Raw genomic sequence first — 57,671 nt, 5'->3', positions numbered from 1 at the left:
CGTGAACCAGTACGACGACATGTTGCAGGCGGTCAGGACGAAGGCGCGGAACGACGTCCAGGCGAGCGAGCCGAAGAGGACTTCGCGAAGATCCTCGAGGGGCGTCCACGGCGCCCGCGCGCGCGATGCAAGCCAGAGATCCGACTCGGGCATGTGCCGCCGGATCATCGTCACGAGGATGGCCGGGGTCGCCGAGAGGATGAAGGTGGCGCGCCACCCGATGGCGGGCGCCACGAACGACCCGACGAGGGCCGCGAGCCCGACGCCGAGGGGCGCGCCCGTCTGCATGAGCGCGCCGAAGCGCCCGCGCTTCGCGGGCGGGAACGTCTCCGCGATCAGCGTGTGCCCGGCGGCCCACTCGCCGCCGACTCCGAGGCCGGTGAGGGCGCGGAAGGCGAGGAGCTGCGGGAGGGTGTTCGCGAAGCCGCAGAGAAGCGCTCCGCCGCTGTAGACCAGGATCGTCCACTGCAGCACCGCGCGCCTGCCGAATCGGTCCGCGAGGAATCCGAAGACGAGCCCGCCGAGGGCCGTCGCGCCCAGTGAGGCCCCCATCACGAGGGCATGGTCGGCCTTCGTCAGCCCGAGATCGGCGCCGATGAACGAGTACAGGAACGAGTAGAGGATCAGGTCGTAGAAGTCGAAGAGCCACCCGGCCCAGGCCATCCCCAGGATGACGTAGTGCCGGCCCGTCAGCGTCTCGTGCTCTGAGAGCCGCATCCCTGAGCGCGCGCCTCAGCTCTTCGAGCGGAGCCGGACGCGCGTCCCTTCCCGGATCTGGTCCGTGGGGTTGACCACCAGCGATTCGCCCCCGGCGAGCCCCGACGTGATCTCGAGTCGGCCGTCCACCTCGGGGCCGAGCTTCACGGCGACGACCGACGCGCGGCCGTCCCTGACGACGACCGCGGCGGGGGCGCCGTCGCGGGTCGTGATCGCCGAGGCGGGGGCGAAGACGCGCGCTTTCCCCGCGCCCGCGGCACCCCCGGCGCGATCCTCGAGGAAGTTGACCCGCACGCTCATCTCGGGGAGAACCTCGTCCCCCTTGCGGTCGAAGGCGACCTTTCCCTGGATCGTCGCCTTCTGTCGATTGGCCGTCGGGACGATCTGCCTCAGGCGCCCGGGGTAGCTGGTCTCGGGGTACGCGTCGAGGACGATCGTGGCCGGCTGCCCTTCGTGGAGGCGGCTGATGTGGCTCTCGTTGATGTCGACCTCGGCCTCGAGGCTGCTCATGTCGGCGATCTGGACCAGGCTGTTCCCAGAGGCCGGCCCGCCGACCGAGACGGGGGCGATGATCTCGCCGATGTCGGCGCTCTTCGTCGTGACGACGCCGTCGAAGGGGGCGATGATGAAGGTGTTCCTCAGGTTTACCTCTGCGACGGTCACCGCCCCCTCCGCACGCGAGATCTCGGCGGAGGCCGAGTCGATCTGCGCGAGGGCGATCTTCTGCGCCGCCTCGGCGGCGTCGAACCCGCTCTGGCTGGCGACGCGCTCGGCGAGGAGGCGCGTCTGCCGCTCGAGCTCGCGCCGGGAGGCGTACTCCCTGGCGACCGCCTCCGCGCGCGCGGCGCGCGCGACCTCGAGCTGCCGCTTCGACTGGTCGAGCTGCGCCTCGTAGTCGCGGTTCTCGATGCGCGCGATCATCTCGCCCGCCTTCACGCGGCTCCCCTCGCGCACCTTCAGTTCGACGAGCCTGCCGGCGATCTTCGTCGTCACCGCCGCCTTTCTCTGCGCGACGACGTAACCCGACGCCGTGAGAAGGGAGTTCGCGGCGGCCGGGGCGAGGACCTCGGCCCGGACAATCTCGACCTCCGGCATGGAGAGGGGCTCGACGAAGCGGCGATACGAGACGACCGCCGCGAGCGCGAGGGCGATGACCACCGCGAGGGCGACGGCGTACCGGATCCACCCGCCGCCCACCCGGCGCACTTCGAGGGCGTCGCGATCGATGCGCAACGACGCGAGGTCGCCCGCTTCCCCACCCGGGCGCGGGGTCGGCGGCGCGCTCACGGTGCGGCCGGGAGCGCCGTCACGGCGCCCCCGCCCGCTCAGGGTGTGACGAAGACCTTGACGACATTACTGAAGGTGCGCCGGTCGGGGTTGGCGGCCGTGGCCTGGAGGTCCTGTCCGAAGAGCTTGATGAACAGAACGGGGTCCGTGGGGTTCGCCTTCTTCGCCCTCGCGCAGGCTCCCTTCCATTTCCTCCCCGGGGGCGTGTAGCTCGTTGTCTTCAGCGCGCCTGCGCCGCTCGAGACGCGGTTGTTCGCGGGAAAGTTCGGATCCGGGCTGACGAACACTCTGAATGTGTCGTACATCCCGCCGTCCCAGGTGATCGTCGGCCGGACGGTCAGGGGGGTGTTGCAGTCGAGGGTCGTTCCGCCGGGAGGAGCGGTGATCATGACGTCGCAGGCGTCCCCGACACCGTCGTGGTCGGTGTCGTCCTGGCCGGGGTTGTAGAGGGAGAGGCAATTGTCGACGCTGTCGCAGACGGCGTCCCCATCGGCATCGCCGGGAGGGCACGAGAGCGGGCCGGAGAAGCTCTGGGCGAAGACGCCGAACGAACCGGTCAGGAAATCGTCCTGCCACACGACGACGAAGTCCCCCTGCGGGTCCATGGCCACCTCGGGCTGCGTCTGGTAGCCGGTGGTGGAGGAGTTCACGAGGAACTCGCCCCCCGCGGGCGCACCGCTGGAGCTGAAGTGCCGTCCCACGATTCCGAAGCCGTCGCCATCTTGCCCGTAGCTCTGCCACGCCACCGTGAACTCGCCGAAGGGGTCGATGCCGACGGAGGCGGAGTTCTGATTGCCGGTCGTGAACGTGTTCGCCTGGAACTCGGTCCCCAGCGCGGCGCCGGTGCTGTCGAACCGCCGGGCGAGGACGCCGTCGCCCGAGCCATCCTGGTTGCGGCTCTGCCATGCCACCACGAAGTTGCCCGAGGAGTCCGTGCCGATGGAAGGAAGCTGCTGCCGGTTGGTCGTGTAGGTGTTCACCGCGAACTCGGCCCCCTGCGGGGCGCCGGAGCTGTCGAACCTCTGGCCGAAGACCCCGAGATTGGATCCGTCCTGCCCGAAGCTCTCCCACGCGACGGTGAACTCGCCCAGCGGGCCGACGCTGACGGCCGCCTTCCGCTGGTCGCTGGTCGTGTACGTGTTCACCTGGAACTCGGTCCCCTGGGGCACGCCCGCGCTGTCGAAGCGCTGGCCGAACACTCCGTCCGCCGAGCCATCCTGGGCGTAGCTGGTCCACGCGACCACGAACTCGCCGGAGTCGCCGATGGCGACCGATGGGTCGAACTGATCTCCCAGGGTGCTGGTGTTGATCCTGAACTCGCTCCCCTGAGCGGACCCGGCGCTCGTGAAGCGCTGGCCGAAGACGCCGTATCCGGACCCGTCCTGGCGGTAGCTGTACCACACGACGACGAACTCGCCGAACGGGTTCATCGCGATTTTCGGAGCGTACTGATCGTTCGGCGTGTAGGTGTTGATCTGGAACTCGCCGCCGGCGGCGGTGCCCGACGCGCCGAACCTCCTGCCGAAGATGCCGTATCCTGAGCCATCCTGCCCCTCGCTCTGCCACGCGACCACGAAGTTTCCGAGGCCATCCCGGCCGACGGAGGCGCGCTGCTGGGAGCCGGGCTGGTGGGTGTTGACCTGGATCTCGGGCCCGTTCTTGACGGGCTGGGCCGAAATCAACGTGATGCCCGAGGCGAGTACGAGAGCGGCGACGGTGAATCGTGACATCGATTCAACCTCCGTGCGGGTGGGGAGCGGAACGAGAGGGGCGGGCAGGGTCATGGTAGCGCTACGGGGATTCGAACCCCGGTCTGATGGCTGAGAACCATCCGTCCTGACCCCTAGACGATAGCGCCGAGGCGGATACTAGAGAAGGGCGTCGAGGGCTGTCAAGCGTTCCACGCCGGCCGTTCAGGTCTTCGGGAAGGCGGTCAGGTGCAGCACGCCGTCGCGGAGAACGAGCGCCGCGCCGAGGAGCGCGTCGGTCTCGATGCGGATGTCCACCCCCTCGCCGGGGGAATCGAAGCTCTCGCGAGGCGCGGCGTCGAGGGCGTCGAGGAATTCCTGAGGCGCGAGAGGGGCCCGGGCTCCGGGTGCCGGCTCGACGGTCGCCCTCACGATGGCGTCCATGGCGTACGAGCGGATCAGCTTGCGGAAGACCCCCTGCCACGTGATGAGGCGGCCGAAGGTGTCGAGCCCCTGGAGCTTCCCGTCGATGAGGACCATCACCCCGACCTGGCCGGGCTCCGAGCGGAACCCGGCGAGGTACGCGTCGAGGTCCCCCCGCTTCGCGTCCTGGTAGTCGACGAACGAGCCGGTGCTCGACGCCGTCCCGCTCTCGCCGAGGTACTTCTTCACCGTGTCCCAGACCTTGATCTGATCGGAGCGGAACTCGCGCTTCACGCGGAGCATCGACGTGGTGTCGTGGAGCTTGGCCCGCCGGCCGAAGGCGGCGTACATCGAGTCGGTGCCGCCGAACGATTTCGACGTGGAGCGCCAGCGCCCCTCCTCGATGCACGAGACCGGGATGACCCTCTCGCTCATCTCCGGGATGATGAACGACGCGTTCGAGATCCGGTTCTGCTTCGCGCCGACGAGCTGCTCGCCGTCGAGGATCAGGACCTTGCTCGCCCCCCGGTTCACGACCTTGATGTTCTGGACGCTTCCCGCCTCGTGGATCTCGGCGATCTCCACCTGCCCCGACTTCAGGGCGTCGTCGAGGGAGACGTACTCGACCGGCGTCTCGCGGGAGGCGAGAAGGGGGAGGAGCGTCAGGTTCTCGTGGACCTGCGGGGAGCCGATGAGGATCGAGGCGAGATATGCGGACACCGCGTCGGACAAAGCGATCTCCTCGGAACGGGGGGCCGGGGCGGGGATCGTACCACAGGCCGGGAGGGGAGCGATCAGCTCCGGAGGCGGAGGATCCCCGCGAGGGCGACGAGCGCGGCGAGGAAGACCAGCCCCCACTCCGAGAGCGTCGGGATCGGCGTCCCGATGGTCGCCACGATCACCGGCGCGGAGGGCGCGGGCGCCGAGACGAGCGTCACGTTGCTGACGCTGATCCCCGTGTCCGTGCGTTTCATCTGAACCCGCGCGAGGTTCGCCCCCACCCTCGAGATGGTCCACGGGCCGTTCGTCGGGCCGGCGACGGTGAATCCGTTCGCCGTGAGCGCCGCGACCATATCGCTGTTGACCGTCGTGGCCGACTTCGAGGGAGTCGTCACGATCTGAGTGAAGAGCGCCCCGGTCGTGAGGGTGATGTCGATCTCGAAGGTGCCGCCCACGTTCCCGGTGACGGCGTTGGCGCCCGCCACGGTCGCGGTGGCTCCGCCGAGCGCGCCGAAGTCGACCACGGCGCCGCCGATGTTCGCGTCGGAGACGTTGACCTGAAGCGAGGCCGGCTCCATCCCCATCGCGTTCGTAATCCCGATCGCGTTCAGGTTGGGGTCCGTCGGACTGGTCACGGTGACGGCGTTGTAGCCGGACGCGGCGATCTGGGCCCGGATGCGCCCGAGGATGACCGAGGCATCCTCACCAGCCACATGGTTCGGGTCGGAGAAAGGAGTGCCCGCCACCAGGACCGTGAACGAGCTCCCCGCGGCGAGCTGACCCTTCCTCCCCAGCTCGATGATGCCGGCCGAGACGAGGGTGCACGGGAGGAGTGCGATGAGAAGGGCGGCAGCGCCTCTCGGGGTTCTCGTCAATCGGCGCATGCGCGGCTCATCCTCTCATGCTCTCATGGACCGGCTCTCATGGACCGGTCGTCAGGCGGGAGACCCGGGGCGAAGGAGAAGCGCGCCCCCGAGGGCCACCAGAGCCGCCAGGAAGACGAGGCCCCACTCGGAGAGAGTGGGGACGTTGGCCTGGGACTGCGTCGTCTCACCGACGCCGCTCGTGGTGATGCCGGTGTCTGTGCGGTTCATCTCGATCCGCTGGAGGCGCTGGTTGCTCTGCACATAGAGGGTGTAGGTGTTGCCGAGGGTCGGCCCGCTCACGGAGAAGCCGCTCGCTCGGAGCAGCGCGACCATTTCGGCGTTGACGTCGGCAACGGTCTTCGTGGCAGGGGCTGTCGAGACCACGTGCGTGAAGACCATCGGCGGCATCCCCGGGCAGAAGACCGTGACGTCGATCTCGAAGTTCCCGTTGTGAGCGATCGCGTTCGCCCCCTGGAAGGTGCCTGACGTGGAGGGGAGACTGCCCGCGTCGACGAAGGCCCCGCCGATGTTCGGGTCGCTGATGAAGACCTCGAGCGAGTACGGCTCGATGCCCGTCTCCCGCAAGATCGTGATGTTCGTGGGGTTGTTGGTTGGATCGGGAATGGTCGCGGTGTAGAAGGGGCTCGCGTCGATGTTGGCCCGGACCTTTTCGGCGATGCTCGCGACGTTTTCGGTGACGATGTGGCTTCCCTCGCTGAAGGTCCGCCCCTCGACGATGACGGTGAACGTGCTACCGCCCGCCAGCTGCCCCTTGCGGCCCAGCTCGATGATTCCGGCGGAGGCGAGGGTGTACGGGACGAGGGCGAGGAGAAGGCCAGCGGCTGCGAGGACGTTGGCGCGGCGCACGTTGGGGCTCAGGGTCACCCTCGTAGGCTCCGGGAAGAGACGGCGGGCCGACACGGAAGATAGTCGGCCAAAGCGTACGGTCATTCGGCGGGGCCGTCAATCAAAATTATCGATGCGTCGCCCCGGCCCCCATCAGGCGGAGGGGATATCCCCCGCGGCGGCGCCGGGGGCGGTGAGGGCCCGAGCCCGCGCGGAAGAGAGGAAGAGGCGGCGGAGATCGCCGGCGGGGACCCCCTCGGCCAGGGTGAGGAGCGCCTCCCGCGCGTCGTCCACCCTTCCGGCGTCGTCGAGGATGCGCCACTCGAGCCCCCGGAGCCCGACGTCGCGGGCCGCGGCGATGGCGGCGTCGAAGGCCGGCGCGGCGGTCTCCTCTCCCGTGCGCGCCCGGGCGACCATCGCGTCGAGGTGCTTTGCGAGGACCCCTCCGTGCGCGAAGTGGGTGCCGGCCCGGACGTCGCCGAGGCGCGAGAGCGCCGCCGCGGCCTCCGCCGCGTCCCCCGACTCGAGCGCGGCGAGGCCGGCGAGATAGTGGATCTCGACCAGCATCTCCCGGAGGCCGAGCTGCTCGGCAAGGCTCGCGGCGTCCCTGAGGACCGACAGCGCCCCCTCGCAGCGGCCGGAGGCGAGCATCGCCTCGGCGAGGTTGGTGATCGATCGGCACTCCTCGGGGCGGTCCCCGAGCTCGCGCGTCCCCCGCAGCGCGTCGCTGAAGAGCGCCTCGGCGCCGTCGATGTCGTTCAGCGCGAGGCGCAGCCGCCCGAGGGAGTTCTGGCAGTACGGGATGCTCCAGCTCTCGCCGAGCGCTTTCTTGATGGCGAGGCTCTCCTCGCACGAGGCGAGGGCGGCGGCGTACTCGCCCATCTTCTCGAGGAGGCTTCCCAGGTTGCTGAGGCTCGACGCGATCCCCGCCTGGTCGCCGAGATCGCGCTTGAGCGCGAGGGACTCCTGGTGCGCCGCCATCGCGGCCGAGAACTCGCCGCGGATCTCCCGCAGCAGCCCGAGGTTGTTCAAACTCCTCGCGATGGCGCGCCGGTCGCCGATCTCCCGCTTGAGGGCGAGCGATTCCTCGTACTCCTTCAGCGCCTCCTCGAGCGCGCCGCGCTCGTGGTGGACGGCGCCAATGTTGTTGAGCGCCTCCGCCTCGAAGAGACGCTGGCCCGCCTGGCGCGCCAGGGCGAGCGCGGTGCCGTAGACCGCGAGGGCCTCCTCGGTGTGCCCCTGCCGCAGGTGGATGTTGCCGATCTTGTTGAGGTTGTCCGAGTAGCCGCCGAGATCCTCGATCGACTGCTGGAGCGTGATGGACCGGCTGTGCGCCGCGAGCGCCTCGTCGAACCGGCCGTGGTTGAAGTGGACGATCCCCGTCACCGCCAGGGCGCTCGCGAGGCTGTGCCGGTCCCCGGAGGCCTGCGCGATCTCATAAGCCCGCCGCGCGTGATCCATCGCGCCGCCGTAATCGCCGGTGCGCACCGCGAGGTCGGCGAGGAGGTTTTCCGCATGCGCCTCCCGCGACGCGACGCGCGCCCCGCGGGACCGCGCGCGCATCTCGAGGAAATCGGCCTTCGCCCTCTCGAACTCGCCGAGGCGGACGAAGAGCTTTCCCCGATCCTTGTGCGCCTTGATGCGCCACGCGGCGAGGGGGGTGCCGGCTCCCGAGGGGGCCCCGGCCGCCTCGCGCGCGTCGAGGATCGCGAGGGTTCGATCGAGCGCGCGCGCGGCGTCGGAGTTCGCGAAGAGGGTGCGCGCCATCTCCGCCGACTGGAGGAGATACGGGATGGCCCTCTCCTCCTCCCTCGCCTCGAGGAGGTGGAAGGCGACGGCCGCGGCGTCAGCCCTCAGGGGCGAGACCGGGTCCGCGCCGACCAGGTACTCCGCGATGCGGCGGTGGTGCTCGCGCCGCAGCTCGGGGATGATCTCCTCGTACAGAGCCTCGCGGATCATCGGGTGATCGAACCGGTAGCTCTCGTCCTCGTGGCGGATCAGCCGGTGATCGCGCTCGAGCGCCTGGAGCGAGGCGAGGACCTCGTAGCGATCGCGCGAGAGGCAGGCCGCGAGGGTTGCGGATCGGAACGACATCCCCTCGCACGCGGCGATCTCGAGGATCTGCCTCTCGGCGGGGGAGAGGCGCGAGAGGCGCCGCCCGACGACCTCGTGGATTCTGCCGGGAAGGGCCTGGCCCGCCGCGCGCGGATCGATGACCCACGACTCCTCCTGGCGCCGGATCAGCCCGTCGGCCTTCAGCAACCGGATCGCCTCGAGGACGAAGAAGGGATTGCCGGCCGTGTCGCGATGGAGCGGGGCGAGGAACTCGGCGCTCGGCTCGGCCCCCGGAAGGGCGCCGCGGACGATCTGCTCGGTCCCGGCGGCGTCGAGACGATCGAGCGCGATCTCGACGAACACGTCGCCCGCCGACAGCCGCGACAGCAGGGCGCGCGATTCCTCCGGCCGGTACGTCCCCGCGATCGCGCCGCACGAGCCCCGGAGGCCGCGCCCGATGTACTGGAAGAGATCGAGCGTTCCCTCGTCGGCCCAGTGGAGGTCGTCGATGTGGATGAGGATCGGCTTCACCCGCGCCGCCTGGACGAAGAAGGCGGCGATCGCGTCGAGGAGGTGATCGCGGTTGATCGGCTCGGCGGCGAGCCCCTGCGACCCGCCGGGGAGGTGGAGGAACGAGAGGAGGATCGGGAGCCTGCCGACGAGCGCGGGCATCCGCTCCTTGACGTGATCGCGCAGCTCCTCCGCGGTGTCGACGCCGAGGAGCGAGATGAGCCTCTCCGCCGCCTCGACGAAGGGATGGTAGGGGAGGCCCCCCTCCCGGAAGAGGCAGCGCCCGACCACGTAGAGGCCGCCGCGCGCATCGAACCGCCTCCCGCACTCGGCGAGGAGGCGGGTCTTGCCGATCCCCGCCTCGCCCCGGACGAGGAGGACCTGCCCCCTTCCCTCGCGCGCCTCGTGAAGCGCCGCTTCGATGCGGCGGATCTGCGATCCGCGGCCGAAGAGCGGTGACTCGGCCCCGGGCTCCGCCGAGGGCTCGAGCCGCGAGGGGATGCGACCGGTGTGCTTCGCCGTGATCGCCATGTGCGGCGCCGTCGAGTCCTCGGCGACGCTGCGAGCCCCCCCGCCGAGGGCCAGCCGCAGATCGTCCCTCAAAGCCGCGGCGTTCGCGTGGCGCGTCCCCGGATCCTTCCGGAGCGCGCGCCTCACGACCGCCTCGATCGCGTGGGGGGTGTCGGCTCGCCGCGCGGCGAGAGGGGGCGGGTTGTCGTACGCGATGGCGTGCAGGATCGCCATGTCGTTCTCGCCGAGGAAGGGGCGGAGCCCGGCGATCATCTCGTACAGCACCGCGCCGAGCGCGAAGACGTCGCTGGCCGGCCCCGCCGGGCGCCCCGCCGCCTGCTCGGGGGACATGTAGTTCACCGTGCCGAGGAGCGCGCCCACGGTCGTGAGCCGCTGCGCGTTCGTGGGGAGGACGCCCAAGTCGCCGTCCCCCTGGGGGGGATCCACGATCGCGGCGATGCCGAAGTCGAGGACCTTGGGGCGCCCCTCCGGGCCGACCATGATGTTCTCCGGCTTGAGGTCGCGGTGGATGATCCCGCGCGAGTGAGCCGCCGCGATCGCGTCGGCGACCTCGGCGACGATTCCCGCCGCCTCGCGCGGCTCGAGCGGGCCATCTCCGAGGACCGCCCGGAGCGTCCGCCCCTCGACGTACTCCATGCAGATGAAGGGGATCCCGTCGGCCTCGCCGGTCTCGTAGATCTCGGTGATGCCGGGATGGTGGAGCGCCGCGCAGGCTCGCGCCTCGCGCTCGAACCGCGCGCGCCACTCCGCGTCGGCGGCGGCGTCGGGGGTGAGGATCTTGACGACCACCCGGCGCCCGTCGCGCGGGTCGATCGCCCGGTAGACGACTCCCATCCCGCCCCGGCCCAGCTCGTCGAGGATTTGGTAGCGGGAGATCTTCCGGCCGGTGAAGTCGGGCATGCGTCCCCGCGATCTTGCGGGCGGGGTCGATCGCAAGTCAAGGCGGAGGTCGGTTGCGCGGGTGGCGAGACTGTTTGCGTCGTGGGAGCCGGCCTCCGCGCGTGAAGTAATCGCGCTCGGCCTCGGCTTCGCTCACCCACCCGCTGCGGCGGCGCCGTCTTGTTCGATGACAGGAGGCGCCGGCGCCTCCGCGGGTACCCGGGTTCGTCTCAGACGCTCCCACGCCGCAAACAGTCTCGCCAACCGCTCGTTGGGTGCCTTGACTCGGGTGGCATTCGTCTCGATGATACGGGGCATGTCGCGACTCTCCGGCACGTGGATCGCGCGGTTCCTGCTGGCCGGAGCGATCTCTTGGGTGGGGGTGGGAGTCGGGGCGCCTCTGGCGGCGGTGAAGGAGGTGCTCGATCAGGTCGTCACCGTCTGCGATGGGCATGACTTTCGGCTGCTCGCCGATCTGCACCTGCCGGAGCCGGGGGGGCAGCCGGCGCCGGCGCTCGACATCAAGGGGTGGCGGCACAACGACACGGCGCGGCCGGTCGTGCTCAAGGCGGGGCAGGACGTCAGGGTCACGGCGGTCTTCAACTACGGCGACAAGGGGGTCGTTCTGGAGATCTCGGGGCGGGATCCTGGGCGAGGTGGGGAGGGACCGCCGCGCATCCGCGTACGCTTCGCGGCCGAGTCGGGAGGGGACAAACCCGACGTCCAGGCGACGGAGCTGACGACGCTGATTCTCAAGGTGCTCCGCCCGTCGATGCCGTAGGGCGCGGGAGCAGGCTTCCTTGACCCGCATGGGTCGGGCCCGTAGAATCCCCGATATCAGGCAGACGCGTTCGGGAGGGCGGTTTCTTGGAAACGGTTGCGGAGCTCGAGAGCATCGCGGGGCTGAAAGACGTCGACGGGTGGGAGAAGGAGTGGCTCATCCACCGTGAGGATCCTCTCGACCCTCTCGAGCTGGACCGCCGGTTCGGCCGCGCGAGCGGCATGGTCGACAACGGCGATCGCTACGTCGCGACGATCAGCTTCCCGTCGCGCACGCCGAACCATCCCCTGAAGTACCGCCACGGGATGCCCGATCTCCTTCCCGACTACAAGTACCACGTCGAGATGAAGGGAAACGTCCTCTGGGCGCACGCAACGCTCGAGGACGCGCTGACGTCGCAGCTCTGCGGGCGCGTTCCCGACTTCCCCCAGAAGTTCTCGGTTCACTTCGACATGCCCGAGACGGCCGTGGGGTACGACGTCCGGTACTGGAACCGCACGCTGACGGTCGTCGTGCACAAGGTGGGGGCTCCGGCCGGCGAGAAGTACGAGTGGCGCGGCCACTACATCACGAACGACTGCGTGGGCTGCGAGATCTGCGAGCTGAAGTGCCCGACCAATGCGATCACGGGCATCAAGAAGGAGATGTTCGTCATCGAGCCCGACCTCTGCATCAACTGCGGCGTCTGCGGCATCTTCTGCCCGTACGACGCCATCGTGGATCAGTGGGACGACCTCGTGAAGAGGATCAAGGCGAAGGACATCCCGAAGGCGGTGGTCATCCCGGACCTCTGCTCGGGGTGCGAGTACTGCATCGACACCTGCCCCTTCGACTGCATCCACCTGGTCGACGCGCCGGATCGCATGAAGGAAGGGGGCTACCCGGCCGACATGACCGGCAAGGTCGCCTGGGTCGACGAGCGCACGTGCGTGTCGTGCGGCATCTGCGAGACCTTCTGCATCAAGGAGGCGATCGTCGTCGACCGGAAGTTCAACTGGGATCCGTACATCGGATTTTCCTACCAGGAGGGACGCGCCGTCCCCGGCGCGACCATTCCCGGCGCCGAGGGGCTCAGCGTCTTCCCGAAGACGACCGAGAACGCCGCGGCGATCCCCAAGCCCGCAGGCTCAGGTGAGGGGACGCCGGCTCAGAGTTAGTTCGGACACCCCACTCCTACGGCGTCACACCCGCCTGCACGACCTGGCTGAACGTCTTCCGGTGCGGATCGCGCTTCGAGACGTTGAGGTCCACGCCGAAGACCCTCACGAAGAGGACGGGGCTCGACGGGTTCGCCGCCTGCGCCTTGCCGCACGCGCTCTTCCATTTCTTACCCGGCGGCGTCCATGAAGTGGACGTCAGCAGGCCGCTGCCGCTCGTCACCCCGGTCCCCGCGGCGAACGACGGGTCGGTCGCGACGGTGACCCGGAACCTGTCGTAGTTCCCGGCGTCCCAGGTGATCGTCGGGCGGGTCAGGAGAGGGCTTGAGCAGTCGAGGACGGCCCCCTGAATCGGGCTCGTGACGAGGATGTCCTCGGCGTCGCAGAGGCCGTCGCCGTCGGTGTCGTTGCAGAACTGCCGGGCGAAGACCCCCCACGACTCGCCGTCCTGGAACTGGTCGACCCACGCCACCGTGAAGTTCCCGGCCGCGTCCATCACGACGGAGGGAATTCCCTGATAGCCGGTCGTGTACGTGTTGACCTGGAACTCGCCGCCGAGGGGAGCCCCCGAGCTGTCGAAGCGGCGGCCGAAGACGCCGAAGCTCTGGCGGTCCTGCCCCTCGCTCATCCACGACACGACGAACCCGCCCGACCCGTCCATCGCCACGACCGACGCCGTCTGCTGGCTGGTGGTGTAGGTGTTGACCTGGAACTCCCCCGTGAGGGGCGTGCCGGAGCTGTCGAACCGCCGGGCGAAGACGCCGGGGGTTCCGGCATCCTGAAGGCTGCTCGTCCACGAGACGACGAAGTTTCCGGACGCCCCCATGCTCACTCCGGGGTAGAACTGGCCGTACGTCGTATAGGCGTTGACCTGGAACTCCCCCGTGATCGGCGCGCCGCCGCTGTCGTACAGCCGCCCGATGACGTCGAAGCCGGAGACGTCGTGGCTGACCCACACGACGAGGAAGTTCCCCTGGGCGTCCGCGGCGACGCGGGGGACGATCTGGTCGTACATCGTCGTCGTGTTGATCTGGAACTCGCTCCCCGCCGGCTGCCCCGAGCTGCTGAATCGCTGGCCGAAGACGCCGGCGTACGATCCATCCTCCCCGAAGCTGTCCCACGCCACGACGAACGATCCGTCGGGGGCCATCGCCGCCTTCGGGTTGGACTGGAGCGACGGCGTGTAGGTGTTGATCTGCATCTCGCCGCCGACCGCGTTCCCCGCGCTGTCGAAGCGCTGGCCGAAGACCCCCATGTTGGAGCCGTCCTGCCCGTAGCTCATCCAGACGACCACGAACTCTCCCGACGGGCTCATCGCCACCGCGGGGTGGTACTGCACGGCCGTGGTGTAGGTGTTGATCTGGAAGTCACCCGAGATCGGCGCCCCGGTGCTCGCGAATCGGCGGCCGAAGATCCCCTCCATGGAGCCGTCCCGCGCATCGTCCTCCCACACGACGACGAAGTTCCCGGCGCCGTCGCGGGCGATGGACGGTCGGAACTGCGCCCCGCTCGAGTAGGCGTTGACCTGGAACTCGGGGCCGTTCGGGATCTGCTGCGCGGGGGCCGCCGTCCACGCGAGCGCGGCGACGAGCGCGAGGGAGAGCAGGGGCTTGATCATGTGGGGCCGAGTCTGAGCCGGGGCGGGGGGGCGTGTCAACCTCCGGCTGCTCGCGACATGAGCCCGCGCGCGGAGCGCGTCGACTCCGCTAGAACTGGAGCGCCACGATGATCACGCCCGAGCTCGTGATGACTTCGATGAAACCCGTCGTCGGTGCACCGGTCCCGGTGAAACCGATATCGCAGCTCCCGCCGTTCGCCACCGACGAGCACGTGGGCTGAGTGAGCATCGGATAACCGCAACCCGCATTTGTGCTATCGCTTTCGACGAAGCCGTTGGTGACGCCCACCCAGAGTCCCACCTTGGAGACTGCCACCGTCGTGCCGCTCTCGTTCGCCACATTGAGTACGTGATGCAGTTGGAGCTTCACCGGGTTGAAACTGGGCTTGAACGGGTCTGGCGCCGACACTCCATCCAATTGGAGTTTGAATCCCGGGAGCCCCATTCCGGTGACTGGGTGAGGCGACTGCCCGGAGCAGTTCGAAGATGGCCCGGTCGGCCCAGTCGGTCCGGTCAACGGCGGCACCTTCAGCTCATTCGGCACGACGGAGGGCGTGGATTGCTGGACAGTTTGTTTCACGCCAAAGACGTAGCCGGCGGCTGCCGCCAGGACGGCGGCGCTCAAACATGCGGTGACAGTTCCCATCATCCGGTTGGCCATCTCACCTCCGCAATGGGGTCCTCTCCACGGTCGCCGCAGGCGAGCGTACCACATGATTCGCGATCTGGGCCTTCCTGATAATCGTCCGGGTTTTCATTCAGGCGTTGCCAACCGTGCCCCCTCGAGCGCGATCCGCGCCGCGAGCGCCGCGTCCTTCTGGTCCTTCCCCCACGGCGGACCGGCGGGCTTCGGGATCGCCTTCCCGGCGTGAGCCACGAGTTGTTTCTCCGGGACCTCGGCCAGCTTCAGGCCGCACCCCTCGGCGGCGCGGGCCAGGGCGTCCCGGAAGAGCGCCCCCTCGGCCTTGTGCATCCGGAAGTGCACCGCGAGGATCTCCTCGACGCTCCAGCCGGGCATCGGGTTGCCGGCGACGACGGCGCAGGCCGCGACCACGTGGCCGCGCTCGCTCTCCCGCGTCACCGCCGCGCGCATCTCGCGGAGCGCGATCCGGTGCGCCGCCTCGATGCCGCGAGTCACGGTCTCCCGCGCCCCCTTCGCCGGGAGATTCTCCGCCGCGTGGTACGGCTGCTTCGCCCACGCCTCTTCGACGAGCTCGACGCGCCGCCGATCGACGACCACGACGTCGCCGCCCGTGCGGCCGACGACGACCAGGGCCGCCCACCCCGAGTGGGCCTTGAACCCGAGCGCCACCTTCACGCGCGCCCTCCACGCGACGCGATCTTTCCGTCCCTGAAGCGGCTCGTGTTCATGCCGAGCATCCGGATCGGTTTTCCGCTCGAGGGCTCCGTCGCCGTCGCCTCGAGCCGCGACATGATTCCCGAGTACTTCGCGCGGAAGGCCTGAATCCTCTCCCTCAGCCCTTTGGCGCGTGTCACGTCGAACTCGTCGTCGTTGAACTCAGGGGTAGGGGTGCTCTGTCGAGGAATTCGAAGGATGCGCTGCGACGGCTGAATGCTAGTTTGGACGTCGGCTGTTTTCTAGTTTGGGAAACGTGCGGACGGGAAGCCCGGCCTGCAGTCCGCGGCCGTCTACCCGTGACCGTGGCGACGGAGGATCGCGACCTGTCGCTCGAAATCGACGATCGCGTAGGTGCCGTACCGAGCCCGACCGGTCGTCCTGCGGCCGCCAGGGATGGCCGGATCCCGCTCGGCACGGCCCAGGCTTCCGGAATCGACGAGGACGGATCCGACCGCGGGCAGGTCGATCGAGATCTCCGCGTCGGCCTCGAAATCGAATGGCTCGACGCGCGAGCCGCCTCCCGCGGTCACGACGATGAACCTCGGGCGATGGCTGTGGCCGCTCACGACGACCCGAGGGCGCCCGAGCCGGTCGACCAGGCCGCCCGCGTTGGAGGCGTCGATCCAATCCCAGCGAGGCTCACGAATGGAGTGCACCATGACGGCGAGGGGGGCGGTCTGCGCCGCGCGTCCGAACTCGATCGTCGATGGAAGGGACCGAATCCACTCGAGCGTCGCAGGAGTGAGCTGCCGGCTGGAGACGCGACCCTCCACGATGGAGAGTGATCCATCGGGTCCAACCCATGCCTCGTGGTTCCCCTCGACGGTCGGGACCTGTTGGTCCCGGAGGAACTCGGCCAGCGCGGAGCTCGAAGGCCCGTCGGCGTATCCCACGACGTCTCCGACACAGCCGGCCAGCGTTCGACCGTCCATCTCCTTCTCGAGAACGGCCCGGGTGGCCTCGAGCGCGCCGTGAGGGTCGCCCAGCACGACGAGCCGTGACACCGACCCGGGCAGCTCGTGACGGACGATGCCGCCACTCAAAGGGTTCGGCCCACTTGTTCCGGTACGGGTTGTTCGAGACCCAACCCTCCCCTGTGGGGGCGCTGCAGGTAGTAAGGCGGGGGTGCGGGGAGGGCGTCGAGGCACCGCCGGGAGCACGCGTTCACGAGCAGAGGCAGCACATCCGTCGCGACGAGCAGAGAGATCCACGCCTGCCGGACGGGTCCCGTGCACGGTCCGTCGCACACGCTGCAGGCGACGGTCGTCTCCGAGCCCATGCGGAGGTTCCGGTCGGTGATCGCGGCCCGTCGCTCGGTGGACACCGGAAGCGCGGGGAATGGCGGCCTGTACTTGAAGTTGCCGTAGAGACAGCGCGTGCTGACCGTGCTGTCGACGAGGTTCCGGCAACGGGTGATCTCGTACGGGAGCCAGTGAAGGCGCCACGAGGTGTACGGGGTGAACTTCTCGAGGCTCGACATCTCCCCGATCTCTCTCGGAACCCGGACGAGGAAGGTGTCATACAGCACGAGGTGTTTGACGGATCGAAGCTTCCGGATGGATCGTGGAAGGGTGATGATTCGCTCCACGTCCTCCCCGGTCATCTTCTGCATCGGCGCAAACTCCGCCCGCCCGTCGAGCGCCGCCTCCTCGATCATTCCTTCCAGGCGTCTCCAGGCGTCGCATTGAGTGTCCTGGAGCTCGGCGTGAAACTCGACCTCACGCCACTTCTTGTCCGGCGCGAGAAAACAATCGCATGTCGGGTCGCTCATCCGCCCCTCCTCGCGTCACGCCTCATTCCGCAGCACGACGTGCGCCGGGGCGATTCTACTCCGCTCGAAGCGTCTCGATGGGGTTGATTCTCGAGGCGTTCCGCGCGGGCATGTAGCAGGCGAGAAGGGCGATCGCCATGAGCAGCAACGTCACGCCGCTCAGCACGGGGACGCTGCTCGTCATGAGGCCGGGGAAGAGCGACGCGAGCAGCCGCGAGATGCCGAAGGCGCCGACGAGGCCGAGCGATGAGCCGGCGAGCGCCAGCCTCGCCCCCGCGCCGAGAACCAGTCGGGTGATGTCCGAGGCGAGGGCTCCCAGCGCGAGGCGGATGCCGAACTCGCTGGTGCGCTGGGCCATCGTGCGGGCGATGACGCCGTACATGCCGAGGGAGGCCAGGGCGAGCCCGACCACGGCGAGGAACGAGAGCATGCTGCCGAGGACCTGCCACGAGTAGGTCGCCTTCGCGATCGCCGTCGTGGCGGGCTGGAGATCGCGGATCGGCAGGTCGGCGTCGAGCGACGCCATCGTGGTGCGGATGCTCGGGACGAGCGCGGAAGGCGCGACGCCTGCGGTGCGAACCGCGATCTCGCCGCCGGGGCGCGGCTCCTGGGCCATCGGCTGGTAGAGCTGGAAGGCGATGGCGGCCTGATCCGGGATGACCGACTGGACGTTGCCGACGACGCCGACGATCTCCCCCCACTCGATCGTCTTCACGCCGGCCCGCGCGATGCGCTTGCCGAGCGGGCTCTCGCCGGGGAAGAGGCCCCGGGCCATCGCCTCGTTGATCAGGAAGACCTTCGGGGAACCGAGGAGGTCGCGCCCGTCGAAGGCGCGCCCCTCGATCACGCGCGTGCCGACGGTCTCGAAGTAGTGCGGGCTGACGCCGTTGATGGCGGCGACGGGCTCACGGCCGGGCTCGGGCGTCACGCGTCCGGCCACGAGGTACTTCCGCGCCTCGGCCAGGCCGAGGAAGGGCATCACGTAGGAGATGCTGGCGGACGAGACGCCGGGCAGCGCCTCGAGACGCTGCAGGGCGAGGCGCTGGAACTCCGTGATCTCCGTGGCGCCCTTGTACGTCGCCGTCGGAAGGAGCGTGGTGCCGCTGACGAGACGGTCGGATTCCCAGCCAAAGCGGCGGTCGTTCGCCTCCTGGACGCCGCGCATGAAGAGGGCGGCCCCCGCGAGCAGGACCATCGCGAGGGCGAACTGGCCCACGATGAGGAGGCTGCGGAAGCGCTGATGGCCGCGATCGCCGGTGGCGCCGCGCCCTCCGCTCTTGAGCGTCGTGTTCGGATCGAGCCTCATGGCGAAGAGCGCGGGGGCGACGCCGAAGGCGACGGCCGTGAACAGACACGCGCCAAACGTCCACGCCAGCACGTGCCAGTCGATGACGACCAGGAACGCGCCGCTGAAGGTCGCCTGGCCCATCCTCGACATCCAGTCGTTGGTCCACATCGTGACGAGAAGGGCGAGGACCCCGCCCGCGAGGGCCAGGAGCAGCGACTCGGCGAAGAGCGGGCGCAGCAGCCTCGCGCGCGAGGCGCCGAGGGCGGATCGCACCGCGAACTCGCGAGCCCGCGCCATCGTCCGCGCGAGCAGGAGGTTCGCGAGATTCGAGCAGGCGATGAGCAGCACGAAGACCGAAAGGCCTATCAGCATCCCGAAGATCGCCGGGCCTTTGTCCGGGGCCACCGCGACGTTGATCGGGAGGGTGCGCCAGGTGCTCCCGGCATTGGCGGCGGGGTACTCCGTCGCCAGGCGGCGGCCGAAGGCCGCGATGAACCCTTCGGCGTCCGTGCGGGTGCCGGTGCGTCGCCCGACGAGACGGATCCATGTGGCGTTGCGGTCGGTCTTGTCGCTCTCGGTGAAGGCAAGCGGTCGGTACAGGTCGATCGCCCCCAGATGGCGCCAGTCCTCGACCGATTCGGGGAGCACGCCGACGATCTCGCAGGGCTCCGCGTCCACGCGGACGATGCGGCCGATGATGCCGGCGTCTCCCGCGAACCGGTTCTGCCAGGAGCGATGGCTGATGAGGACGACGTGGTGGTTGCCCGCGACCTCTTCGGGGCGGAAGTCGCGGCCGAGCCGGGCTTTCACCTGAAGCGTGGTGAGGAACTCGGCCGAGATGCGAAGGCCCTGGGCCATGTCGGCGGGCTCTCCGGGGGCTGCGAGGCTCATGTTCGAGAAGGCGTAGGCGGCGATCTCTCCGTAGCGCTTCGTCTCGGTCTTCAGCTCGAGGTAATCGGCCGGGGAGATGCCGCCGCGGGTGTTCTCGGGTGTGACGCGATAGATGCGGTCGAGCCGTCCGGTGTCGGCGTAGGGGAGTGGGCGGAAGAAAATCTCGTTGAGAACGCTGAACGCCGCGGTGTTCGCGCCGATGCCGAGCCCCAGCGTCAGGACGGCGATGAGGACGAAGCCAGGGGTGCGGGCGAGCGACCGGATGGCGAGCCGGAGGTCGTCGAGGATGGCGGCGAGTCGTTCGATCAGCATGTCGGGGGGGAGTGCATGCTTCGAGCCAGAGCTTGTCGCCTGGAGCCATCTCGCTGGACGGGAAGGATTAATGGTTCGGTCGGGAGTCTCGACGCGGGGGGTGGTGTGTTCGGGCGTGACACCGGGGGGTCCCGGAATCGGGACGAGCCGCGGGGCGTCAAGCTCCTCCGCACGTCAACCCGCCACGATCGTCCCGCCCCAGAGTCTCTCCAGAAAGACGGCGAGGGGGAGGACCGCGATCTCACCGCGGCGGTCCGCGACGACGCGGGGCTGGCGCTCGAGGCAGACCACGATCCGGCGGCGCACGGGACCGTCCTCGGCGAGCACGCCGAGCGATCGCAGCGCGTGGTCCGGCACTCGGGCGGAGGCCTTGACGTCGATCGCCACCTCGCGGTCGTTCACGAGGAAGTCGATCTCCTGTCCGGTGCTGGCGCGCCAGTACCGGATCTCCATGTCGGGGTCGCGGTAGGCCCGCCAGGCCATCAGCTCCATCAGGACGAGGTGCTCGATCGTCTTGCCGAACTCCGGGGTGCCGGGCTCGGGACGGCGGCGGGCCAGGAAGTTCGCGACTCCGGCGTCGAAGAGGTAGAACTTCGGCGTGAGGATGAGCCGCCGGTTGCGACTCTTCGTCCACGGGGCGACGCGGAACCCCAGGAGCGTGTCCTCGAGGAGATCGAAGTAGCCGCGGACGATCTTCGCCGAGACGCCGACCTCGCGGGCGACGTTCGTGTAGTTCAGCAGCTCGCTGCTCGTGATGGCGGCGACCCGGAGGAAATCGCTGAAGGCGGGGAGGCTGACGGCCACCCCCTCGGCGACGATCTCCTCCTTCAGGTAGTCGTTGACGTAGGAGCGGATGTCGTCGAGGGGATCATCCGAAAGGTAGTGCGGGGGGAGGAGGCCGCTCACGGCGAGCCGCTCGGGATCGTAGCGATCCACTTCGGGGAAGCAGAGGGGGGGCATCTCGCGGCGCCGCGCGCGGCCGGCGAGGAGGTTCGCGTGGCCGCGCCGGAGCTTCCGCGCGCTCGACCCGGTGAGGACGAAGGTCCGCTTCGCGTTCTCGATCAGCCAGTGGACTTCGTCCAGGAGGATGGGGAGCTTCTGGACTTCGTCGATCACGATGGGGCGGCGCGGTCCCGAAAGTCTCGCGGCGTACCTCTCCCGAAGGAGGGAGGGGCGGCTCGCATACTCGGTGTAGACGTCGGTCTGGAGGAGGTCGATCCGCGGAGCCTCGGGGAGGTTCTCCCGGATCCACCACGACTTCCCGGCGCGCCGGGGACCCCAGAGGAACACGGAGTGCCTGGCCGTGTCGGGGAGCTCGAGGAGGCGTCGGATAATCTTGCCCATGAGGGAAGTATATCCGGATAACCTGCCTTTACCAGGCGAGTGGACACAGGCGCGTGGTGTGGGTCGGACCTCAGCGGCACGCGGCCCGGGCGAGAGTGAGCGACTGGTGGGCGGAGATTCCCGCCGTCACGCCGTCCGCGGCGGCCCACGAGGCGTTGTGTCCCGGACGGGCGGCGTCTCCCGCGGCGTAGACGCCCGGCACGGTGGTCTGCTTGTCGGCGCCGGTGCGGATGAAAGGGCCGGACGGACCTTGCTCGAACTCGCAGCCGAGCTGCTCGGCGAGCGGGCTGGCCATGCGAACATGCGGGCTGGTGAAGAGGGCGTCGAGCGGCGCGACGCGGCCGTCCGCCAGCCGGAGCCCGGTGAGCGCGGGCGCGTCGCCGAGCAGGGCGACCACCGGCGACGCCTCGACGGCGACGCCGCGCGCGCGGAGCCCGTCCATCTGCTCTCCGCTCAGCGCGAGCGCGCCGTGGGTGAAGAGAGTCACGTGGTCGCTCCAGTCCGGGAGGAGCATCGCCGTCTGCAGGGCCCGCTCGTTGGTCGCCAGCACGCCGAGCCGCCTCTCCGCCACCTCATACCCGTGGCAGTAGAAGCAGTGGAGCACGCTGACACCCCAGCGCGTCTCCATCCCCGGGATCGTCGAGAGATCGTCGCTCACGCCGGTGGCGAGAACCAGACGCGAGGCGGTGTGCGCGGCGCCGCCGGCCGTCGTGACGGCGAATTCCCCGCGGGCCCCGGCCGCATGGGTTGCCGGGTCGTCGGCCATCGTCGCGGTGCTGTAGTTGAGGAGCTGCGTCCGCGCGTTCGCCAGGATGACCGCGGGGGCGAGCCCGTCGTGTCCGAAGATGCCGTAGGCCAGCCTCGCGAACCGGTTGCGCGGCGATCCTGCGTCGAGGACCAGGACGCGCCTCCGCGCCCGCGCGAGCTGCATGGCGGCGGACAGCCCCGCGAAGCTCCCTCCGACGACGATGACTTCGTAACGCAACGTGGTGCGCCTCCCGTGATGGGGAGATCACACGACGGGGGAGATGGGGTGTCAAGGGGGAGAAGGGTCGACGATCTCGTGCGGGCACCTTCTGGCGCTCACGACACCTCGTCTCCGAGCAGGTTCAGGACGAGGCGGGTCATGAGTTCCTTCTGACGTGGTTCGCTCTCCGCGATCAGGAGCGCCAGCGCAACCATGGCGTTGTCGGCCAGGCGGAGGGTTCCGTCGCGCCGCAATAAGATTTCGTGGCGCCTCAGGTAATCCAGGAACAACAGGCTGCCGATGCGCTTGTTGCCGTCGCCGAAGGGATGATCCTTGATCACGAAGTAAAGGATGTGCGCGGCCCGGGTCTGCGCGCTCGGGTAGAGCGGGGCGCCGTCGAAGCTCTGCTCGATCGCGCCGACGATCCGGGCCAGTCCTTCGCCCATTTCCTGGCCGAAGAGCGTTCCGGCTTCCTTTCGTTTCAAGAGCTCGTCGCGCAGCGCGGCGACGGCAGCTCGGACCTCGTCGAGGGCGATCGGCACTCGGGGCGGGAGGGGCCGCGCCGGCCCTTCGGCTAGCCGCTCCTCGTCGAACTCGAGAAGCAGGCGCCAGGCCCGCGTGTACTGGCGGACCACGTCGAGGACGGCTCGCCCTTCCTCGGTCACCAGGGCGTGGGTCTTGAGCGTCCTCGCCATCAGCGCGACGGCCTGCTCGATGTCGCCCAGGCCGCGCTCGGCCAGCCGTCGCTGGTTCAGCGTGTAGCCCCGGACGAGGTGCTCCCGAAGAGTGCGCGTGGCCCAGATGCGGAACTGGGTGCCTCGCTTCGAGTTGACGCGGTAGCCGACCGAGAGGATGGCGTCGAGGTTGAAGTAGTCGATCTCTCGAACAACCTCACGGCCGGCCTCGCGCTGAACTGTTGCATTTCTTGCAACAGTTGCCGTTCGCTCCAGTTCCCGAGACCCGAAGACGTTTCGCAAGTGCCGTGAGATCACCGACTTGTCGCGGTCGAACAGGTCCGCCATCTGGTTGAGGGAGAGCCAGACGGTATCCCGATCCAGCCTGACGTCGACCCGAACCTCGCCGTCCGGGGCCTGATAGACGACGACCTCGCCGCCGGGGCGCGAGCCGGAGCTGGTCATCTGCGCCTCATTCCCTCGGTCGAACCATGGGTGTCGTCACAGGGGTCTCGAACCAGTGCTGTTTCATGATGGCGAGAACTCGAGGCGAGATCCGGGTCCCCACCCTCTCACATGGATTCGAACGCGGATTGCACGGGCGCCGACGCCTTGCCCTCCATGCCCGCCGGTTCGGCCCGAACTTCGGCCTCGGAGACATCCGGACAGATTGCCTGCGCGATGATCCGCTGCGTGACCTCGGCAAGATGTTCGCGGAGCGTCTCGTTCAACTGCTGGAACTCGGGCCAGAGCGTGTCGTTCACGAAGCTCCGGGTCACCCGTGCCATCAGAGTCGTCCTTCGCTGCCCCGGATAACGGTAGGGCTTGAGACCATACCGGCGAAGAAGCGCGACGAAGAGCGACTGCGACCAGATGTCGGACAGTGAGAACCGGTACTCGACGGGAGGCTCCGACGCCTCGAGCTGACGGAGGCGGGCGCGAATCCGTTCGAGCGCGTTGCCGGCGGCGATGCGTTCGCCGTCCGTCGAGGGTCTGGCAAAAAGAGCCTCGATCTTTCGGAGCTTCTCTACGAGTCGATCTTCTTCCTGCACGTCACCAGCCCTCTCGTGCGCCATCGCGCATCAGCCTACCACCCCGCGTTGTCGACGACGCGCGAGCATTTTCCGCGGCGGCGGAGGGAATGAGTCCTGCCGGGGGATGTGCCACAGCTCGACGAGTTCCCGCTTCAGGCGACTGGGAAGGCACTCATTGAGGAGGACTCGCATGCTGGGTCAGCGCCTCCCGAGCGAGGTCGCGAGCGGCCACCGCCTTCTCGCGAATCACCGTTGGGAAATCTTCGAGGAAATCGTCGAGGCGATCACCCGCTTCGAGGTAGTCGAGAAGCGTTTGGACAGGCACCCTGGTTCCGGAGAAGACGGGAGTGCCGCTCAGCAGGTCGATCATGGACTCGATACCTTGAAGACCCGGTTGACCCGCGCGATCTCCTGCCGGCGTCGGCGTCACGCCGCGCCAACGGTCACAGTGTATCGAAGCCCAGCTCGGTGAAGTTCATCCTGCAGCGCAAGCCGTACAAACTGAGACTCTGCATAGCCCAGAAGCGAAGCCCATCGGGCGGCCCGTTCTGGACTGACGACCTTTCGTCCGTTCTCGATGTGAGAAAGATGCTGCTTCGAGATTCCCAGCGTTTCGGCAAACTCCGCCTGCGTCTTGGCCTCACCTTGCCGGATGGACCGAAGGAGCGCGGCAAGCGTGAGCGGGCCACCACTCAACTTCTCGAGGAAGGTCATCGCGTCCGACTTGCCGCGCTTACGGCGCGGAGTGCCTCTCTCAGTAGACATGGGGTGTCACCTCTTCAACTGACACGAGTTGAGCGCCGCCGTCCTTGCGAATGTCATAGATCGCGCGCCACTGGCGGCTGAGTCGTATGGACCTTTGGCCTCGGCGTTTCCCCTTGAGGGCTTCATCGTGGAAGCCGCGCACCCGTCGGGTCGCTTCCAACCCATCCTCCTCGACGGCTTCGATCCACGCCATGAGCTTTTCTACAATGTGTCCGGGAGCCCGTCGAAGCTGCCGACGTGCCCGCTCCGCGATGACAGCGCGCCTGATCACGGTGGGATGGTAGCCCCTTCGGGGCTACAAGTCAACGCGTTCCTCCGGCGAGGCTGGCCAGCCTGCGCTGCGACCTGTTTCGACCCACGTGGTGTCTCACACCTTGAACTGCCAATTGTTCTCGTACTTCTCTGCGGAGGGCGACGGGAGACCAAGTTTTCGCTGATTCGGAAGACCGATCCGAAAGAGACGACGTGGCTGAAGCTTGTGCGCTGAGTCGGCGTCGAGCCAGTATTGATGCTCATCGCGCACGTATTGCGCCACCACCTTGCTCGGGACCATGAAGAATCGAAAAGCGTCGGGCGATGGATCGCCCCGCTTCCAGTTGATGTGAACGAAACAGTAGAACAGACTGGGCGTCTGAATTCGTTCGTGTTTCTCGTTCATCTGCCAAGCGGTGACGATTTGTCCATAGAGCCTCGACTCAGTCGGCCGATTTCGGCGTTCCAGATTCGTCTTGACCTCAACCTCATACCTGGTTCGCGTGGCGGGATGAAACACCAGGATGTCGATCTCCTTCGTGTGGCCCATGGTCAGGCTAGCGTCATACCCACGAAGAACGAGTTGAGATAGGACCGCAAACTCTCCCGCGAGCGCGACGGAGTTCGGTGGAATCAGTGCCATGTCAGGCGCTCTGGATGAAATCGGAGATACGGGAAAGCGAGATTCGAGGCGAACGCGCTCACTGGTGCCACCACGGCCAACTCCCGAAGGAAGAGTCGAAAGAATCCCGAGCACGGTAAGCAAACCCTCCCGCCTGAACAAGCGCGGAAGCAGGAACTTCAGTCCCGCGCGACGACCACCGGCGCCTCCACCGGCGCCAGAATCCGAAGCAGCTCTTCGCGGCTGAGCGCCTTGAGCCCCAACGCCGGATCCGTCTCGACGAGGTAGTCCGCCAGCCGCCGCTTCTCCCGAATGATCTGATCGATTCGTTCCTCAAGCGTGCCTTTGGTGATGAGCCGAAAGACCTGCACGCCACGCGATTGCCCGATCCGGTGCACCCGGTCCGTCGCCTGGTCCTCGCGAGCCGCGTTCCACCACCGGTCATAGTGAATGACCACCGAAGCCGCCGTCAGATCGATCCCCAACCCGCCGGCCAGGAGAGACGCGACGAACACCCGACACGTCTCATCATCCTGAAACGCACGAACCGCCGCGCCGCGCTGGCGCGTCGCCCCGCGAAGCCCCGAATGCTTCACCCCGAGAGAGTCCAGATGAGCCTCGATCATGTCGAGCATCTCGAGGTACTGGCTGAAGACGACGACCTTCTCCCCGGCCTCCAGCGCTTCACACAGGACTTCCTTGAAGACCTCGAACTTCCCCGAAGTCATGTTGCGAGCCGGCTTGCCATCGAGAACCAGCGCCGGATGATCGCAAAGCCGCTTCAAACGAGACAGGACCGCGAAGACGTGAACGAAGTCCACGGTCTTCGAAGGGTCCTTCAAAGAATCCAGAACCCCCGCCGAAGCCGCCCGAGCCAGAATCTCTGAATAGAGCACCGCCTGATGAGGCGTCAGTTCCGCGCGCCGCTCGTCCTCGATCTTCGCCGGAAGGTCCGTCAAGACCTGCGACTTGAGCCGCCGCATCTTGAAAGGCTCGATCGCCCGCTTGAGAGTCTCGAGAGCCACTCGATCCCCGGACTCGATCGGCCGGGCGAACTTCTTGCGGAAAGACTCCGCCGACCCCAGATACCCCGGAAGAGCCCAGTCGGTGATCGACCGCAGCTCCTCGATGTGGTTCTCGATCGGCGTCCCCGTCAGGACCAGCCGGTGCGACGCCTGGAGCTTCCGGGCCGCGCGAGCGGCCTTGGTCGAAGCGTTCTTGATCTGCTGCCCCTCGTCGAGGATGACGTGCTCCCAGGCGATCGGCGCGAGATGATCCATGTCGCGCGCCAGGACGCCGTAGGTCGTCACGACCAGCTTGCGGGAGGCGAGAAGCTCGCGATCGCTCTCGCGCTCGTGGCCGTGGTAGACGAGAGGATCGAGAGACGGCGCGTGCGCCTTGACCTTGGCCTCCCAGTGGTCGAGGACCGAGCGGGGGCAGACGACGAGGCTCGGCCCCGGAACAGGATCGGTCGAGTCGGCCGGTGGCTTCGCGTAGACGGCGAGAAGGAGGGCCATGACCTGGTGCGTTTTCCCGAGCCCCATCTCGTCGGCGAGGATTCCCCCCAACCGCGCCTCGCGCAGAAACCAGAGCCAGCGATAGCCATCGAGCTGGTAAGGACGAAGTTTCCCGACCATCCCCACGATCTTTGGAGCCTTGACGGGAGGGCCCTCGCGGCGGAGGAAGGCCTCGAAGCGCGCGACCGCGGGATCGGCGACGACTTCGATCTGCGGCCCCCACTCGGCGCGCTTCCTGAGGTACGCGATCTTCGAGGCGCGGATGCGGCCGTCAATCAGCTCGGCCCCTTCCGGGATCGCCGCCGCGCTCAGGTCGACGGGCTCGACGGCGGGAAGGCCGACGCCGATCGGGGCGGAGAGGACGCGAGGACGAGCCCCGCGCGTCCATGCGGCGCCGCCGCGGATCAGGATCCAGTCGTCGCCTTTTCGGAGGAGGCCGCCGGCGCGTTGCGCCTCGAGGATGTCGGCGAGGGGAAGCGCGTGATCGCCGGCGCGGTAGATCGGGTCGAGGTAGAGCCACCCTCCCGGCGCCTCGGCGACCTCGACGCGGGCGAGCGCGACGTCGTCGAAGATGCGGCTGCCGCGGACGCGGTCGGAAGGATCGAGCCCTTCGCGCCAGCCCACGTCGTGGCCGCGGGCGAGGAACTCGACGACGTCGTGCCCTTCGAGGACGCGGGGCTTGAAGTCGGGGGAGTACTGCTCCAGGAGGGCGGTCCAGAGGCCCACGCGGCGAAGGGTGTCGGGGCCGTCCTCGACCCACACCGTTCCGTCGAGGCCCTCGTGGAGATGGATCGGCTCGATGACGCGGCTGCCGCTCCGGCCGTCCCTGACGATCGCGACGGGGCTCAGGACGAGGACGCCGTCCTTCGCGTAGTCGGCGTGGAGGCGCATGCGCACCGGGGAGTAGTAGACGCGCAGCGCGTCGGCGCTCTCGCTCCAGCTCACGCGCTCGAGGGAGTCGAGCTCGCGGAGGGCGGCGCCGACGTCGCCCGGCGGGATCGTGAGGGTGACGGCGGGCTCGGCGGCGGAGGCCGTGGCCTCGGGGGCCACCCTGCGGTGCTTCCGTCGCTTCGTGAGAGCGCTCTCGTCCTTCAGGAATGAGATGACGAGGCCGTGCGTGTGGCCGCCGCGATCGACGGCGACGCGGATCGGGACGCCGCGCGGGAGCAGGGCGGCGAGCATGTCGGCGGGGTCGTGACGCACCTCCGCCTCGCGCGGGGCGTTCGGGCGCCAGGCGCGGCGCGCCCGAGGGATCTCGGGGAGGCTGCCCGTGTGGGAGGAGGCTTCGATCTCGTTGTCGCGCACGAGGCGGATGAGGGAGCGCAGCGAGTGGATCGCCTCGGGAGAGGGGGAGGGAGCCGTCTCCTCCACGAGGGGCGGGGCCCCCGAGCCGCCGTCGCGGCGCGACATCCAGGCGAGGAGGGCGGCGACGATGTGCTTGCACGTCTCGCCGTTGTCGGTCGCCTGCGGGCAGGTGCACGACGTGACGAGGCCCCGCGAGCCCTCGCGGATGAGGACGCGGCACCTCACGCCGTGACGCTCGGCGACGAGGGCCTCGATCTGCCCGTGCTTCTCGACGAGGTCGCTGAGGAGCCCCCAGCGGACGCACTCCCGGCCCCGCGCGACGATGCGCGCGTCGGCGAGGGAGCCGAGATCTTCGGGGCGGAGGGAGAGGAGTCTGTTCATCGGGCGATCCAGCACCGTAGCACCTCGATCGATGAGGATCCAAGCGGGGTGCGCTGCTATCCTGAGCACGGAGATCCGCCTTCATGTCGCGAACGCTGTGGCCGTACGGCGAGGCCGAGAGAATCCTTACCGTCTTCCCGGACGCCGCGCCGATCCGCCTCGAGACGGGGTACGGCCCATCGGGAGCGCCGCACATCGGCACCTTCGCCGAGGTGGCGCGCACGACGTGGGTGGCGATGGCGCTCAGCGACGTGCGCGCGGGAGGGACGGCCCCGGGGGCGGCCACCGACAAAGGCTGGGAGATCGTCGTCTTCTCCGACGACATGGACGGCCTCCGCAAGGTCCCGCTGAACATGCCGGCGACGCTGGCGGCGCACCTCGGCAAGCCCCTCTGCGACATCCCGGACCCGTTCGGCTGCCACCCCTCGTACGCGCACCACAACAACGCGCTTCTCTGCGAGATGCTGGATCGCTACGGCTTCCGCTACACCTTCAAGGCCTCGCACGATCAGTACCGCAGCGGCGTCTTCGACGGGGGGCTCCGTCTCATCCTCGAGAAGGTGGAGGAGGTCCGCGGGGTCATCCTCCCGACCCTCCACGAGTCGAAGCGCGCCGAGTGGTCGCCCTTCTTCCCGATCTGCGAGGCGTGCGGGCGCATCTACTCGACGCGCGTCATCGGCTACCACGCCGATCGCGGCACGATCGACTACGCCTGCGACGTGGCGACCGGCGATCGCCCGGGATGCGGTCGCGCGGCCGAGATGCCCGTGACGGGAGGGCGCGTGAAGGTCGGCTGGAAGGTCGACTGGGCGCTCCGGTGGTTCACCCTCGGCGTCCACTACGAGATGTACGGGAAGGACCTCATCGAGTCGGCCGATCTGTCGAAGAAGATCGTGAGGATCCTCGGCGGAACGCCGCCCGTGGACTCCTTCTACGAGATGTTCCTCGACGAGACGGGGAGCAAGATCAGCAAGTCGGTGGGGAAGGGGCTCACCGTCGACACGTGGCTCACGTACGCGCCGCGCGAGTCGATGCTCCTCTTCCTGATCAAGAACCCCCGCAAGGCGAAGAAGCTCTCGTGGGATGTCGTCGCGCGCACGGTGGACGAGTACCTCGACCTGATCGGAAAGCACTACGCCGAGGGGAAGCCCGACCCCTTCCGTGACGAGCTGGAGTTCGTGTGGCCCGATCTCCCGGCGGCGAGCCCGTACGAGTACCCGGTCTCGTACACTCTCCTCTTCACCGTGATGGCGAACGTCGGCATCGCCGACGCGGCGATGATCGCGGGGCGCGTGCGGAACTACCGCGGCTCGATCCCGGGGAGCGACGCCTTCCTCGAGCAGCTCGTCGCGCACGCGGCCGCGTACTATCGCGATCACGTCGAGCCCAACAAGCGGCCGGCCGAGGTTCCGGCCGATCACGTCGATCTCGTGAGGAAGTACGCCGACTTCCTCGACCTCGAGAAGACGCCGGAGGAGATCCACCACCAGGCGTTCGCGATCCCGAGGGAGGCGGGGCTCGAGCCGGGGCCCTTCTTCCGCACGCTCTACCGCGTGCTCTGCGGGCAGGATCAGGGGCCGCGCATCGGCCCGTTCGTGAAGATGATCGGCCAGCCGCGCGTGGCGGCGCGGCTCCGCGAGGCGGCCTCTACTCGCTCTTCACTTCAAAGCGCCTGAGGTCCTTGATCTCGGATTTCAGGTATTCCCGGAGTCGCGCGATCAGCTTCGATTCCATCTGACGCACCGCCTCGCGCGTGGTCCCGTAGTGATCGCCGATCTCCTGGAGCGTCGCGGGCTCCTCGGCCACGAGGCGCGTCTCGAGGATGTAGCGCTCCTTGTCCTTCAGCGTCTTCGCGAACTCGGCGATCTTCTCCTTGAGGATCGCCTGCATCTCGGCCCGCGCCACCTGCTCGTCGGGGGCGTCGCCCCCCGCCGCCATCGTCTCCCAGACGAAGCGGTCGTCGTCGCTTCCGGGGCGGCCGACGGGGGCGTCGATCGAGACGTCGCGCCCCTTCAGCGCCTGGCTCACCTCGATGACGTCCTGCTCGTCGGCGTCGAGATTCCGCGCGAGGAGCTTCGTTCCCGCGGTGATGCCGAGGCTTCGAAGGCGCTCCTGCTCGCGCTTGAGGTTGTAGAAGAGCTTCCGGCGGGCGTTCGTCGTGCCGACGCGCACGAGGCTCCAGTGATCGAGGAGGTACTTGAGCAGGTACGCGCGGATCCAGTAGCCGGCGTACGCGGAGAAGGGGACGCCGCGGTACGGGTCGTACTTCTTGATCCCCTGGAGGAGGCCGATGTTCCCCTCCTGGATCAGGTCGAGCATGTTGAGGTACGAGCGGCGGTAGTCCATGGCGATCTGGACGACGAGCCTGAGGTTCCCCGTCGCGAGGCGGGCGGCCGCGTCGCGATCGCCCCCCTCGCGCACGCGGACGGCGAGGGCGTGCTCCTCCTCGCGCGTGAGGCGGGGGAAGCCGCGAATCTCGGCGAGATACCGCCTCAGGGGATCGGCGGGGAGGGGGGCCTCCTCGGGGATCGCGGGAAGGCCGGGCGGCGCGGCGGCGCTCGCGAGGACGGGGAGGTCTTCCTTCTTCGCTCGTTTCTTGGGCATGAGGTTGACGCGAGACGGTCCGGGCCTATTCTAACACTCGACACTCGCGCCGCTTTTGACTCCCGAGGCCGTTCATGCATAATGGCGCCCGGTCGACGATTCATCAGGACTCATCGGAGGTGCGACGTGGCCGGGAAGCGCAAGGCCGAGCTCATCATCTCGAAGAGCCGCACGAAGGACGCGGTTCGAAAGTGCAACGTCTCGGGTGATTTCTACGGGGCGCTCGACAAGAAGGTGCGCGAGATTCTCGCCGGTGCGGAAGCGCGGGCCCTCGCGAACAAGAGGAAGACGCTCAGGCCCCAGGATCTCTGACAGCTCCCGTCCCGCCCCCTCTCCGGGAGGCGGGAACGATTTTCCGAAGCCCCGCCGCAATGCGCGCGGGGCTTTGTCTTTTACACGAGTCATCGACGCTCGGACAAGGAGAGACAGCGATGTGGGATAAGAAGGAAAACGAGAAGGACTTCAAGCCGTCGGGCCCCGCCGCGCCACGGGTCGAGACACCGTCCTACGTCCCCATGGGCGTTCCCCCGTTGTCGGCGTCCTCGTCGAACGCCAAGGGGCGCGCGGCGAACATCGGCACGTCGCTCTTCATCAAGGGTGAGGTGTCGGGGAGCGAGGATCTCACGGTCGAGGGGCGCGTCGAGGGGCGCATCGACCTCAAGGACCACAACATCACCATCGCCGCGAGCGGCCGCGTCAACGCCGAGATCCACGCCAAGAGCGTCATCGTCGTCGGCGAGGTGAATGGGAACATCAACGCGGACGACAAGGTCGAGATCGCCGACACCGGGCGACTCACCGGCGACATCCACGCGCCGCGCGTCGCCATCTCGGACGGCGCCCAGTTCCGCGGGAGCGTCGACATGGTCAGGGACCGGAGCGCCGCGCAGTCGGTCGCGGGCATCAAGGAGCGCGTGCAGGCCCAGGTCCAGACTCACGCGCAATCGCAGACCCAGACGCAGGCGGCGTCCCAGGGGAAGGCGGCCGCGGCGCAGATCTAGCGCCGCCACCCCTCGAGAATCTCAGGTGAGCTCGATGTTCCGACGTGACGCGAATGCCGGGGCGCAGGCGACGGAGACGGCGAAAGCTCCGCCGCCGGCCGTCGCCTGCCCCCTGCTGCGCCCGTTCCTCAAGCGCGTGGAGAAGCTCCAGCCCTCACCCTCCCTCCTTCTCTTCGGGGAGATGTGCGGCGCCAACGTCTCGTTCCTGGGCGCGAGGGGGCTGCGCGTCTCGGTCGAGGGATCGCCGGTCGAGCCGCGCGCGTACGACGCGAGCTTCTCGGGGGCGATCCTCTGGGACCATCTCTCGCGAGTTCGACCGGAGCAGGCCGCCTCCTGGATCGCGCGCCTGGTGGAGGCGCTCGTCCCCGGAGGCGCCGTCCTCGCCTTCTTTCCCCCGGTGAACGCGTTGGGTCTCGCGACGCGTTCGCGCTACCGGATCGCCTCCGACGAGCTGGTGACGCGCGAGCCGGTGGGAGAGCGGGGGCCGGTCGCGGGCTCCTACCAGAATCGGGAGATCATCCGCCTCTTCGGGGCCTTCAACCTCGAGCTCCTCCACACCCATCGCTCCGGCGATCGGGAAGCCCTCTTTTTCAAGGCCTGACCCTTCTCCGATCGGACACCGCGCTTTCCCCTCCGGGGTGGTTTTTCTCCCGCGACTGTCCCCGGCGGGTCACATCTTCCCCCGAAACCGGACCCTCTCCGGGAACATCCGAGGGGGGAGTCCGGCCGTATCTCAGGGCCAGGGGCTTCCGAATCAACCGCTTCGGTCGCGTCGGTTGCGCCTGTCCCGTTCGTCGGCTTCGTGGCTTGGCGATTGCAATGCCCGATGGCGTGATGAAAGCGATGGACACTCGGACGATCCACGGGAGAGGAAACGTCATGGCCAGCGGACAGCCCAGCGTTGCTGAAACGATGGTGGCTCAGCCCGTCCCGCCGATGCCGACCCGCCCGAAAGCTCTCATCTGCAAGACCGGGCCCGCGGAGGCACTCGACGCCTGCATGATGAAGATCGGGCGCGAGGTCGATCTCGAGGCTCTCGACACGCTCGCCGAGGGAATGGAACGGTGCCTCCGGGGCGGCGTCGACATCCTGTTCGTCAACCTGTTCTCGTTCACGGCCCGCGAGCTCACGGCGATCGCGGCCTTCAGATCGCTGCGACCTCTGCAGCCGGTCGTCGCCGTCGCCGGCCCGGAGATGCGGAACGCCTTCGTCGGCTCGAGCCTCTTCGACGACGTGCGCATCGTCCCCACGGCCTCCGAAGGATTCATCCACCCCCAGGCCTGACTCCAGGGCCTCATCCCGCCACCCATCCCCGAAATCAACCCACCGGCCCCGAAGGAGAAGGGGCCTTCCTCCTTTTTCAGGGGGCTGTGCCGGTTCCGCCCTTCGCGCGATCGAGCATCGCCTGGAACATCCGGACGCGATCGGGATCCTCCTCGAGATCGATGAGCCGCCCGAGGAGCGGCGCCGCCGCGTCGGCCCGGTCGAGGTGCTCGAGGGTCTCGACGGAGCGCGTGAGGCCGGTGAGATCGTCGGGGTGACGCTTCAGGAGCTGTGACCAGACGCCGAGCGCATCCTCCCATCGCTTCCCGCCCATCAGGAAGTCGCCCAGCCGGCGGTATCCCGCCGCATCGGCAGGGCTCCACTCGAGGACGGCGCGCAGATGGCTCTCGACGGCGTCGCCGTCCCCCCGGCGCGAGGCGGCGTCCGCCTGGTCGCGCTCCCACGACGCGACCGCCGCGGCCGTGTCGACGGCGAGCTTCAGGTGCTCGAGCGCCGCCTGCTTTCTCCCGAGCGTCAGCTCCGCGCGGCCGAGGTCGAGCGCGGCGTCGACGCTCATCCGCGCCGGCTTCGTCAGCTCGGGCCACTCGTCGAAGTAGCGCCCGATCTCGCGCGCGGCGCACGCGGGGTCGGAGAGAGCGAGGCAGCTCCTCCCCCACAGCATGTGCACGAAGGGGGCGGTCGCCGGGGACGGGCCGATCCGTTCGGCCGCCTTCAGCTCGTCGATGGCGTCGGCGTGGCGACCCGTGGCGCGCAGGGCGCGGGCCAGCGCGACGCGCGCGTCGGCGGAGTCCGGCTCCGCCGCCACGGTCGCCGCGAGGAGCCACGCCGCCTCGCCGGCCCCGGTGTCCCCGTCCGCGAGATCGAGGCCGAGGCTCGCCGCGGCTTCGACGCAGCCGGGATTCCGCGCGAGCGCCTTCTTCCACGCCTCGCGGGCCTCGGCGCGCTTCCCCGCGCGCAGGTCGATGTCGCCGCGGATGGCCGACCCCTCCGCGAGCGCGGCCTCGGAGATGCGGGGTGAGTTGGCGCGCACGAGCGCATCGAGCGCGCGATCGTCGAGGCCGGCGCGTGAGAGCGCCGCCGCGAAGTCGATCGGGAACCGCGCAGCGGCCTCGGGGGAGAGGCCGGCGACATCGACCCGGTCGAGCGGGGAGGAGGGGGCCTTGAGCAGCAGCTCGTCGTTCTGGAAGTGCGTCTCGTCGTAGAGGTTCTTCAGGGCCGCGAACTCGATGAGGGCGTTGTCGTCTGTGTTGAGCGGCCCGACCCCGGCGAACGCCGTCATCGCGCGGCCGCCGACGCGGAAGCGCGTGAGGAGCGTCTCAGGGTCCGCGATCTGGAGCCGCGAGAGATCCGCGGCGACCGAGGGGATGGCCATGCGCTCGGCCATCCGGGCCACGTCGAAGCGGATGCGCTTCGGGCTCGCCATCACGAGCGTGTCGCCGGGGGAGCCCTTGACCACGACGACGTCCTCGAAGACCGAGCCGAGCGTCCGCAGCAGGGCGCGGTACGCGTCCGGGTCGAGGCCGTAGAGCTGCACCCACTGGCAGAGGATGCCGTCCGGGGCGAGGCGCGATCGCACGATCTCGAAGAACTCGCGCGTGAAGAGGCGCGAGGGGCCGCTCAGCCACGGGTTCGACGGCTCCGAGACGATGACGTCGTACGTCGTGTCGTCGACCAGCAGCGCGTGCCGCGCGTCGTTGATCTCGAGCGAGAGGCGCGGGTCCCCGTACGGGTCGTGGTTGAACTCCCGGAAGAAGTGCGAGGCCTCGATCACGGCGGGCTCGATCTCGACGGCGCGGAGCGTCTGCAGCGAGGGGAGGGTCAGCATCGAGCCGGCGGTCGCGCCGCTTCCCCATCCGATGACGAGCGCGCGCCGGGGATCGCGCGCCGCGAGGAGAGGGAACTGCCCGAGGAGGACCTGCGTCTCGATGTCGCCGATCGACGAGGCGTCCACCTTCCCGTTCACCGTGAGCACCAGCCAGACGTGGCCTCCCTTGGTGAGCGGGCGCTTCTCCACCGTCACGGTGGTCGTCGGCCCGTCCCTGTAGAAGAGCTGGCGGTGTGCGTCGTGGTAGGCGAAGAAGGAGGCGCGCGTGGGGAACTGCGGCGCGTAACGGGGGGCGTACTGGAAGACGCCGCTCGTCATGACGACAGGGTTCCATTCGGACGCCCCCCCGGGGATCGCGGGAAGCATCACCACCACGAGCCCGGCCAGGAACAGGCTTCGGCGCCGGCTCTCGGACGGCGCGACGGAGAGGAGGAAGGCGCCCACGGTCAGATTGACGACCGCGCCGGCGACGATCGTCAGCCTCAGCCCCACGACGGGGACCAGGAAGAACCCGGCGGCGAGCGAGCCGACGATGGCGCCGAGGGTGTTGACCGCGTAGAGGGTGCCCACGGGCCGCGCCGCCCCGACGCCGCCCATCCGCCAGCAGCGCACGCCGAGGGGGAAGGTGGCGCCGAGCATGAACGTCGGCGCGAACATCACGAGGGCCGCCAGCACGAACCGTCCGATCTGGAAGAGGGCCGGCTGGCTCCGCGTCGCGCGGAAGAGCGCCAGGAACGCGTACGGCAGCTCGGGGAAGACGAAGGTGCCGAGGTAGACGGCGAGCCCGACGACGAGCTCGACGAAGGCGAAGACAGCGAGCGGGTTGCGGATGCGCCCCAGGAATCGCGTCGCGACGGCGCTCCCCGCGGCGAGCCCGATGAGAAACGTCGTCAGCATCGTCGTGAAGGCGTGGTTCGACGAGCCGAGGACGAGGGAGAGGGTGCGGGTCCACGCGACCTCGAGGATGAGGGCGCCGGCACCGGAGAGGGCGAGCGCCGCCGAGGGTGTTGACGGCGTAGAGCGTCGAGGCCCCCTGCCCGGCGATCCCCCCCCGCTTCTCCGAGGAGGCGGCCAGGACCGGGAGCGTCGCCCCCATCAGCGTCGTCGCCGGCAGGAGAAAGGCCGACGCGAGGAGGAATCGCACGAGCGTCAGCCCCGGGAGCGAGAGATGGACCAGCGGGTAGATCGCGCGGTACGCCGCGTTGAGCGCCGGCATCAGGACGAGGACCGCGAGCGACACGAGCGCGATCCCCGCCTCGAGCCCGGCGTAGGCTCGGAGGGGGCGCGCGAGGCGATCGCCGAGGCGCGACGCCGCCCAGGATCCGAGCGCGAGGCCTCCCATGAAGGCGGCGAGAACGGTGGCGACCCCCTGCGTCGTCGAGCCGAAGACGAGCGTCAGCTCGCGGCTCCACACCACCTGGTAGACCAGCCCGCTCGCCCCGGAGACGAGGAAGACGGCGAGAAGAAGCCATCCCCCGCCTCGCAGCACGGAAGGGGTCGCCGCCCGGGAGTCGCCCGCGGGGGCGGAGGGCGTCGCTGCGATCCCGTCGGCCACGATGGGCATGGCGGCATTGTATGAACGCGACGCCCGATTGGATAGCGGACTTCCGGCGCGCTGTTATGATGACGTGACCGAGGTGAGACGATGCTCTTCCCTGTCCGCGCGCGCACGCCCGAGATCATGGACGGCACCGCCTTCACGGCGGCCGAGCTCGACCACAACCTCGCCGATCTCGGCCGCTACAGCCGCCTGACCGGCGGCGCGAGGGTCGTCGTCTCCCGGCTGGCCGATCTCGCGCGCGATCTCCCGAGCGGAGGCGAGCTTCGCGTCCTCGACGTCGGGGCCGGCGGCGGCGACATCGCGCACCAGGTCTCGGCGTGGGCGAGACGCCGCGGCCTCGTGCCGCGGATCGTCGCCTCGGACATCGACTCGCGCATGCTGACCCTCGCCTCGGCGCGGCGCCGCGCGGGCCGGGACGTCGCCCTGTGCCAGAGCGACGGCCGGCGGCTGCCGCACGCCGACGGCGCCTTCGCCCTCGCGTACTCCTCGCTCGTCCTCCACCACCTCGACGACGCGGGGGTCGCCTCCGTGCTCGACGAGATGCGCCGCGTCACGCGGCTCGGGTTCGTCGTCGCCGACCTGAGGCGCTCCGCTCTCGCCTACTCCGCGGTCTGGGCGCTCACCCGCCTCACGACCCGCAACCGGCTCACGCTCCACGACGGACCGCTGTCGGTGCGTCGCGCGCTGACCCCCGGCGAGATGCGCGCCGCCGCCGTGGCGCTTCCGGGGGAGGGGCTCAGCGTGCGCCGGCAGGGGTCGGCCCGGCTCGTCGTCACGTACCGCCACTCGAACGGACGGGAGGCGTCCTGAGCGGCGCCGCGCGGCTCGAGTGCGACGCGCTGGTCGTGGGCGCCGGCCCGGCGGGGGTCATGGCTGCGGCCAGCCTCGCGCGCGATGGATTCCGCGTCGTCGTGCTCGAAAAAGGAGTCCTCCCCCGCCACAAGATCTGCGGCGATTTCGTCACGCCGGGCTCGGTGCGCCTCCTGCGCGACGCCGGCCTGGTCGACTCCCTCCTGGCCGCGCGGGCGGCCCCCCTTCGCGGGATGCGCCTCTCGGTCGACGCGACCCGCGTTCCGCTGCCGTTCCCCCCCGGTGAGATCGGCTGGGCGCTCGGCCGCCGCGATCTCGACGTCGGCCTCGCGCGCGCCGCGCGGGCGGCCGGGGCGTGCGTCATCGAGGGGGTGCGCGTCGAGGCGATCGAGGAGGCCGGCGGCCGGGTCGTCGCGCGCGCGAGCGGGAAGGAGACGGGGCCGCTCGTCGTCCACGCGGAGGTCGCGGTCGACGCGGGTGGGCGGCACGCGCTCACACCGGCGCGGCGCGGGTGGGGAGGCCCCTCGCGCTGGCCGGTCCGGTACGCCGTGGCCGCGTGGTTCGAGGGTGTGACGGATCTCTCGGACGCGGGGGAGATGCACGTGCTCGGCGGCGGCTCGCTCGGGTACGTGGGCGTCTCGCCGATCGGCCCCGGGGTTGCCGGGGCGGCGGCGGTCGTGAGCTTGCGCCTCTTTCGCGACGGCGCGCGGGATCCGGGCGCCCTTCTGCGCCGTCTGATCGATTCGAGCGACGAGCTGCGCCGCCGCTTCGCGGGGGCGCGGCGGGTGACCGGGGTGCGCGGCGCGGGCCCTCTCGCCCGTGGCACGTCGAGATTCGGCGCGGGCCGCCTCCTCATCGCCGGAGACGCCGCGGCCTTCGTCGATCCCTTCACGGGCGAGGGGATCCACGCCGCGCTCGCCGGCGGGGCGATGGCCGCGCGCGCGGCGAGCCTCATCCTTCGCGCCGCGGCGCCGGCGGAAGAGGCGCTCCGCGAGTACGAGCGCGCGCTCCGATCGGCGCTCCGCCCGCGCCACGCGATCTCGCGGGCCCTCCAGGCGCTCCTCGCGGCCCCTCCCGTCGCGCGGCGCGTGGCCTCGGCCCTCGCCCGGCGCGAGGACCTCGCCGCGACGCTCATCGCCGTGACGTCGGGGTGCCGCGATCCCCGGAAGCTCCTCGCCCCGGACTTCATGCGCCCTCTCGTCATCGAGACCCTGCGATGACCGCGGAGACCCTGCGATGAACGCGGAGACCCTGCGATGAACGCGGAGACCCTGCGATGACTGCCGGGACCCTGCGATGACCGCGGAGACTTTGCGATGACCGCCGTCGCTCCGGGGGCGACGGCGTCGTCGCGGCGCCGCGCCGTGATCACCGGCATGGGGATGGTGACGCCCGCGGGGGAGGGGAGAGAGGCCTTCGCGCGGGCCCTCTTCGCCGGCGTGAGCTGCACCGGCCCGATCACCCTCTTTCCGGCGGGCGATCTCGTGTCGCGCGTTGCGGGGGAGGTGCGCGGCTTCGATCCGGCGCCGCACATGGCGGCCGGCGACGAGCGGCGCGTGTCGCGCGCGAGCCCCATGGGGGTGGCGGCCGCCCGCGAGGCGCTGGCCCACGCGGGCATCTCCCTCGACGCGGCGTCGCGGCGCGGGCTCGGCATCGTCATCGGATCGGGGGCGGGTGGGATCGAGTTCGGCGAGAGGCAGTACCGCCATTACTTCGGCGGGGAGTCGCGCCTCATCAATCCTTACGCCATCTCGACGTCGTTCGTCGGGAGCCTCAGCAGCGACATCTCGATTGCGCTCGGCATCACCGGCTTCAGCCACGTCCTGTCCACCGGGTGCACGTCGTCCACCGACGCCATCGGCTACGCCGCGCAGTCGATCCGCGCCGGTGTGGCCGACGTGATCCTCACCGGCGGGGTCGAGTCGTGCATCACCCCCGCGCTGATGGCGGGCTTCTGCCGCATGAAGGTCGTCTCGACCGCTTTCAACGAGACGCCGGAGCGGGCCTCGCGCCCCTTCGATCGCGATCGCGACGGCTTCGTCATCGGCGAGGGGGCGTGGATCTTCGTCCTCGAGGAACGCGAGCACGCCCTCGCGCGCGGCGCGATGCCCCTCGCCGAGGTCGCGGGATGGGGGGCGACGTGCGACGCCTACCACCGAGTGTCGCTCGACCCGCTGGGCGAGGAGCCGGCGCGCGCCATCGAGATCGCGCTCGCCGACGCGGGGTGCCCGCCCGAGGCGGTCGGGTACGTGAACCTTCACGGCACCGCGACCCGGCAGAACGACGTCGTCGAGGCGCGCGTGATCCGGAGGGCCTTCAGCCGGCGCGCGGCCCCTCCCCCGTGCAGCGCGACGAAGTCCGTCTTCGGGCACCCCCAGGGGGCGAGCGGCTCGCTGGGGGTCGCGGCGTCGACCCTCGCGCTCGTCGAGGGGAATCTGCCGCCGACGGTCAACCTCGATCACCCGGACCCGGAGTGCGAGCTGGATCACGTGGCGGGCTCGCCGCGGGCCTCTTCGATAGAATGGGCGGTGTGCAACTGCATCGGCTTCGGGTCGAAGAACTCCGTGCTCGTGCTGCGGCGCGGGTGACAGCCCTCCTTCTCGCCGCGGCCCTCGCCCTCTGCGCGACGCCGCCGGCGAGCGCCGCGGTCGACCCCGCGCCGCCCCCGCCCGCCGCCCCCCCCGCCCTCTGGATCGCGGAGAGCGCGCCGAGCCACGTGCAGTTCGTCCTCCACACCTTCTGGCACGACGTGACCGGGACGACGCGCGCCGTCACGGGAGGGCTGAGGTCCGCGTCGGGGGATCCGCGGGCGGACGGCGCCGTCGCCCTCTCCGTCGACGCGGCGACGATCGTGACCGGAATCGGCCGGCGGGATCGCAAGATGCGCGAGGAGCACCTCGAGGTCGCGAAGTACCCGACCCTCGAGTTCCGATCGATCGGCCCGCCGCGCCGGGCGGGCGACCCCGCGGCGGACGGCGGAGCGCGCCTCTCGGTGGACGGCGATCTGACGATCCACGGGGTGACGCATCGCGTCGCGGTCGACGTCCTCTCGCGCTCCGCGGGGCCCGCGTGGATCATGTCGGGGTCGGTGGCGATCAAGCTCAGCGAGTTCGGCGTCCCGGATCCGAGCGTCGCGCTCAACCACGCGCAGGACGGCGTCGATCTCTCGTTCGAGATCCATTTCCGGAAGGAGGGAGGACCATGACGCGAGCCGCATGGCTTGCGCTCGTCGCCGCCGTCGCGGGACTCGGCCTCGCGGCGCCGGCGCGCGCGGCGACGTGCACGAAGGAGCTGCGGCCGCCGGAGTTCGCGGGGAGCGCTCCCTTCTCCATGACCTGCGGGACCGTCGAGGTGACGCTGCGGCCGATCGAGTCCGAGATGTTCTACCACCGCTGGCTCGTCAACCTCGACGTGCGGTCGATCGGGACGGACGGGGAGGCGAGGGTCAACCTCGCGGCCTTCGATGCGCTGGGGGATCTCATCGGCGCGCACGGCGTGGCGGCCCGCGACCTTCACGTGCGACCTCGCTCGATGGTCTTCCGGATGGAGGCGATGTACAGATCCACGGCCGACACGGCGAAGGTGCTGATGAGCGTGAGCCTGCCGGAGAAAAAGTCGCGCTGACCTCGGGCCGTCCGGAAAACCCTGACGCGAGTCCGCCCGGCGCTGACGCGCGCCCGATCGGGACGCGCCACGCCCTCCTGGCGATCTCGTGGAGCCCCCTGCCCTGCAACAGGATCCGCGCGCACCGGCATTCCGCAACGCGGCCGGACGCGTGGCACGCCCCCTGCTTGGTCGGGGGAGGCACGGCCGACGGGAGTCCGTGAAGCGGAGGTGGTGTCACGCAGACAGCGGCGCTCGGTCGCGCGCCGGGCGACCGGAACCGACCCCCCTGTCGATTTGTTCAGGGCCGCGAGCCGCCGCCCCTCGGGTCCCGCGCCGCAGGTCGACCGGGAAAACCCGGCCGTGGGTGGGGCTTTTCGCCCGTCACGGTGAAACATCCGGCCGGCCGGTGGCATCGTAGACGCTGGGGACGGCCGGCTCCGGGCGGCTGGCTCTGGCCAACCCGTGTCGATTCCGCTAGGCTGTCCAGTTTGTTTGGAGCTTTACCCGCGCTCAAGGCGATTGCGAATGGTCGCGACCCCGCGGCGCGGTCATGACGAACCGGGAGCCTCGCTCGCGCAGAGTCGGCTCCCATGACGCTGGAGGCAAAGAATGAACGGCAAGAAGATCACGGGACTGCTCGTCGCGACGGCGGCTGTGGGTTTCCTCTCCTCGGGCTTCGTCCTCGCGGCCGAGGGCAAGGACGCGAAAGACGCGAAGACGGTCAAGTGTGCGGGCGTGAACTCCTGCGCCGGCAAGGGAGAGTGCTCCGCCGCCGACGGCAGCCACGAGTGCTCCGGGAAGAACTCGTGCAAGGGCAAGGGCTGGGTCAAGGTCGGCAGCGAGAAGGAGTGCAAGGATCAGAAGGGCACCGTCGTCCCCGACAAGAAGAAGGCGTAATCGACGCAACCGGTTCGTGAGTTCAGGGGCCCCGGCGCTGCTCACGGCGCCGGGGCCTCGAGTTTTTGGGGGCCAGGTGACAGGTTGAGCGATCGTCCCTCTCTCGGTCACGGCGTCGGGTTGAGGCGCGATCACTTCGAGCGCGTCCTTCAGGCCCCCACCCGCGTCGGCTGGTTCGAGGTCATCTCCGAGAACTTCATGGTGCGCGGCGGCAGGCCGCTCGACGTCCTCACCCGCGTCCGCCGCGACTACCCCGTCGTGCTGCACGGCGTGAGCCTCTCGATCGGCACCACCGACCCCCTCGACGACGCGTACCTGGCGCGCCTCAAGGACCTCGCGGCGCGCGTCGAGCCGGCCTGGGTCTCGGACCATCTCTGCTGGACCGGCGTCGGCGGCCGCAACGCCCACGATCTCCTCCCGCTCCCGTACACCGAGGAATCGCTCGATCACGTCGCCTCGCGCGTGGCGCGCGTGCAGGAGGCGCTGGGGCGGCGGATCGCCCTCGAGAACGTCTCGTCGTACCTGACCTACACCGCCTCCGACATGACGGAGTGGGACTTCCTCCGCGAGGTCGCCGAGAGGTCCGACTGCGGCATCCTCCTCGACGTGAACAACATCTTCGTCAGTTCAGTGAACCACCGGTTCGATCCCGTCGAGTACGTGGAGGCGATCCCGGTCGAGCGCGTCTGGCAGTTCCACCTCGCGGGCCACTCGGATCACGGCACGCACCTTCTCGACACCCACGATCACCCCGTCCGCGACGAGGTCTGGGATCTCTACCGCCATGCGGTGAGGAGATTCGGCGCGATCCCGGCGCTGGTCGAGTGGGACGGGAACATCCCCGAATGGGACCGCCTCGAGGCCGAGAGCCTGAGGGCGAAGGAGATCGAGGCCGATGTCCTCCGCGCCTGATCTCGATCGCGTCGAGCGCCTCGTGTGGGACCTGATCTCCGCGCCGACCGGCGTCGGCCCGGGGGCCGCGGATCTCGTCGCGGCGGGAACGCTTTCGAGCGCGGATCTCTCGTCGCTGGTCCGCCCCGACGATCGGCTCGACGCGACGGAGCGTCTCGACATCTACGCCGACATGTACTTCTACCGGCTGCGCGACGCCCTCGCCGAGGACTTCCCCAAGCTCCGCGCGGTGATCGGCGGCGCGCGCTTCCACAACCTCGCCACCGACTACCTCCTCGCGCACCCAAGCGGACACTGGTCTTTGCGCTATCTCGGCGAGGCGCTCCCCGCGTACCTCGAACGCCACGCTTCCCGCGGGGAGTTCCCCTTCCTCGCCGATCTCGCGCGCCTCGAGTGGGCCCGCGTGGACGTCTTCGACGAGGCCGACGCGCCCCCTCTCACCCGCGGCGATCTCACACGCCTCCCGCCCGAGGCGGTCGCGGATCTGGGCCTGCGCGTCGTCCCCGCCTTCAGGCTCCTGGACCTCGCCTGGAGCGTCGCGCCGCTCTGGCGCCGCGTCGAGGACCTCGCGGCGGAGCCCGAGCGGCACGGGACGCACTCGGCGTCGGTCGAGACGTGCGAGGTCCACGACGCCGAGCCCCTCGAGATCGAGCCACCGGCCGCCGCCGCGTCGTCGATCCGCGTCTACCGGAAGGGATTCGCCGTCCACCACCGCACCGTCCGCGAGGACGAGCGGCGGTGCCTGATCGAGATGGCCGCGGGGGGGGCGTCGCTCCCGCGAGTCGGCGAACTCGTCTTCGACGACCTCTCACGGGACGAAGGCCCCACCGTCGGGGAGGAGCCCGAGACGGCGGCGGCGCGGCGCGTCGCCCAGCTCGTCGAGTCGTGGCTCGAGGACGGGATCCTCAGCGCGTCGGGGGCGGCTTCTCCACGAGCGTGAAGGTCGCGAAGAGATCCGCATCCCAGCCGAGGGCGTGCGCCATGGCGCGGGCCGCCGGACCGTCGTCGGCGTCGAAGGCGACCACCCGGAACCCCGCGCGCTCCCACATCTCCCGCGCGAAGGGGGATCGCCCGTCGGCCCACGGGATGTAGGGCTTGTCGGGGGGAGCCGGCGCCGGGCAGAGGTTGTAGATGAGGACGCGCCCGCTGGGCCTGAGCGCCGCGTGGAGCGTCCCCACGAACGTCTCGTCGTCGACGCCGAGATGGACCAGGAGCCTCTCGTCGGCGGGGCGCTCCGGGTGGATGTAACCCTTCTTGAGGACGTTCTTCGAGACGATGAGATCGAATCCCTCCCCGACTTCCTTTTTCACCTGCTCCGTCGCCGGGTACTGCCCGTCGACGAGGCGCAGGCTTCCCGTGACACCCCCCTTCCCCTCGACCTTCCCCTGATCTCCCCCCGCGGCGTAGAGGGCGCGCAGCAGCGGGTCGACCTCGACGCCGACCACCTCGGCGCCGAGCGCCGCCATCAGCCTCAGGTGCCCGATCGATCCGTACCCGAAGTCGAGGAGCCTCAGACCCGTGAGCCTCGACGTCCCCGCCGCGGCGAGGATCTCGAGAGGGCGCACGTATGCGAGGGGAGAGCCGTAGCGGGTGTTGTAGTAGAAGGGCTCTTCGATCGTCGTCTCGGTGAGCGCCGACCTCTCCGCCTCGGGCAGGGAGGCCGCCTCGGTCTTCGTGTAGTACCGCGTCTTCGCCGCGTTCCTCAGGAGCGTTCGCGGGGCGATCGACTTCAGGGTGGAGGTCGCATCGAGGAAGGCGCGCGTCAGGTCGGAGGCGGCCAGGGGCCTCAGGACGGCGGCCGCCTCGCGGATCGATTCGACCGCAGACGGCGCCGGCGCCGGCGCAGCGGCCGGGCCCGCCTCCGGGTGCGGGGCCGCGGGCGACGCCGCGGGGAGGGGGGCGGTGACGGCGGCGAGAATCGAGACGGCCATCCACCCGATTCGGCGGCTCAGTCCGGGGCGGCCTCGCGCACGATCCACTCGTTCACCCTCGCCTCGTCGAGCCGCGCGACGCGCTCGTCGAAATTCGTCCGACCCACGTATCGCGGCTCCCCGCGCCACAGCGCCGGGTCGGCCTGGAGGGCGCCGCGCACCGACTCGATCCGCTGGTCGGCCGGCGGGTGCGTCGCGAGGTATTGCCTCACCGCGTCGGGGAGCATTACGGCGACTTCCACGGCCGGGTTTCGGGAGGGCTTGCGGTTGCGCCCCTTCTCGGCGGCGGCGAATCGGGCGTACACGCCGTGGGCCGCCCAGGGATCGTACCCGCCCCTGGCGGCGAGGAGCGCCCCGTTCCTGTCGGCGGCGAGCTCCTGCTCCTCGGAGAATCCGAGAAGGGCGATCTCGTAGCCGATGCGGGCGAGGTCGGCGAGCGCGGGGGAGGCCTTGCGCGCCGCCGTCTCGATCTGCAGCCGCGCGACGCAGTGCCGCAGCTCGACGTGGCTCATCTCGTGGCCGATGACGGTCGCAAGCTCCGCCTCGCTCCGGGCGAACGCCATCATCCCCTCCGTCACGTAGAGCCGGCCGCCGGCCACCGCGAAGGCGTTCACCTCGGGCGAGCGGACGAGATCGATGTCGAAGGGAATGCCCCCACGGGTCCCCCCGGGGGTGAGCGCGCGCAGGACGCGGCGGAGGTAGCGCATGGTCCGCGGATCGCCGCCGACCGTCATGTGCGCGCGGATCTCGCGATCGATCGCCACCCCGAGCGCCGCCTCGTCGGCGTCGCTCATGCGGGTGAGATCGAGCGCCGGATGGATCGCGTCGTGGACGGCATCTCCCCCGAGCGTCACCACCGCCTGGAGATCGCGCCGATCCGCTCCATCGCCGCGCGACGCGAGGTACAGCCCGGCGCCGAGCGCCGCGGCGATGGCGAGGAGGACGACGGAACGGGCCGCCTTCATGACGTCCTGTGCGGGCCGCGGAAGCGCGTGTAGGCGTACGAGACCAGGAGGAGGACCGAGCCGAGGACGAGGAACGAGACGATGCGCCCGAAGGTGTCGAAGGTCGTGACGGTGCGGTAGATCGTCATGGCGAGTCCGGTCGTGAGGAGGCCGAGGCCCGCGAAGCGCAGGGTGCGCGCCTGGATGAGGAAGCCGGCGGCGGTGACGACCAGCCCCTCGATCGCCCACGCCACGATCAGCATCGAGCCGGAGGCCGTTCGGTACGAGTAGACCGCCGCGATCGCCACGGCGAGGATCGACATCACGTCGAACCCCATCGCCTCGAGCCGGGACTCGAGCGGCAGCGTCCTCCGCTCCGCCCCCCGGCTCGCGGCGTCCCTTCGCCGCGCCCGGAGGAGGATCGCGGCGGCGAGGAACGACGCGACGCTCGCCGTCGCCACGCAGAACGGCCCGTTCATCCCCAGGATGGGGGGCGCGGAGTCGAGGTCGAGCCCCACGGCGCGAAGGAAGGCCGCGAAGCCGAGGAGGTATCCCTGGAGCCTGAGGTCCGCGTCCCTGAGGTAATGGCCGGCGACGAGGAGCCCCACCATCGTGAGGGACCACCGGAGCGCCGCCCCGTCGAGGCCGAACTGGAATCGGACGAAGAGGCCGGTCATCGCGCCGGCCGCGTAGGCCAGGAATCGTCCGTATCCCTCGTCCGTTCCGTCCGTGACGCGCTCCGGCGCCGCGGCCGAGCCCGCCTCCCGCAGCCGCCACCAGAGGTAGTACGACGCGAGGATCGACGGGACGATCGTGGCGGCGCGGATCGACACCCCGCTCACCATCTCGGTCGCGGTGAGGTTCGACACGAGGAGGCTCGCGTGCCCGCAAAGGAGGAGGGCGTAGCCAGGCTGCCGGAGCGCGCGCTCCCTGAGGGCGATGCCGGCCTCGACGAGCGCGAGGGCGGCGAGGATCCACGCCGGCCCTACCATCACGGGCCTCGCCGACAGCCAGACGGTCAGCGCGACGAGGGCCGTCCCGGTCCACGGGGCAGCGCTCTGCAGCGTGACGTCGAACTCCGTGAGGGGAGCGCTCTCGCGCCGCCGGCTCGCGAAGACGACGAAGAACGCGACCGCCACCGCGAGGAGGGCCGGAAGGCGCGCCGCGTGGCCCATGAGCTCGTCGGTCGAGGGTGCGGTGAGCGTGGCCGCGGCGGCCGCCGTGAAGAGGGCCGTGACGTACGACTGAACGCGCAGCTCCACGATCCGCCGGACCGACGAGAGCTCGAAGAGGATGACCATGAGGAGCGCGCCGGCCGGCGCGACGTAGACGCGGGGGAGCTGGACCCAGAGGCCGAGAAGGATGAGCGCGAGCGCGCCGAACGAAAAGAGACGACGCAGGGCGAAGGCTCGCAGCCTCGCGAAGGTCAGGTAGAAAGCGGCGCAGGCCGCCGCCGTGAGGGCGAACTGGGAGGGAACCCAGATGGCCTCGACCCGGTCCATGCGGGCGGAGGCCTGATCGGCGACGATCGCAAGAGTGGGCGCGAGGAAGAGGGCGCATCCGAGCGTCCGATGGAAGCGGTCCTTCAGCGCGACGCCGATGAGAACGATGGCCTGCGCCTCCGCGAGCCAGATCCACGTGGCTCCGTGAAGGTCGAGCCCTTCGAACGCCGCGAAGCCGACGCAGAGCGCCGCCGCGACGGAGTGCACCGGGTGCACGGCCGCCCGGCCCATCGAGCGGAGCGCCGCCGAGGTCACGGCGTAGCAGAGGCCGAGCGCCGCGAGGGGGACCCACGAGCCGGCGGCGTCGAACCTGTTCCACGCGAGCCAGGAGAGTCCCCCGGCGGCCATGGCGTTGACGAGGGCCACCGCGCGGCTGTGTTCCCTGTCGCTCTCCCGCGGCGACTCCGGCGCGAAATCGGCGATCAGGAACGTGAGCCAGTCGAGACAGAGCGCCGAGAGGCCGATCTTCAGCGTGGCCGCGGTCATCTCCGCCTGGCGCGTGTACCAGAGGAAGAGGCAGCCGTAGGTCGCGACGACGCCCCCCAGGGCGAGCCGGTACCACTGGCGCCTCAGAAGATGGAGGGCCATCCCGGCGGAGAGGATCGTTCCGGCGAAGAGGGTGTACGCGCTGATGCTGTGGAGGCAGATCGCCGCGTACGCGAGCGCGTACGCGAGGGCCGTGATCCCCTCGCTCCGGTAGCGCAGCGAGTGGACGATCATGGCGGCGCCGACGGCCATCAGCAGGGCGAAGCCGGCGACCGGGTCCTCGACGAGGCGCGTCGCCTCGAGCTCGTGCACGGCGTAGGCGGTCGCATAGAGTGCGGCCCAGCCGCCCGCCACCAGCCCGTGGCCGTAGAGCCGGAAGGCCTCGCGTTTCTCGAAGGCGATCCCCGCCGCGAGCATCGAGATCGAGACGAGGGCTGCGAGGGCCGCCTTCCCCGCGGGGCCGAGGACCGTGAGCGAGTAACCGAGCGCGAAGGCGATCCCGATGACGACCATCGTGACGCCGATCCGGTTGAGCCACGAGCCGCCGATCTTCGCCTCCCACCCCGCGACGTCGCGCCGTCGCGGGAGCGTCGGGGGGGCGGCCTCGGCGGGCCGGGAGGCCGCCGGCGGCGGCATCGCGGGGAGCGGTCGTGCGGTCGCGAGGGTCCGGAACGAGGGGACGATCACCGGAGAGGTTCCGTGAGCGGGAGCCGCCACGGGCGCTTGAACCGCCACGGCCGCGGCCGCAGGCGACGGGGCGGTTGGGCGGCGCTCCGCCGACTCGAGCCGCCTCTCCAGATCCAGAACCCGCTCCTCGAGCCGCTTCGAGCGCCCGCCGGCCTTGAGCGCCATGGCGAACGCGACGGGGCCTGCGAGCGTGAACGCGATCGCGGCGAGGATGAACAGGGTCTCCATGACTCCCCCAGGCGCCTGCAAGGCCAAGGCGGCGCAGCCGGTCTCGTCACGAGCGGCCGCAGACTACCATCGATGGGCCGCGCGCGAGTTGCCATCACACGGGCGGATGAGACCCCGGTCGCGACGATTGGTTCCCGAGGGGAGGCGGGCCTACTCCTCGTCGCGCGGGGTCCGGCGCCCCGACTTCACCTCGGACCTGAGGGCCTTCGATCCGATCCGGCGCTCGGCGGAGCCCTTTGTCGGGGCTGTCGGCACGCGGGGGCGGCGCCGGCGGTTCCTGGCCTCGAGGCGGGCGGCGAGGCGCTCGAGCGCGACGAGCTTGTTCTGGTGCTGCGAGCGGCGCTCGGTGGCGGTGACGACGATGCCGGTCGGCCGGTGGGTGAGCCTCACGGCCGAGTCGCGCCGATTCCGGTGCTGGCCCCCGGGCCCCGACCCGCGGTAGGTCTCGACGTCGCACTCCGCGAGGAGGCGCTTGAGGCGCTCGCGCTCCCGGTCGGCCGCCAGAATGTTCATCAGGGCATGATATCCATGGATTCGAGGGCGCGCTCGTAGTACCTTTCACGCCTTCAATGTCCCTTCGTGCCGCGCCCGGCGGCCCTTTTCGCTCATGGAGCCCCTGATGGCCGCTCGAGCGGTGCGGTGGGATTGTGCGGCCGCCGCGCTGGTTCTGACCGCCCTCGCCGTCTCCCTCGGCGCGGCGGATCAGCCGCAGACGCAGGTGCTCGAGCCCGGTTACGCCGTGAGGGTCTTTCCGCGGTGCGGCCAGGCCGGCGTGGCCCGGAGCCTCGCGAAGAAGCTCACCACCCGTCCCGTCGCCCGGGCCCTCGCCTGCGCGCCGGCTCCCGCATGGGGAGACGCCCTGTTCCTCAGCATGGTCAACGAGGCGGAGCCCTCCGCGGACATCGAGCGCTTCGACCCGGTGGCGAACGAGAACACCGTCTTCGTCCCCCCCGGCGCGGAGTCCTTCGCGTCGTCGCTCGCCGTGAGCCCGTCCCCGAGCCCGTTCGGCGACATCGTGATCGGGAGCCGCATGCCCTTCGTCACGCCTCCGCCGCTGCGCATCTACTACGTGGCTTCGTCCGATCCGTCGGGCGCGCCGGGATTCGGTCTCGTCCTCACGTACCCGGTCTTCTCCATCGCGTTCGATCCCACCGGTGCGTTCGGCTCGAAGCTGTACCTCTCCACGCCGAAAGAGGTGCAGCAGGTCGATCCTTCGGGAAGCGTCGCAGGATTCGCACTCATCTCCGGTGGGATGCTCCGGTTCGGCCCCGGCGGTGCGTGGGGGAGCGACCTGTACTCGAGCGGCGCCGGGGGGGTGCGCATCGACGCGTCGGGATTCGCCGCCGTCGTCCCCGGGGGGTTCGGCGATTTCGACTGGGGGAGCGGGGCGGGCTTCGGCGACGACATGTTCGCGCGGTGCAGCGCCGGCTCGAGCGATCTCTGCCGCATCCATCCCGACGGGACGCGCGCGGTGTGGGCCACGGGAGTCGCCGGCCCCTTCACTTTTTGCGGCCAGGCCCTCTGGATCTACTCCGCGAGCGGCTGCGAGCGCATCACCTTCGGCGCCAACCGCCCGGATTGATACCTCACCACGGCCGTGGGTCAAGAGGAGTTCGCGGGGCCGTGTAAGCGGACCGGGTGGTGGTCCACATGGCGTCGCGGGGGCGTGCGGGACGAGCCCGGGTACTCGATCGGGCGCTGGCGCCACCTGCCATCAAGCAATGCCGGCGCCGCCCGAGCGGGTGGGCGAGCGAGCCCGAGGCCGAGCGCGATTACTCCACGCGCGGAGGCCGTCCCCCGCGATGCCATGTGGACCACCACCCGGCGGGGCAGGCTGTGGACGCCGCGCGCGGAGGCACCCTATGATGCCCGCTCCCGCGACGCCGCGACACCTCGAGACGGACCTGCGATGAGACGCTACCCGGCATTCGATCCCCCCGAGTACGCCACGTGGAAGCCCGACCCCCGCGTCACGGCCGAGTACCTCAAGGGGATCGAGGACGACCCCGCGTCGGCGAAGCTCGCCGCGACCGCCGCCGAAGCCGAGCTCCTCGGCCTGTACGAGGGGATGCTCCGCTTCCGGCTCCACGACATCATGCTCAAGCGGTGGGTGCGCCAGGGGGTGATCTCGAAGGCGTGGCTCGGCACCGGAGAGGAGGCGGTGGCGGTCGGGAACTGCCGCGCTCTCACCTCGGGTGACGTCGTCGGCCCGATGATCCGGAACGCCGGCGCGTGCCACGAGATGGGGATGCCGGTCGTCGACATGCTGAAGGCGTACCTCGGCACGCGCGACACGATCACGCGCGGGCGCGACCTGCACACCGGCGATCCCTCGAAGGGGATCATCCCGCCGACGTCGTTCGTCGCCTCGCTCGTTCCGGTGATGGCGGGGTACGCGCTCGCCTTCTCGCTCCGGAACGAGCCGAGGGTGGCCCTCACGTGGGTCGGCGACGGCGCCACGCGCACCGGCGAGTTCCACGAGGGGGTCTCGATGGCGGCGTCGCAGGGGCTCCCGCTGGTCGTCGTGCTCCAGGACAACCGCCTCGCCCTCGGGACGCGCTACGAGGTTCACTCCCGGGCGCCTCTGGCCTCGCTCGCGGCGGCGTACGGCGTTCTCGGGATCTCGACCGACGGCAACAGCGTGATCCGGGTCCTCGCGGCGACGCGGACGGCGGTGGCGCGGTGCCGCGAGAGGAAGGGGCCCGTCCTCCTCACCGTCTCGACCTTCCGGATGGGAGGGCACGCGACGCACGACGAGGCCGAGGGGCGCGCCATCTGCTCCAAGGAGGAGCTGGCGCACCACGGGGCCCGCGATCCGATCGGCAACTACGAGGAGTGGCTCTTCGCCCGCGGCGTGGCGCGCGCGCGGATGGCCTCGATCGAGGAGCGCGTCACGCACGAGGTGGACGCCGCGGCGGAAGCGGCGCTCGCCGCGCGCGCGGAGGGCCCCGCCGAGCCGCGCGACGTCTTGAGCGGCGTCTACGCAGAGGGTACCCTCACCTCCCGTCAGGAGATCATCGCCAAGAGATGAAGAACAACCGGAGCGGACAGCGCCCGCAGAAAGCGCGCTCGGCCGTCGAGGATCCCTTCTGCGGACTCGACCGCGAGGGTCTCCTCGCCTTCTACCGCACGATGTACGTGTCGCGGCGGCTCGACGACAAAGAGCTGGTGCTCAAGAAGCAGAACAAGATCTTCTTCCAGATCAGCGGCGCGGGGCACGAGGCGATTCTCGTCGCCGCGGGGCTGGCGATGAAGCCCGCGCACGACTGGTTCTACCCGTACTACCGCGACCGCGCCCTGATGCTGGCCCTCGGGATGACGCCGAAGGAGATCCTGATGTCGGCCTTCGGAGCGGCGGCCGACCCGAACTCGGGCGGGAGGCAGATGCCGTCCCACTTCGGATCGCTCGCGCTGAACGTCGTCACGCAGTCGAGCCCCACCGGCACGCAATTCCTGCAGGCGGTCGGCTGCGCGGAAGGGGGGAGGCACCTCGCGCGCGTCGAGGAGATCGCCGGGAAGGCGGCGCGCTTCGAGCGCGACGAGATCGTGTACGTCTCCGGGGGGGACGGCTCGACGTCGGAGGGGGAGTTCTACGAGGCGCTCAGCTCCGCGTGCACCCTCAAGCTCCCCGTCATCTTCCTGATCGAGGACAACAAGTACGCCATCTCGGTCCCCGTCGAGGTGCAGACCCCCGGCGGGAGCATCTCGAGGATGCTCGCGTCGGTCCCCGGGCTCCACATCGAGGAGGTGGACGGGTGCGATCCGATCGCGAGCCTCCGCACCATGCGCCGCGTCGTCTCGAAGATGCGCGCCCGCGAGATCGGGCCGGCCCTCGTTCACGCTCACGTCATCCGCCCCTACTCGCACTCCCAGTCCGACGACGAGAGGCTCTACCGCCCGAAGAAGGAGCGCGAGGCCGACGCGAAGATCGATCCGATCCCCTGCTTCGCGCGCTTCCTCGAGGAGGAGAAGATCGCGACGGCCGACTTCCTCGCCGCGCTCCGGGAGGCGGCGGATCGCGAGATCGACGCGGCGGCCGACGCCGCCGAGGCCGAGGCGCACCCGCCCGCCTCGTCGATCTTCGCCCACGTCTACTCGGCGGGCGTCGATCCGGCCTCCGCCGCCTTCGACGCGCCGGGGACCCCCTCGGGGGATCCGAAGACGATGGTCGATCTCCTCAACGCCTGCCTGAAGGACGAGATGGAGCGGGACGCGCGCATCGTGGTCTTTGGCGAGGACGTCGCCGACGCGACGCGCGAGGAGATCCTCGCAGAGGTGCCCGGGAAGGGAGGCGTCTTCAAGGTGACGCACGGCCTCCAGAAGGCCTTCGGGAAGGAGCGCGTCTACAACTCCCCCCTGGCCGAGGCGAACATCGTCGGCCGCGCCATCGGGATGGCGACCCGGGGGATGAAGCCGATCGTCGAGATCCAGTTCTTCGACTACATCTGGCCGGCGATGATGCAGATCCGGAACGAGCTGTCCCTCATCCGGTGGCGCAGCGCCGGGGCCTTCTCGTGCCCGGTCGTCGTGCGCGTGCCGATCGGCGGCTACCTGACGGGCGGCGCCGTGTACCACAGCCAGTGCGGCGAGTCGATCTTCACGCACACCCCCGGGCTCAGGGTCGTCTTCCCGGCGACCGCCGCCGACGCCAACGGCCTCCTGCGCACGGCCATCCGGTGCGATGACCCGGTCCTCTTCCTCGAGCACAAGCACCTGTACCGCCAGACGTACAACAAGGACGCCTACCCCGGGAAGGACCACGCCATTCCCTTCGGCAGGGCGAAGGTGGTGAGGCCCGGGCGCGACCTCACCCTCGTCACGTACGGCGCCCTCGTCGAGCGGAGCCTTCGCGCGGCGAAGGAGGCGGCGGAGAGCGGGATCGAGGTGGAGGTCATAGACCTGAGGTCTCTCGCTCCCTTCGACTGGGAGGCGATCGCGGAGTCGGTGTCCCGGACGGGGAAGGCGATCGTCGCCCACGAGGACGTCCCCGACCTCGAGGACGCGATCCTCCCGCAGATCGCCGACCTCGGCGCCGCGATCGAGGAGATCGCGCGGTATTGAGGCCGTCCTCTCCGCTGGTCGCGCTCCAGCACCGCAACTTCCGGCTCCTCTGGTCGGGGCAGCTCGTCTCGTTCGCCGGATCGATGGCGCAGACGGCGGCGATCCTCTGGCACGTCTCGCTCCTCGTCCCTCCCGAGAAGAAGGGTCTCGCGCTCGGGATGGTCGGCTTCGTGCGGGTGATCCCCATCTTCGGGCTCGGCGTTTTCAGCGGCGTCGTGGCCGACGCGCACGATCGCCGGCGCGTGATGCTCATCACGCAGACGGCGATGGGGCTCGTCGCCGTCGGCCTCGCGATCGTCGCCTTCGCCGGAGTGACCGCCCTCTGGCCGATCTACCTCTTCGCCGCGCTCGGCTCGGCCTTCGGGATCTTCGACGGCCCCGCGCGGCAGGCGCTCATCCCGGCGCTCGTCCCGCGGGAGCACCTCCCGAACGCGATCAGCTTGAACACCATCATGTTCCAGATCGCCTCGGTCGTCGGGCCGTCGATCGCCGGGATCGTCATCGCGGCCTCCGGCGTCGCCTGGGTCTACGTCCTCAACGCCGCGTCGTTCGTCTTCGTCATCGTCGCGATCCTCATGATGCGCGACGTGCCGGAGCGCGAGGAGCACGAGAAGAGCGAAGTCTCGTTCCGGTCCGCCCTGGACGGCCTCAAATTCGTGTTCGGCGCGCCGATGATCCGCTCCACGATGCTCGTCGACTTCTTCGCGACCTTCTTCTCCTGCGCGAGCACCCTTCTCCCGATCTTCGCGCAGGACATCCTCCACGTCGGGCCGCACGGGTACGGCTGGCTCTACGCCGCTCCCTCGATCGGCGCCGTCCTCGCCGGCGTGGCGATGGTCCGCCTGGTCGATCGGATCGACCGGCGGGGGATGGTCCTCATCCAGGCCGTGATCGTCTACGGCATCGCGACGGTTCTCTTCGGCCTCTCGCGCTCCTTCGCGCTGACCTTCCTGTGCCTCGCCGCCACGGGGGCCGCCGACACGGTGAGCATGGTCCTCCGGAACGTCATCCGGCAGCTCGGGACTCCGGACGCCCTCCGCGGGCGGATGACCGGGGTGAACATGGTCTTCTTCATGGGAGGGCCGCAGCTCGGCGAGATGGAGGCGGGCGTCGTCGCCAACGCGTTCGGTGCGCGCGCCTCCGTGGTGAGCGGCGGGATCGGCTGCCTCGTCGCGACGGTCTGGCTCGCCGCGATCACACCGGCGCTGCGCCACTACCGGCGGGAGGTGTCCCAGATGGCGGCGCCGATCTCGTTCACGTCTCCCGATCGATCTCCCGGTCCAGATGCATCCACAGGACCCGCGAGTACCTGAAGAGGGCCGGCACGAAGGGGATCGCGAGGAGGGCGGCGGTCCCGAGGACCGCGTCGACCGACCAGCCGGGCTTCGCGAGGCGGACGGCCACCGCGAGCACGGCGAGGAGCGGGACCGAGAGGGCGTAGCTGACGTACATGGCGGCCACGAAGTACCCCTGCTCGCGCTCGAAGACGAGGCCGCACGCGGGGCACTTCCGGTTCATCCGGAGGAATCCGGCGAAGATCCTTCCCTCGCGGCAGCGCGGGCAGAGCTTTCGCGCGATGGCGGCGAACCGGCCCCTCGTCATCGGGTGATAATATACGCGCCTTCGGTGGGAGGATTGACATGTTCGTCCGCGGTTATCGCGTGGACGCGGAGGTCTCGAGAGACGAGCTCCACGTGCTGTGCCGGGGCGCGCGCGAGAGCGACGGCCGCCGCGTCCTCCTGAAGCTCCCGGTCGCCGTCTCCCCCGCGGCGCTGGCTGTTTCCCGCCGCGAGCACGACATCCTCGTCGGGCTCGACGTTTCGGGGGTCCCGCGCGCCCTTGCCTTCGACGAGGCCACGGGCGCCGTGGTCCTCGCGGACGGTGGCGGGGTTCCGCTCCAGTCGGCCCTCGCGCTCGCGCGCCCCGATCTCGCCGCCTTCTTCGCGACGGCGATCCCGCTGGCGGCGACGGTCCACGAGCTGCACGCGCGGCGGATCATCCACCGGAACCTCAGCCCGGCGAGCGTCCTCGTCGAGCCGCGGCTCGCCCGCCCCGAGATATTCGACTTCAGCGTCGCCTCCAGGCTTCCGCACGACTCCCAGGCCCCGCACCCGCTTCGGCTCCTGCCGGGGCGCCTCGCCTACATCGCGCCGGAGCAGACCGGCCGCATGAACCGGGTGGTCGATCACCGGAGCGACCTGTACTCGCTCGGGGTGATCTTCTACCAGATGCTGACGGGGGAGGTCCCCTTCGAGTCGAAGGACCCTCTGGAGATCGTCCACGGCCACCTCGCCCGGATCGCGCGCGCCCCCGAGGAGATCGACGGGACGATCCCCGCGCCCCTCTCGGCCCTCGTGATGAAGCTCCTCGCCAAGACGGCGGAGGAGCGCTATCAGAGCGCGGCCGGCTTGAAGGCCGACCTCGAGGTCTGCGCGGCGGAGTGGGCGGAGGAGCGGTCGATCCGCGTTTTCCCGCTCGGCGGGCGCGACCGCTCCGATCGCTTCACGATCCCCGAGCGCCTGTACGGCCGCGACGCCGAAGTGCGCGCGCTCCTCGAGGCCTTCGAGACCGCCTCGAGCGGCCCCGCGCGGCTGATGCTCGTCGCCGGCTACCCCGGCGTCGGCAAGACCTCCCTCGTCAACGAGGTCCACAAGCCGATCGTGAAGCGGCGGGGGCGGTTCGTGTCCGGGAAGTTCGACCAGCTCGACCGGAACATCCCGTACGGCGCGCTCGTGCAGGCCTTCCGCGGGCTCATCCGCCAGGTCCTCGCCGAGAGCGAGGAGACGATCGCCGGGTTCCGCGAGCGCCTCGCCGGCGCCCTCGAGGCCGGCGCGGGGGTGATGACCGAGGTGATCCCCGAGCTCGAGATTCTCCTCGGCCCGCAGCCCCCCACCCCGCCGCTCGGCCCTGCGGAGGCGCAGAACCGCTTCACCTATCTCTTCCAGAACTTCATCCAGACGTTCGCCGGGGCGGAGCACCCGCTCGTCGTCTTCCTCGACGACCTGCAGTGGGCGGATCCGGCGACGCTGAGGCTCCTCGCGTTCCTGGTGACGAGCCCGGGCGTCCGGAGCCTCTTCATCATCGGCGCCTACCGCGACAACGAGGTCGGCCCGGCGCACCCCCTCGCGCAGACGATCGCGGAGGTTCGCGGAGTGGGGGCGGCGATCGACGCGATCCACCTGCTGCCTCTGAGGCTCGGCCATCTCACCGCGCTCGTCGCCGACACGCTCCAGTGCGACGAGCTGGCCGCCTCCTCTCTGGCGCAGCTGGTCCTCCGCAAGACCGACGGCAATCCCTTCTTCGTGACCCAGTTCCTCGGCCTCCTCCACAGCGAAGGGCTGATCCGCTTCGACCACGCCCTCGGCCGCTTCGTCTTCGACCTCGAGCGGATCGAGGCGGCGTCGATCACCGAAAACGTCATCGACCTGATGACGTCGAAGCTGAAGAAGCTCTCGGCCCCCACCCGCCAGGTGATCGCCCTCGGCGCGTGCGTCGGCAGCTCCTTCTCCCTGAGGACGCTCGCGACGGTGCGCGAGAAGGGTCTGCGCGAGACGGCGGCCGAGCTGTGGGAGTCGATCGTCGAGGGACTCGTCGTCCCGACGAGCAGCCGCTACGAGCTCTTCGCCTCCGCCTCCGACGAGGTCCTCGAGGATCTCGCCCCGGCCTACCGGTTCCTGCACGACCGCGTGCAGCAGGCGGCCTACGCCCTGATCCCCGACGGGCTGAAGGCGCCCGTCCACCTCCGGGTCGGCCGGCTCCTCCTCGCCGGGG

Annotated in this window: 50 protein-coding genes and 1 tRNA gene (1 of these 51 running past the window's edge); 20 read left to right on the top strand and 31 right to left on the bottom strand. The window is 69.9% G+C overall.

Annotated features, from left to right (window positions below):
• From HY049_04505 to HY049_04470, 8 genes are all read right to left on the bottom strand, one after another.
• Positions 1–717, bottom strand: the 5' portion of a protein-coding gene (locus HY049_04505; protein ID MBI3448165.1) for an MFS transporter. Its footprint begins 549 nt before the window's first position; 717 of the gene's 1,266 nt are visible here — the first part of the coding sequence; it begins with the start codon at positions 715–717; the stop codon falls past the left edge of the window.
• Between the two features lie 15 nt (positions 718–732).
• On the bottom strand, positions 733–1,950 hold the full coding sequence (locus HY049_04500) for an efflux RND transporter periplasmic adaptor subunit (protein ID MBI3448164.1): 1,218 nt from the start codon (positions 1,948–1,950) through the stop codon (positions 733–735).
• A gap of 92 nt (positions 1,951–2,042) precedes the next feature.
• Entirely contained in the window at positions 2,043–3,734 is a 1,692-nt protein-coding gene (locus HY049_04495; GenBank protein ID MBI3448163.1) for a hypothetical protein, read from the bottom strand.
• Between the two features lie 53 nt (positions 3,735–3,787).
• Positions 3,788–3,862, bottom strand: a tRNA-Glu gene (locus HY049_04490).
• Between the two features lie 55 nt (positions 3,863–3,917).
• Positions 3,918–4,847, bottom strand: a complete 930-nt coding sequence (locus tag HY049_04485) for a hypothetical protein (GenBank protein MBI3448162.1) — start codon at positions 4,845–4,847, stop codon at positions 3,918–3,920.
• Positions 4,848–4,909: 62 nt separating this feature from the next.
• Positions 4,910–5,719, bottom strand: a complete 810-nt coding sequence (locus HY049_04480) for an IPTL-CTERM sorting domain-containing protein (protein ID MBI3448161.1) — start codon at positions 5,717–5,719, stop codon at positions 4,910–4,912.
• Positions 5,720–5,770: 51 nt separating this feature from the next.
• Positions 5,771–6,586: an IPTL-CTERM sorting domain-containing protein gene (locus HY049_04475; protein MBI3448160.1), complete on the bottom strand. Its 816-nt coding sequence runs from the start codon at positions 6,584–6,586 to the stop codon at positions 5,771–5,773.
• Positions 6,587–6,700: 114 nt separating this feature from the next.
• Positions 6,701–10,543, bottom strand: coding sequence for a tetratricopeptide repeat protein (locus HY049_04470; GenBank protein ID MBI3448159.1), 3,843 nt, complete (start codon positions 10,541–10,543; stop codon positions 6,701–6,703).
• A 295-nt stretch (positions 10,544–10,838) separates the two neighbouring features.
• Here HY049_04470 and HY049_04465 point away from each other — a divergent pair, with 295 nt between their 5' ends.
• Both HY049_04465 and HY049_04460 read left to right on the top strand, forming a co-directional pair.
• The gene (locus tag HY049_04465; GenBank protein MBI3448158.1) at positions 10,839–11,303 is read left to right on the top strand and encodes a hypothetical protein; all 465 of its coding nucleotides are present in this window, start codon (positions 10,839–10,841) and stop codon (positions 11,301–11,303) included.
• An 86-nt stretch (positions 11,304–11,389) separates the two neighbouring features.
• Positions 11,390–12,460 carry a 4Fe-4S binding protein gene (locus tag HY049_04460; GenBank protein ID MBI3448157.1) on the top strand — a complete coding sequence of 357 codons (1,071 nt, stop codon included), beginning with the start codon at positions 11,390–11,392 and terminating at the stop codon, positions 12,458–12,460.
• A gap of 16 nt (positions 12,461–12,476) precedes the next feature.
• Here HY049_04460 and HY049_04455 read toward each other — a convergent pair whose 3' ends face one another.
• The 16 genes from HY049_04455 to HY049_04380 form a co-directional block, all read right to left on the bottom strand.
• The gene (locus HY049_04455; protein ID MBI3448156.1) at positions 12,477–14,078 is read right to left on the bottom strand and encodes a hypothetical protein; all 1,602 of its coding nucleotides are present in this window, start codon (positions 14,076–14,078) and stop codon (positions 12,477–12,479) included.
• 88 nt (positions 14,079–14,166) lie between these two features.
• A complete protein-coding gene (locus tag HY049_04450; protein MBI3448155.1) occupies positions 14,167–14,739 on the bottom strand; it encodes a hypothetical protein in 573 nt (190 codons plus the stop codon).
• Positions 14,740–14,832: 93 nt separating this feature from the next.
• On the bottom strand, positions 14,833–15,396 hold the full coding sequence (locus HY049_04445; GenBank protein ID MBI3448154.1) for a hypothetical protein: 564 nt from the start codon (positions 15,394–15,396) through the stop codon (positions 14,833–14,835).
• Positions 15,393–15,575 carry a nuclear transport factor 2 family protein gene (locus tag HY049_04440; protein ID MBI3448153.1) on the bottom strand — a complete coding sequence of 61 codons (183 nt, stop codon included), beginning with the start codon at positions 15,573–15,575 and terminating at the stop codon, positions 15,393–15,395. The genes HY049_04445 and HY049_04440 overlap by 4 nt, the downstream gene beginning before the upstream one ends.
• Before the next feature lie 153 nt (positions 15,576–15,728).
• On the bottom strand, positions 15,729–16,442 hold the full coding sequence (locus HY049_04435; GenBank protein MBI3448152.1) for a metallophosphoesterase family protein: 714 nt from the start codon (positions 16,440–16,442) through the stop codon (positions 15,729–15,731).
• Between the two features lie 35 nt (positions 16,443–16,477).
• The gene (locus HY049_04430; protein MBI3448151.1) at positions 16,478–17,209 is read right to left on the bottom strand and encodes a leucine-rich repeat domain-containing protein; all 732 of its coding nucleotides are present in this window, start codon (positions 17,207–17,209) and stop codon (positions 16,478–16,480) included.
• A 55-nt stretch (positions 17,210–17,264) separates the two neighbouring features.
• A complete protein-coding gene (locus HY049_04425) occupies positions 17,265–19,700 on the bottom strand; it encodes an ABC transporter permease (GenBank protein MBI3448150.1) in 2,436 nt (811 codons plus the stop codon).
• 174 nt (positions 19,701–19,874) lie between these two features.
• A complete protein-coding gene (locus HY049_04420) occupies positions 19,875–21,044 on the bottom strand; it encodes an ATP-binding protein (protein ID MBI3448149.1) in 1,170 nt (389 codons plus the stop codon).
• 70 nt (positions 21,045–21,114) lie between these two features.
• On the bottom strand, positions 21,115–22,029 hold the full coding sequence (locus HY049_04415) for an NAD(P)/FAD-dependent oxidoreductase (protein MBI3448148.1): 915 nt from the start codon (positions 22,027–22,029) through the stop codon (positions 21,115–21,117).
• 98 nt (positions 22,030–22,127) lie between these two features.
• The gene (locus tag HY049_04410; GenBank protein MBI3448147.1) at positions 22,128–23,150 is read right to left on the bottom strand and encodes a virulence protein RhuM/Fic/DOC family protein; all 1,023 of its coding nucleotides are present in this window, start codon (positions 23,148–23,150) and stop codon (positions 22,128–22,130) included.
• Positions 23,151–23,257: 107 nt separating this feature from the next.
• A complete protein-coding gene (locus tag HY049_04405; protein MBI3448146.1) occupies positions 23,258–23,761 on the bottom strand; it encodes a hypothetical protein in 504 nt (167 codons plus the stop codon).
• A gap of 130 nt (positions 23,762–23,891) precedes the next feature.
• Positions 23,892–24,089, bottom strand: coding sequence for a DUF433 domain-containing protein (locus HY049_04400; GenBank protein ID MBI3448145.1), 198 nt, complete (start codon positions 24,087–24,089; stop codon positions 23,892–23,894).
• A 56-nt stretch (positions 24,090–24,145) separates the two neighbouring features.
• The gene (locus HY049_04395; protein ID MBI3448144.1) at positions 24,146–24,484 is read right to left on the bottom strand and encodes a helix-turn-helix transcriptional regulator; all 339 of its coding nucleotides are present in this window, start codon (positions 24,482–24,484) and stop codon (positions 24,146–24,148) included.
• On the bottom strand, positions 24,474–24,752 hold the full coding sequence (locus tag HY049_04390; GenBank protein MBI3448143.1) for a hypothetical protein: 279 nt from the start codon (positions 24,750–24,752) through the stop codon (positions 24,474–24,476). The genes HY049_04395 and HY049_04390 overlap by 11 nt, the downstream gene beginning before the upstream one ends.
• 99 nt (positions 24,753–24,851) lie before the next feature.
• Positions 24,852–25,379, bottom strand: a complete 528-nt coding sequence (locus HY049_04385; protein ID MBI3448142.1) for a hypothetical protein — start codon at positions 25,377–25,379, stop codon at positions 24,852–24,854.
• 158 nt (positions 25,380–25,537) lie between these two features.
• Positions 25,538–28,561, bottom strand: coding sequence for a DEAD/DEAH box helicase (locus tag HY049_04380; GenBank protein ID MBI3448141.1), 3,024 nt, complete (start codon positions 28,559–28,561; stop codon positions 25,538–25,540).
• 83 nt (positions 28,562–28,644) lie between these two features.
• Here HY049_04380 and lysS point away from each other — a divergent pair, with 83 nt between their 5' ends.
• Positions 28,645–30,237, top strand: coding sequence for a lysine--tRNA ligase (gene lysS / locus HY049_04375; GenBank protein ID MBI3448140.1), 1,593 nt, complete (start codon positions 28,645–28,647; stop codon positions 30,235–30,237).
• On the opposite strand, the gene HY049_04370 is transcribed toward lysS, so the two are convergent.
• Positions 30,209–31,165, bottom strand: coding sequence for a sigma-70 family RNA polymerase sigma factor (locus HY049_04370; protein MBI3448139.1), 957 nt, complete (start codon positions 31,163–31,165; stop codon positions 30,209–30,211). The genes lysS and HY049_04370 overlap by 29 nt on opposite strands.
• Before the next feature lie 126 nt (positions 31,166–31,291).
• On the opposite strand from HY049_04370, the gene HY049_04365 reads away from it, so the two are divergent.
• The 4 genes from HY049_04365 to HY049_04350 all read left to right on the top strand — a co-directional run bounded on the left by HY049_04365 (position 31,292) and on the right by HY049_04350 (position 33,450).
• Positions 31,292–31,477 carry a DUF1931 domain-containing protein gene (locus HY049_04365; GenBank protein MBI3448138.1) on the top strand — a complete coding sequence of 62 codons (186 nt, stop codon included), beginning with the start codon at positions 31,292–31,294 and terminating at the stop codon, positions 31,475–31,477.
• Between the two features lie 203 nt (positions 31,478–31,680).
• On the top strand, positions 31,681–32,166 hold the full coding sequence (locus HY049_04360) for a polymer-forming cytoskeletal protein (GenBank protein MBI3448137.1): 486 nt from the start codon (positions 31,681–31,683) through the stop codon (positions 32,164–32,166).
• Positions 32,167–32,191: 25 nt separating this feature from the next.
• Entirely contained in the window at positions 32,192–32,767 is a 576-nt protein-coding gene (locus tag HY049_04355) for a hypothetical protein (GenBank protein ID MBI3448136.1), read from the top strand.
• 278 nt (positions 32,768–33,045) lie between these two features.
• Positions 33,046–33,450 (top strand): hypothetical protein, encoded by a 405-nt coding sequence (locus HY049_04350; protein MBI3448135.1) that lies wholly within the window; start codon positions 33,046–33,048, stop codon positions 33,448–33,450.
• Positions 33,451–33,526: 76 nt separating this feature from the next.
• Here the strand turns inward: HY049_04350 and HY049_04345 are convergent, their stop codons facing one another.
• Positions 33,527–36,172: a fused MFS/spermidine synthase gene (locus tag HY049_04345; GenBank protein MBI3448134.1), complete on the bottom strand. Its 2,646-nt coding sequence runs from the start codon at positions 36,170–36,172 to the stop codon at positions 33,527–33,529.
• A 748-nt stretch (positions 36,173–36,920) separates the two neighbouring features.
• On the opposite strand from HY049_04345, the gene HY049_04340 reads away from it, so the two are divergent.
• From HY049_04340 to HY049_04305, 8 genes are all read left to right on the top strand, one after another.
• Positions 36,921–37,646: a methyltransferase domain-containing protein gene (locus HY049_04340; protein MBI3448133.1), complete on the top strand. Its 726-nt coding sequence runs from the start codon at positions 36,921–36,923 to the stop codon at positions 37,644–37,646.
• Between the two features lie 35 nt (positions 37,647–37,681).
• Positions 37,682–38,866, top strand: a complete 1,185-nt coding sequence (locus HY049_04335; protein ID MBI3448132.1) for an NAD(P)/FAD-dependent oxidoreductase — start codon at positions 37,682–37,684, stop codon at positions 38,864–38,866.
• Between the two features lie 96 nt (positions 38,867–38,962).
• Positions 38,963–40,234: a beta-ketoacyl-[acyl-carrier-protein] synthase family protein gene (locus HY049_04330; GenBank protein ID MBI3448131.1), complete on the top strand. Its 1,272-nt coding sequence runs from the start codon at positions 38,963–38,965 to the stop codon at positions 40,232–40,234.
• Positions 40,231–40,851 carry a YceI family protein gene (locus tag HY049_04325; protein ID MBI3448130.1) on the top strand — a complete coding sequence of 207 codons (621 nt, stop codon included), beginning with the start codon at positions 40,231–40,233 and terminating at the stop codon, positions 40,849–40,851. The genes HY049_04330 and HY049_04325 overlap by 4 nt, the downstream gene beginning before the upstream one ends.
• Complete coding sequence (locus HY049_04320; GenBank protein MBI3448129.1) at positions 40,848–41,270, top strand: hypothetical protein; 423 nt, start codon at positions 40,848–40,850, stop codon at positions 41,268–41,270. Before HY049_04325 ends, HY049_04320 begins: the two co-directional genes overlap by 4 nt.
• 591 nt (positions 41,271–41,861) lie before the next feature.
• The gene (locus tag HY049_04315) at positions 41,862–42,149 is read left to right on the top strand and encodes a hypothetical protein (protein MBI3448128.1); all 288 of its coding nucleotides are present in this window, start codon (positions 41,862–41,864) and stop codon (positions 42,147–42,149) included.
• 84 nt (positions 42,150–42,233) lie between these two features.
• Positions 42,234–43,061, top strand: a complete 828-nt coding sequence (locus tag HY049_04310) for a DUF692 domain-containing protein (GenBank protein ID MBI3448127.1) — start codon at positions 42,234–42,236, stop codon at positions 43,059–43,061.
• Positions 43,045–44,001 (top strand): putative DNA-binding domain-containing protein, encoded by a 957-nt coding sequence (locus HY049_04305; protein MBI3448126.1) that lies wholly within the window; start codon positions 43,045–43,047, stop codon positions 43,999–44,001. The genes HY049_04310 and HY049_04305 overlap by 17 nt, the downstream gene beginning before the upstream one ends.
• Here the strand turns inward: HY049_04305 and HY049_04300 are convergent.
• The 4 genes from HY049_04300 to HY049_04285 all read right to left on the bottom strand — a co-directional run bounded on the left by HY049_04300 (position 43,967) and on the right by HY049_04285 (position 49,352).
• Positions 43,967–44,992, bottom strand: coding sequence for a hypothetical protein (locus HY049_04300; protein ID MBI3448125.1), 1,026 nt, complete (start codon positions 44,990–44,992; stop codon positions 43,967–43,969). The genes HY049_04305 and HY049_04300 overlap by 35 nt on opposite strands.
• 17 nt (positions 44,993–45,009) lie before the next feature.
• A complete protein-coding gene (locus HY049_04295; GenBank protein MBI3448124.1) occupies positions 45,010–45,957 on the bottom strand; it encodes a M48 family metalloprotease in 948 nt (315 codons plus the stop codon).
• A complete protein-coding gene (locus HY049_04290) occupies positions 45,954–48,839 on the bottom strand; it encodes a DUF2339 domain-containing protein (protein ID MBI3448123.1) in 2,886 nt (961 codons plus the stop codon). Before HY049_04290 ends, HY049_04295 begins: the two co-directional genes overlap by 4 nt.
• 150 nt (positions 48,840–48,989) lie before the next feature.
• Entirely contained in the window at positions 48,990–49,352 is a 363-nt protein-coding gene (locus HY049_04285) for a peptide chain release factor-like protein (GenBank protein ID MBI3448122.1), read from the bottom strand.
• 106 nt (positions 49,353–49,458) lie between these two features.
• Between HY049_04285 and HY049_04280 the strand changes: the two genes are divergently transcribed.
• The 4 genes from HY049_04280 to HY049_04265 all read left to right on the top strand — a co-directional run bounded on the left by HY049_04280 (position 49,459) and on the right by HY049_04265 (position 55,213).
• Positions 49,459–50,421 (top strand): hypothetical protein, encoded by a 963-nt coding sequence (locus tag HY049_04280; GenBank protein ID MBI3448121.1) that lies wholly within the window; start codon positions 49,459–49,461, stop codon positions 50,419–50,421.
• Positions 50,422–50,748: 327 nt separating this feature from the next.
• Positions 50,749–51,870, top strand: a complete 1,122-nt coding sequence (locus HY049_04275; GenBank protein MBI3448120.1) for a thiamine pyrophosphate-dependent dehydrogenase E1 component subunit alpha — start codon at positions 50,749–50,751, stop codon at positions 51,868–51,870.
• Positions 51,867–53,900: a dehydrogenase gene (locus HY049_04270; GenBank protein ID MBI3448119.1), complete on the top strand. Its 2,034-nt coding sequence runs from the start codon at positions 51,867–51,869 to the stop codon at positions 53,898–53,900. The genes HY049_04275 and HY049_04270 overlap by 4 nt, the downstream gene beginning before the upstream one ends.
• A complete protein-coding gene (locus HY049_04265; GenBank protein ID MBI3448118.1) occupies positions 53,897–55,213 on the top strand; it encodes an MFS transporter in 1,317 nt (438 codons plus the stop codon). Before HY049_04270 ends, HY049_04265 begins: the two co-directional genes overlap by 4 nt.
• Here HY049_04265 and HY049_04260 read toward each other — a convergent pair.
• Complete coding sequence (locus HY049_04260) at positions 55,155–55,502, bottom strand: DUF983 domain-containing protein (protein MBI3448117.1); 348 nt, start codon at positions 55,500–55,502, stop codon at positions 55,155–55,157. The two genes, HY049_04265 and HY049_04260, sit on opposite strands and share 59 nt — an antisense overlap.
• A 38-nt stretch (positions 55,503–55,540) precedes the next feature.
• Here HY049_04260 and HY049_04255 point away from each other — a divergent pair.
• The coding region (locus tag HY049_04255) for an AAA family ATPase (GenBank protein MBI3448116.1) at positions 55,541–57,671 on the top strand (2,131 nt) is incomplete at its 3' end.

Source organism: Acidobacteriota bacterium (genome assembly GCA_016195325.1).
GTDB lineage: Bacteria > Acidobacteriota > Polarisedimenticolia > JACPZX01 > JACPZX01 > JACPZX01.
This window is presented reverse-complemented; position numbering and strand designations above follow the sequence as displayed.

Coding starts and splice junctions, on each gene's coding strand:
- HY049_04495 (MBI3448163.1), bottom strand. CDS start 3,734: ATGTCACGATTCACCGTCGCCGCTCTCGTACTCGCCTCGGGCATCACG.
- HY049_04480 (MBI3448161.1), bottom strand. CDS start 5,719: ATGCGCCGATTGACGAGAACCCCGAGAGGCGCTGCCGCCCTTCTCATC.
- HY049_04470 (MBI3448159.1), bottom strand. CDS start 10,543: ATGCCCGACTTCACCGGCCGGAAGATCTCCCGCTACCAAATCCTCGAC.
- HY049_04465 (MBI3448158.1), top strand. CDS start 10,839: ATGTCGCGACTCTCCGGCACGTGGATCGCGCGGTTCCTGCTGGCCGGA.
- HY049_04455 (MBI3448156.1), bottom strand. CDS start 14,078: ATGATCAAGCCCCTGCTCTCCCTCGCGCTCGTCGCCGCGCTCGCGTGG.
- HY049_04450 (MBI3448155.1), bottom strand. CDS start 14,739: ATGGCCAACCGGATGATGGGAACTGTCACCGCATGTTTGAGCGCCGCC.
- HY049_04430 (MBI3448151.1), bottom strand. CDS start 17,209: ATGAGCGACCCGACATGCGATTGTTTTCTCGCGCCGGACAAGAAGTGG.
- HY049_04425 (MBI3448150.1), bottom strand. CDS start 19,700: ATGCTGATCGAACGACTCGCCGCCATCCTCGACGACCTCCGGCTCGCC.
- HY049_04420 (MBI3448149.1), bottom strand. CDS start 21,044: ATGGGCAAGATTATCCGACGCCTCCTCGAGCTCCCCGACACGGCCAGG.
- HY049_04410 (MBI3448147.1), bottom strand. CDS start 23,150: ATGACCAGCTCCGGCTCGCGCCCCGGCGGCGAGGTCGTCGTCTATCAG.
- HY049_04405 (MBI3448146.1), bottom strand. CDS start 23,761: ATGGCGCACGAGAGGGCTGGTGACGTGCAGGAAGAAGATCGACTCGTA.
- HY049_04400 (MBI3448145.1), bottom strand. CDS start 24,089: ATGATCGACCTGCTGAGCGGCACTCCCGTCTTCTCCGGAACCAGGGTG.
- HY049_04395 (MBI3448144.1), bottom strand. CDS start 24,484: ATGTCTACTGAGAGAGGCACTCCGCGCCGTAAGCGCGGCAAGTCGGAC.
- HY049_04385 (MBI3448142.1), bottom strand. CDS start 25,379: ATGGCACTGATTCCACCGAACTCCGTCGCGCTCGCGGGAGAGTTTGCG.
- HY049_04380 (MBI3448141.1), bottom strand. CDS start 28,561: ATGAACAGACTCCTCTCCCTCCGCCCCGAAGATCTCGGCTCCCTCGCC.
- lysS (MBI3448140.1), top strand. CDS start 28,645: ATGTCGCGAACGCTGTGGCCGTACGGCGAGGCCGAGAGAATCCTTACC.
- HY049_04370 (MBI3448139.1), bottom strand. CDS start 31,165: ATGCCCAAGAAACGAGCGAAGAAGGAAGACCTCCCCGTCCTCGCGAGC.
- HY049_04360 (MBI3448137.1), top strand. CDS start 31,681: ATGGGCGTTCCCCCGTTGTCGGCGTCCTCGTCGAACGCCAAGGGGCGC.
- HY049_04350 (MBI3448135.1), top strand. CDS start 33,046: ATGGCCAGCGGACAGCCCAGCGTTGCTGAAACGATGGTGGCTCAGCCC.
- HY049_04345 (MBI3448134.1), bottom strand. CDS start 36,172: ATGCTGACGACGTTTCTCATCGGGCTCGCCGCGGGGAGCGCCGTCGCG.
- HY049_04340 (MBI3448133.1), top strand. CDS start 36,921: ATGCTCTTCCCTGTCCGCGCGCGCACGCCCGAGATCATGGACGGCACC.
- HY049_04330 (MBI3448131.1), top strand. CDS start 38,963: ATGACCGCCGTCGCTCCGGGGGCGACGGCGTCGTCGCGGCGCCGCGCC.
- HY049_04320 (MBI3448129.1), top strand. CDS start 40,848: ATGACGCGAGCCGCATGGCTTGCGCTCGTCGCCGCCGTCGCGGGACTC.
- HY049_04315 (MBI3448128.1), top strand. CDS start 41,862: ATGAACGGCAAGAAGATCACGGGACTGCTCGTCGCGACGGCGGCTGTG.
- HY049_04305 (MBI3448126.1), top strand. CDS start 43,045: ATGTCCTCCGCGCCTGATCTCGATCGCGTCGAGCGCCTCGTGTGGGAC.
- HY049_04300 (MBI3448125.1), bottom strand. CDS start 44,992: ATGGCCGTCTCGATTCTCGCCGCCGTCACCGCCCCCCTCCCCGCGGCG.
- HY049_04295 (MBI3448124.1), bottom strand. CDS start 45,957: ATGAAGGCGGCCCGTTCCGTCGTCCTCCTCGCCATCGCCGCGGCGCTC.
- HY049_04290 (MBI3448123.1), bottom strand. CDS start 48,839: ATGGAGACCCTGTTCATCCTCGCCGCGATCGCGTTCACGCTCGCAGGC.
- HY049_04285 (MBI3448122.1), bottom strand. CDS start 49,352: ATGAACATTCTGGCGGCCGACCGGGAGCGCGAGCGCCTCAAGCGCCTC.
- HY049_04280 (MBI3448121.1), top strand. CDS start 49,459: ATGGCCGCTCGAGCGGTGCGGTGGGATTGTGCGGCCGCCGCGCTGGTT.
- HY049_04275 (MBI3448120.1), top strand. CDS start 50,749: ATGAGACGCTACCCGGCATTCGATCCCCCCGAGTACGCCACGTGGAAG.
- HY049_04270 (MBI3448119.1), top strand. CDS start 51,867: ATGAAGAACAACCGGAGCGGACAGCGCCCGCAGAAAGCGCGCTCGGCC.
- HY049_04260 (MBI3448117.1), bottom strand. CDS start 55,502: ATGACGAGGGGCCGGTTCGCCGCCATCGCGCGAAAGCTCTGCCCGCGC.